The following is a 57,671-nucleotide window of genomic DNA, read 5'->3' on the forward strand; positions in this document are numbered from 1 at the left end:
GGCCAGTTTACTACCAATCTTTTGCGGGAATTAGATGCAGGACCCTCGGCAGGCATGACAAATAGAGGCTCTTCTTCTCAATGGGCAATACGTTCTTTCTATGGTACAGCCAACTATGATTTCCAGGACAAATACCTGTTTGGAACCAGTATGCGTTATGATGGCACTTCACGATTGCCTAAAGATACCCGGTGGGGCCTATTCTATTCCTTTTCCGGTGCATGGCGCATTTCAAACGAATCCTTTCTGCAAAGCGCATCGTGGCTGGATGATTTAAAGATCAGGGGATCATGGGGACAACTCGGTAACCAGAATATCGGTACTTATCCTTATCAGCCAACGTTAAGCAACAGGGACTATGCATTCGGTGGTTCTGTAACACCCGGTTATTCAGCAGGAAGCCTGGTAGATCCCGCGCTTACATGGGAAACTACCCGTGTATTTGATATAGGGATTGATTTGGCCGCATTAAAAAACAAGTTTTCCTTTACCGTTGACTGGTTTAATAAATACACATTTGATATTCTCAGAAGCTCACAGGTTCCGCTATGGTTAGGGTTAAACGCTCCTGTTATTAATAACGGCGCCGTAAGAAATAAAGGATTTGAGTTTTCCGCGCAATACCGCGATAAAATCGGAAACGCATTCTCCTACTATGCAGGAGCCAACTTTCAAACCTATAAAAACATACTGGAACAATATGGCAAAACTGAAATTGGCGGCAGAACCATACGGGAAGAAGGACACCCATTAGATGCATATTATATGTATGTATGGGATGGCATTTTTCAAAGCCAGGATGAGATTGATAAATCTCCCGCACAACCGGTTACACCCAGCCCCGGCGATTTGAAAATTAAAGATGTTAATGGAGATGGAAAAGTAGATGATAAAGACCGTACCTATGTGGGTGGAAAATATCCCGCTTACCAGTATACCATAAACCTGGGCGCGGAATGGAAGGGCTTTGATTTTAATGCCCAATTATACGGATCGCAGGGACAGAAAATATACGTAACCGGATGGGGCGCGGAACCATTTCGCCAGGGCTCTGTGCCAACTACTGACTGGAGAAACAGGTGGACGCCCACTAACCCTTCTACCACCATGCCAAAAATATATTCGGCAGACGGATACGCGCCTGTTCAAAACTACAGCTCTACCTATTTCCTGAAAGACGCTTCATTTATGCGTTTAAAGAATATTCAGTTGGGTTACACGCTTCCTGCCAATATAATAAGCAAAGCAGGTGCAAAATTACTGAGGGTTTATTTTGCGGCGGATAACGTGCTTACCGTAAGTAAATTCCCGGGAATTGACCCTGAACGGACAAGCGATGGCAACTACGTAACCTACCCGCAATTACGAACATTTACTTTTGGAGCAACTGTTCAATTCTAACTTTTAAATTTAAACTACATTGATATGAAAAAATATCAAAGAAACATATTCTTTACAGGCATTGCAACCCTTATGCTGTTTGCATCCTGCACCAAGGGTCTTCTCGATGTATCTCCCCCCGATCGTTTATCTACCACTATTTTCTGGAAATCAGAAGCCGATGCCGACCTTGCATTAACCGGCCTGTATAATTTTTTATACGCAGGTGGCGGTAACTGGGCTAACTCTCAATATGAAGTAATGGGCTGGGATACGTATACAGACGATGTTTTTGGCAAGCATAATTATGGCGGGGGCTATGATGCCACAAGCTCCGGCATTACGCCCAATACAGGCGCTTACGTGCGGAGCTATTATGAAAACAATTTTAAAGCCATTGCCGCTATTAATTCCTTTTTGGCTAATGTAGATAAAGTACTTACCGGCGATAAACTGGCAAAGTACAAGGGAGAAGCCTATTTTCTGAGAGCCTTTAATTATTTCTGGCTGGCGCAATTGTATGGAAACGTACCAATTGTTAAAGACGACCCCTTTAAAGCCGATTTTAAAACACCGATGGCTAAGTCTGCCAGGGCCGATGTATTAGCCTTTGTAAACCAGGACCTGGATGCAGCCATTGCAGCTTTGCCGGATGATGCATACGGTTCTGGACATGCTGTTAAAACTACGGCGCAGGGATACAAAGTAAGGGCCTTGCTTTTTGAAAAAAAATATCCGGAAGCTGCCGCATTGGCCAAGCAGATTATTGATGGCAACCAGTATTCACTGAACCCTGATTATGCAGCGAACTTTTACAAAGCAGGGCAAAACGTCAGCCAGGAGATCATGTTCTCTGTAAAGTTTCAACTCCCCAACATTGAACATGCAGATGCCGCATTAAATGTAACCATGCAAACCTGGGGTGGGTACCAGGGAACGCAGAACCTGATTGATGAATATGAAACCGGCGATCCAAGAAAGTCAATGACCTGGTTTTTTCCGGGTGACGGACCTGATAAAGGATGGCCTTTTAGCAATCCTGCCGTAGCTACTCCCGGAGGCGGACAGGACTGGATTGTGGGTTTTTATTTACCTAAAAAATGGCTTACTGCGGGGCTAAAAAATCCCGATTATGGTGTAAAAGGAGATAACGACTTTGTGTTGTTGCGCTATGCCGACATTAAGCTCATGTATGCAGAAGCACAAAACGAAGCCGTAGGCCCCGATGCTTCTGTTTATACACAGATAAACGAAGTTAGAGACAGACCGGGTGTTAACATGCCCGCATTGCCTGCCGGTCTTACAAAAGAGCAGATGAGAGCCGCTATCAGGCATGAAAGAAGAGTGGAGTTTCCTCTGGAAGGGCTGCGCTATTTTGATTTGAGAAGATGGGGCATCGCCACACAAACATTAAGCGGATTTGCGCCAAACCCATTGGCGCCAAACATTCAAATAAAATATGAGAACAAGTATGAGTTTTGGCCGATTCCCCAAACGGAAATTGACCGCAATCAGCCCGTTCTTGAACAAAACCCGGATTACTAAATAAATTATGTTGTAAACGCTTATAAACAGTAAGGGTTTACAATTCCCCTAACAATGCCCGGTGTAGCTCTTACACCAGGCATTGTTTTTCAATTGGCACTACAAAACCCTGCCTGAAGCCGGCTTGCCACCATCAGGCTTTTCCTGTTTTCCGCAACGCCGAACCCTTATGCGCCGCAATATGATCACTTTTGTCGCTTTTAATCTCATACTGCGGGTCTTCCTTTGTTGCATGATGCGTATACCCTTTGTATATAAAATCAGCGGTATGCACTTTAATGATCGTGCCAGACACATGACCTGCTTCTGAATTCCAGCTCACATGATCGCCTGTTTTAAATGATGCTGCCATAATATCAGTGTTTTTTATGAACGCCTAATATAAGGAAGATGGATAACATTATATATTGATTTTTTAAACAGCAATCAATTGTCGGGCTTATGCAAAGAGTTGCTATTAAATTGTTTTACCAAAGCCCTGTACCAATATAATTATCTTTAAGTTTGTTATGAATAATTAACCGAAGTATTGCATAATGAAAAAACTAATTATTGCCACATGTGTTTTATTATGTGCCGGGCTTAGCTTACTGGCGCAAACCAAAACCGTAGTTGATCCGGCGGCCGCTACTGATCAAAAAATATTAGATGGTTTTATGGATAAGCGTTTCGGTTTGTTTATTCATTGGGGACCTGTAAGCCTGCGCGGCACAGAAATTGGCTGGTCAAGAGGCCACGAGGTTCCGGCAAAGGATTACGATAACCTGTATAAAGAATTTAACCCTGTATTGTTTAATGCAGCCGCATGGGTAAAAGCAGCTAAGAACGCGGGTGTAAAATATCTTACCATAACAGCAAAGCATCACGATGGCTTTTGTTTGTGGCCAACCGCTTACTCGGAGTACAATATTATGCATTCACCATTCAAAAGAGATATTGTAGGGGAATTAGCGAAAGCCTGTAAGCAACAAGGCATAGCGTTTTGCATCTACTTCACCATATTAGACTGGCATGACGCCAATTATCCCAATCATAATATTGCCGGTGATACCATTCCTGATCCCAAAGCAGATATGAACAAGTTTGTAGCTACTATGAAAAATCAATTGAAAGAGCTGATCACTAATTACCATCCCTATATGCTTTGGTTTGATGGCAACTGGGAAAAGCCCTGGACAAAGGAATATGGCGTTGAGATTTATGAACACGTTAAAAAACTGGATCCCAATGTAATTATCAATAACCGGTTAGGCAAAGGGTCGCACAAAGTAATGGATTCAGCAACAGTGGGCGACTATGCCACTCCCGAACAGTATATAGGCGCTTTGAATATGAAAGACCCATGGGAAAGCTGCATTACCATTTGCAGTCAGTGGGCATGGAAACCCAACGACAAAATGAAATCAAAAAAAGAATGTATCCAAACACTGGTACAAACCGCGGCGGGTAATGGTAACCTGCTTTTTAACGTAGGGGCCATGCCGGATGGCCGTATTGAATACAGGCAGGTAATCCGTTTAAAAGAAATGGGGGATTGGCTGAAGCTTTATGGCGAATCTGTTTACAATACAAAAGGCGGCCCATACAAACCCAATAAAAATTTTGCAACAACACGAAAGGCTAATAAAATTTACCTGCATGTGTTCAGCGCGGAAAACAACGAACTATCGCTCCCGGCTTTACAAAATATGATGGTCAATAAAGCCTGGTTCCTGAAAGGGCAACCGGTACAGTTCACACAGGATGAGAAAAATATTAAGATTATACTACCGGCTACAATGCCCGATGAAGACTGCTCCGTAATTGTTTTGGAGCTGAATAAAAACGCAGAAACCATTCCGGTGGTTGACTAACCCTGTCTGCTGATCGCAGACACCTGACTACTGCAAAGCCCCAAACCTTCCCTTTGCGTTAAATTAACCTCCCGTAAATATAATGGTATTAACATTTCCATTCAAATTGTTAACATCTCCCCTACTGCCCTGTCTGAATGCTATTATGGCAAGAAGATTGCGTTATTATGTATTATTAACCGCACAGTGAGATGAAGGAAAAAACAGATATATCCGGTATTAAAACAGTGCTGAAGGTAGACCGCGAACTGGAAACGGTGAAAGACACTATAGGCGGGTTATTAGATAAAGGCAAGCATTATTCCGAATCGTACTACAAAAATATATCGGCAAATGCATTCCTTTTTGGGTGGATTAAATCATTTTGCGTAGTAATTATATCCGTAAAACTTATTCAAGACTCGAAAGACAGCACCATTATTAATATTGAAGCAACAAAGCCCGAACATGGCGCAGCCACCAACGATAATATCCGGGACGCCTTTTATGATTTTTTAGGCCTGATGAAAAAAACTTTTCCCCGTGAACCATCGCAGGTTCTTACCTGGGAAAAAAACAATGACGGCAATGGTGGTATATGGACGTTCCTGTTTGTTATGCTGTTTGTTGCTTTTTTAAGCTGGTTTTACTTTCTGGGGAAATAATCACCGTTTCATCAAAAGAACGTATTTTGCTTTAGCCGGTTAATGAACAGTTTCCCGGAAAAAAAGCAACATGACAACTATAGAAACCGCATATCAGCAACTGCTGCAGCCCTCAGCGGTACTGGCAGAAGATATTATCAAAATACAGGGCGATATTATGATACTGGGTGCAGGAGGTAAAATGGGGCCGGCACTGGCAAAACTTGCGCGGCAAGCCATTAACAAAGCAGGCATTTCAAAAAAGGTAACAGCCGTTTCCCGTTTTTCCGAACCCGGCGTACAGCAAGACCTGGAGAAAGCCGGTGTTATGACCCTGAATGCCGACCTGCTGGAAGATGATCAGTTGCAGGCGTTACCGCCTGCCGAAAATGTGCTGTACCTGGCGGGTACCAAGTTTGGCACCACGGGAAAAGAATATGCCACATGGGCTATGAACGCCTACTTACCCGGACGGGTAGCCGAAAAGTATACAGCTTCCCGTATCGTGGTTTTTTCAACCGGTAATGTGTATCCCCTTGTGCCCGTATCATCGGGCGGAGCAACGGAGCAAACAGCTCCCGAACCGGTTGGGGAATACGCCCAGTCGTGCCTCGGCAGGGAACGGTTGTTCCAGTACCAGTCATCAAAGCATAATACGCCCCTCTTCATTTACCGGCTTAACTATGCCAATGATGTAAGCTATGGTGTGCTACTGGAAATTGCCCGTTGCGTAATGGAAAATAAGGCCATTGATCTAAGCATGGGGCATATCAACGCTATATGGCAGGGTGATGCTAATGAAATGGCTATAAGAGCGCTGCTGTATTGCGAAACGCCGGCCAAAACGGTAAACATAACAGGACCTGAGACTATTTCAGTAAGATGGGCAGCCGGGGAGTTTGGAAAAATGTTTAACCAAACTCCTGTGTTTGTAAATGAAGCGCAGCCAACCGCTTTACTAAGCAATGCGGCTGAAGCCTGTTGCTTATTTGGATATCCAAAAGTATCCCTTATGCAAATGATGAAGCTGCAGGCGGAATGGTTAAAGCAGGGTGGAAAAACGATCAGCAAACCTACCCATTACCAGGAACGAAAAGGAAAATTTTAATAGCATGGCAACTTACCCCTCATTACCGGCAGATATCAACAGGCTGTTGCAGGAAGGAACCGTTATTCCCGCTCACCCGCTTGCATTGCGGCAGGATATTTCCATTGATGAAGAACGGCAACGCCTGCTTACGCGGTATTACCTGGCGGCAGGGGCCGGTGGGGTGGCCGTTGGCGTGCATACCACGCAGTTTGAAATACGTAACCCGGCAATCAACCTGCTGGAAACAGTATTTAAATTGGCCGCGGAAGAAATTGAAAAAGCAAAGCTTCACTACCCGGTTATAAAAGTAGCCGGCATTTGCGGACCAACCGAACAGGCAATAAAAGAGGCCCGGCTGGCGGTGCAATATGGCTATCATCTTGGACTCGTTAGCATGGGCGGATTGCAACAGTATTCAGAAGCGGAACTCATGAAACGATTATATGCCATAGCCGAAGTGATACCGCTATTTGGCTTTTATCTTCAGCCTGCAGTAGGCGGGCGAATGTTGAGCTATTCGTTCTGGCGCGCATTTGCGGAAATACCCAATGCCTATGCCGTAAAAGTGGCGGCTTTTAACCGGTATCAAACGCTGGATACGGTGCGGGCAATTGCCGAATCGGGCAGGGGCCGCGCAATTGCCCTGTATACCGGCAATGATGATAATATTGTAGCCGACCTGCTCACCCCTTTCCGCTTTATAGTAAACGAACAGCAGGTTGAAAAACAATTTGTGGGTGGCTTGCTGGGACATTGGTCTGTTTGGACCAGTAAGGCTGTAGCGTTGCTGGAGGAAGTTAAACAATGCATCCAAAATAATTATACCGGCATGGCAGACCTGTTAGCCAAAGGCGTTAGCATTACAGATATGAATGCCGTAATTTTTGATGCCGCTCATTCCTTTCACGGATGCATACCCGGCATTCACGAAGTATTGCGGCGCCAGGGACTATTGGAAGGGTTATGGTGCCTCAATGCCGGAGAGCAGCTATCGGCGGGTCAGTTGGAAGAAACGGACAGGATATACCGGTGCCATGAAGCGTTAACGGATGATCAATTTGTAAAAACATTTCTCAGCAGGGATCAAAAAAGGCGCCTTTACGGCGCCAAATAACGGGTGGTTTATCAATCAGGAATGTTTTCGAATTGTTGTAATTCTTCCCTATCCTTTTTTCACTTCTCTTACCGTAGTATTACCTCCTCCTTCCAGGGTAAGGTTTACGGGTTTATTGGTTTTCCAGTTACCCCTGCTGAAGTCGGGTACGTTTACCGTTTTTGAATTTTTGGCTACCGATTGTTCACTAAGCGGCCCTATAACGCTCCACAGAACGCCATCATATACATCCTGATCCAACGGCAGGCCATTGCGTAAACAATCAATGGTACGCCAGTCCATCATAAAGTCCATGCCTCCGTGTCCGCCTACTTTTTTGGCAATATCGCCCACATGCCGCACAATTTCAGGCGTATATTTATCGTATAATGCTTTCAGTTCTTCCGGTTTGATCCACTCATGCCCGAAAGCAATTCTTTCCGGTTCGGGATATTTTTGCGCAACACCCTTCGTACCGCTTATTAAGTGAAGGCGCGAATAGGGCCGGGGTGAAGTAACATCATGCTGCAGCATAATGGTTTTCCCTTTATATGTTCGGATGATACTGGTGTTCATATTACCACGATAAGACTTACCCACAAATTCGTTATAAAGCGCAGGATCTTCCGCCGCTTTTTCCTTCGCTGTTGCACCCATCATAAAGTCGTTCGATGACATGGAAACCATATGATCCATCTTATCACCCCGGTTAATATCCAGGCACTGTGCAATGGGTCCTAATCCGTGTGTAGGATACAGGTTGCCGTTCCGGAATTCATTTTCCCGTAAACGCCACATTTTGGAATAACTGGTTTTTCCGAAATTGGAGTCCAGCAAGTCATGTATATATGCGCCTTCGGCATGTATCAGTTCACCAAACAAGCCATTGCGCGCCATATTTAAAGTAAGCAGCTCAAAAAAATCATAGCAGGTGTTTTCCAGCATCATGCAATGCTTCTTTGTTTTTTCCGATGTTTCCACTAACTGCCAGCATTCATCAACCGTAACGGCAATGGGTACCTCAGATGCAGCATGTTTTCCGTTCTTCATGGCATATACCGCCATTGGCGTATGCAGTTGCCAGGGCGTGCAGATATACACAAAATCAATATCCCCGCTTTCGCACAATGCTTTCCAGCCTTCTTCCCCCGTATATTCTTTAGCTTTGGGCAAGCCTTTATCCGTAATCGTTTTTTGTGCCAGCGGAATTCTTTCGGGGCGATTGTCGCACAGGGCAACAATTTCAGCGCCTTCAATAAAAGATAAGCGGCCAACGGCTCCGGAACCCCGGTTTCCCAACCCGATAATACCAATGCGTACTTTATCTATTTTAGGTGCTGCGTAACCGCACATATTAAACCCGGCTTTGCCTGCGTAAGCCGATAATACATCTTTACCGGCTGAAAGGTCTTTCCCCAGTACCGGTAACCCGGCCGCAATCGCCCCTGTGCTTAAAGTAACGTTACGTAAAAAGCTTCTTCGGTTGGATGTCATAAAGTGAAAATTAAATGAATGAATTGTTAAACGCTAATATCCCCAATTTGTGTGAATAAAAAGCATTATCTTGAAATTAGCACAATCGTTTGCTTTGCGAAACTATGGGTCAGCGGAGGATTTACTATCTTTCGGGCTCAAAAGCACGGTACAAGCAGCAAGGTTGCCCTGCCTGTTTCCATGCACAATTCCCATGATGATGTATACACTCGAAGTAATCGCTTTTACTATAAATGCTGTTTTGCTGGCGGAACGGTCGGGCGCACACCGCATTGAGCTATGCGATAACCCGGCAGAAGGCGGTACCACTCCCGGCTATGGCATGATTAAAACCGCCAGGGAAAAATCATCGCTCCTGCTTTATCCTATCATTCGCCCGCGTGGCGGAGATTTTTTATACAGCAACGAGGAATTTGAGATCATGAAAAGAGATGTATTGCTTTGTAAAGCGCTGGGCTGCGATGGTGTGGTAATTGGTTTATTACAGGCCGATGGAAGCATTGATAAAAAGCACACCGCCATATTAGCGGAGGCCGCTTACCCGCTTGGTGTTACTTTTCACCGGGCATTTGACCGGGTAGCCAATCCTTTTGAAGCGCTGGAAGATATAATAATCTGCGGATGTGAAAGAATCCTTACCAGCGGACTGAAACCCACAGCGCCGGAAGGCGCGGAAACCATCGCGCATCTTGTACGGCAGGCCAATGAACGCATCATCATTATGCCGGGTTCGGGGGTAAGATCAGAAAATATTGTTGCTTTAGCCCGGCAAACAGGGGCTATAGAATTTCATTCCTCGGCAAGAAAAGCAGCTAACTCAAAAATGGAATATTTCAACGCTTCCATGAACGAAAGCCTGCAAACTACTGAACTGGATACAGAGGAGGTGAAGGGAATGATAATGGCATTACAGACTTTGGACTGATTTGAGATTAAATTTTCAGGTATGAGCTATCGGCTGTCAGCGTTCAGCTATCAGCAAAAAATAAATACAAATGATAGGATGAATACTCCTTCCTGGTGACAAATCATAGCCGATTGCTGAGAGCCTCTTTCGAAATTCCGGTTCGGATTGAAATTTGCTATTTGATTTTTTTTGCTTCTTGTGTTTTGTGATTTGACGCTTTGCATCTCCTGCTGTGGTCTGAACCTTCTTGCATCGGGTACCGGCCGCTGCTTCAGATTCTGTATTCATTTCGAGTTTCGATCTTTAGCATTCGGATTTACTTGTTTTTTGTTATTTGGTTCTTGGCTATTTTATTTTTATTCAGCACTCACTCTCCATATCATATCACTTGTATCATCGGTAACCAGCAGCGAACCATCCTGCAGCATAGCCAGACCTACCGGGCGGCCATGCACTTTTTTCCCATTGGGCTCTATAATAAAGCCGGTAAGAAAATCTTCTTCCTTACCGGCTGGTTTTCCGTTCTCAAAAGGTATAAAAATTACTTTGTAGCCAGCCAATACCGACCGGTTCCATGAACCATGCTGCACAATAAAACCACCGTTCCTGTATTTTGACGGAAATTGTTTGCCGGTATAAAAAAGCAGTCCCAACGATGCACTATGAGACCCCAGGGCCACATCCGGCACTATGGTTTTTTTCACCAATTCGGGCTGCTGATCTTTGGCTTCAATGCGGGGATCAATATGTTGTCCGAAATAAGCATACGGCCAGCCGTAAAATCCATTTCTTTTTACACTTGTTATATAATCGGGTACCAGGTCATCACCCAATTCATCTCTTTCATTAACTGCAGTCCATAATGTTTGTGTGCCTGGCGCCCAGTCCATACCCACCGGGTTGCGCAGCCCGCTTGCATATACTTTAAGCTCAGACCCATCGGGATTGATTTCCCATATCCTTGCCCTGTCTTTTTCATTTTCCAGCCCATTTTCTGCCACATTGCTGCCGGAACCGATAGCGATATAAATTTTATCTTTTTTGCTGTTGGTAATAATATTTCTTGTCCAGTGCCGGTTGTTTTTCCCTGCCGGCAAATCAATTATTTTTTTCCCTTCTCCCGTTATTTTCAATGCATCTTTTTCATAAGGAAACATCCACAGGGCATCTGTATTAGCTACATACAATTTATTTTTTAGCAACAGCATGCCAAAGGGCTGGTTCAATCCGCTTAGAAAAACTTCCTGTACATCAGGCTTGCCATCTTTATTTGTATCCCTTAAAATGGTAATGCGGTTAGCGCTTTTTCGCATATCGTTCGATTTACTGGCGCCAATAATTACAGCGCCCGCTTTCTCCACCAGTCCGTGCTCCGTATTGGACTCTGCAACCAGTACATCGCCGTTGGGTAACACATACATCCATCGCGGGTTCCGCAGTCCACTTGCATACCGGCTTACTATAAATCCTTCCGGCGCCGCAGGCATTTCTGAGTTCCCCCATCCTACCACATTACTGAAATGCATTGCCGATTTAGTGGCAAATGGTTCAGGAAGCGAGTCTGCCTGGCTTACCGGCAATGTTCCGTTCACAAGTTTTTGTTGCTTCGCCACAGCACACCCGGTAACCAGGAAAAAATACAGGAAGTAATATATAGTTTGCATACGCGATCCGCTTAATACATAATGCATAACTATTAAAATTCATGCCTTATCTGAATAAAAAGACAAAAAGCGGCTATTGCAACCTGCATACCTAAGCACATATATCTGCTGAACAGGAATCGCTATATTTAATGGGCAATACATTGTACATATTGTACACTTAACACCACAGATGCAATAACCGCATATCCCACATCCAGGGGTCTGCACAACAACCAGTCATCGCTGTCCGGAACAGCAGGTTTTTTTATTTAAAACAATAAGGTAATACTTACTACAACAGATAAAAAAAGTTTTATGCCAAATACCTGGTAATTGCGTGCGGCTATGAATCCCAGCAATATATTTCCAAAACAGTTCAGCAATTGCATTTCACTGATGCCATCATTAGTGAACCGCTTAACAGGTCCGGGCTATTGCATAAGAACTGCCTTATCTGGGAAACCAAAATACCTTATTTATATTGCCGCACTACAAAAAACAACCGCATTGTTGTGGGCGGTAAAGATGATGATAAATCAGCTCTGACCCGCGATGCTGCATTACCTCAAAAAGCAAAAGCACTGGAAAAGACATTCCGGGGGCTGTTTCCCGGTATAATTTTAAAAACGGATTTTGAGTGGACAGGCTCCTTGGGATGAAAAACAGCTCAGCTCACTTTTTTGAATTTAACCGCTGAATACTACAGCCTGAAAAAAACGGCAGGTAATTTATATACGTACACAGATCAACTTCCAAACGCAAAAGTTATTTATTATGCTAAAATGAAAATGCCGCAGATGCGAAGATTTTACCTGTTACCTGCTATGGAAAATAAAACACTGCCTTACTTCTTTGTTGTTTTACTTCCGGTGGCTTTCTTTTTCTTTGCCGCGTTTTTAGTGGCAGGTTCCTTCTTCGGCACTTTGGCTCCTTCTTCACGGGCTTCCGAAAGTCCTATTGCAACAGCCTGTTTAGGATTGGTAACCTTTTTCCCACTTTTACCGCTTACTAATTTCCCCTCCTTCATTTCATGCATAGCGCTTGCTACTTTTTTCTGTGCTTTTTTGGAATACTTTGCCATAATTATATTATTTATTGACAATAAATAATATAATTACCGTGCCAGATTACATTTTCATTAAGCCAGGGTATAAACGCAAATAAATTTCAAAAGCCATAGGATATCTGCCGTACAGATCATACAGCTTCTTATCCGTTTTATATACCGTAAACTGTGTGCTGCCGGCTAGGTAATTTTATTAATGTACAGCAAATCGTAATTAACGCCGGCGATAAAAGCATGCACCGGGAAGATAGCGTCATGCCCGTATATTGTTTCATCTAATGTTGCGTTAACCCATCCATTTTTTAGCCGATGGCAAAATGGATATGGCGGAAGGCGTAGTTCTGTTAACATTCTTATTTGCATGCAGGGGTTCCGGTTCGTTAACAAAGGCATGTGATGTTCATGCTGCACGTTGGTACCGGCTGAAGCGAGTAATCCCGCTAAAAAAAGAAGATTCTTCATACGAGTTTTTTTACAGCATATACATAGTACTGCGGACGCTGACTATATTTCACGCAAAATTCAATCCATAATATGGCGTTGCTGTTACATAATTCTGGAAAGGATGCACATCATTCCGGCGATTGACACATCCGGCAGGCGGGGAAAGATCAATGCACGATCAGTTCGCTTTTCAGCACAATATTTTCATACGGCAAAGCGCCTTCGGGAGATTTGGTATGGAGTAGCTTAAATAATAATTCCGTTGCCCTGCTGCCCTGCTCATAAGGAAATTGTTCTACAGAAGCTATAGGAGGAAAATCAAGATAACTGATGATGGGCCAGTTAGCATAGCTTACCACGCTGATATCTTTATTGATCTTCAGCTTTTTCTTTTTAGCGTATTGAATAGTATCCAGCGCAACATTATCGTTAAAAGCCAGTATGGCCGTTGGCCGGTTCTTAAGTGACAATAATTTTTCTATTGCCCGCTCCGTACTTTCTTTGGAAAGATCGGTAGTTACGATCAGTGATTCATTGACGGGTATCTTTTTCTTTTTATGCGCTTCGTAATATCCCTCCAGTCTTTCGTTCTTAATATTTAAAGATAAAGGCCCCTGTATATAACCTACCCGCTGATGCCCCCTGCCGAACAAAAACTCTACGGCTTCAACTGTACTGTAATACAAACTGCACCATACCGAATGAATATTGGGTACATTGGGTACCCGGTCAAAAAAAACAACAGGTATATTGTACTTGTCTAACTGTTCAAAATGTTCGATGCTGGTCGTTTGTTTTGAAATAGAAACCAGCACCCCGTCAACCCGGTGCTTACGCATGGTTTCTACAATTTGCTGTTCCCTGTCCAGCAGGTCGTGCGATTGCCCGATCAGTACATTGTAATTGCTTTTAAAAGCGGTATCCTCTACACCGCTTATAGCAGAAGAAAAATATTCTTCGCGCAGGTTGGGAAGAATAAGTCCGAGCGTGAACGTTTTGCCCTGCTTAAACTGGATAGCCGTTTGGTTAGGCTCATAATGCATTTCCGCTGCCAGCTTCTGCACCTGCATCTTGGTACGCAGCCCTATGCTGGGATGATTATGCAAAGCTCTTGAAACGGTTGAAACGGAAATATTGAGCTTTTTCGCGATCTCTTTTATAGTAGGTACCTTCTTCTCCATACAAGCCTCTAAGATAACAGCATATTTTTGGGTATCAAAAACAAATGGGTGTAAGGTTTCAGGTGTGAGCTATCAGCAATCAGTTGAATATTACAGGTGATGGGCTGAATACTTCTTTTCCCCGCTTACACCTTACCACTTACCACTCACCAATACCTCATACCTTCCCCTCCCAAATCATGCAATCGTTTGCCCCGCTTCTTTTCGTTTTATTCCTGTAGTTTTAGCCTGTCTCAAATGTACAAGTATGAAAAAATGGTTAATGATATTACCGGCAGCGTTCTGCGTCCTCCTGCTTTTTGGGCAGGATAAAAGCTACAGCAGCAACGGCAACAGTTATTTTACAGAAGCGGTAATTCCGCTTTCACCGCCGGATGAAGGCTGGAAAACCCTGCGGCAGGCGGTAACGGTAAGCTTTGCCAATAGCAATATGCGGTATGCCAAAGAAAAAATTCCGTTTACAACCGTTCAGCAAAACTGGAGCGCTACGGCATGGAAAGGAGAAAAAGTGCATACCCAATTGCTGGTATGGTCCACTAAGCCTGTAGAACAGGTTAGCTTTTCGCTCAGTACACTGGAAAGTTCAAAAGGTCTGGTTATTCCGGCAGAAAACATCAAAGCCGGCTTTATCCGCTATGTAATTACAGATGAATTTGCCGGCGGGTGCGGTTACCGCAAACCGGGCGATTTCGATTCCTCGCTGGTGGCAGATGCCATAGATATTATATCTTCCATTCCGGTTAAAGCAAATACGGTTCAGCCCATATGGCTGAGCATTCAGGTTCCGCAGGAAGCGGCTGCAGGAAACTACAAAGGAAGCATCAGCATTAAAGCAGATAAGAGTTACACGTTATATTATACCGTTAAAGTAATTGACCGCATATTACCACCGCCGGAAAAATGGACATTTGACCTGGACCTCTGGCAACATCCCGCCGCAATAGCAAGCGTGCACGATGTGCCATTATGGAGTGATAAGCACTTTGAACTGATGAAGCCCTATTACACCTTATTAGCCGGCGCAGGTCAAAAAAATATTACGGCAAGCATTATGGACGAACCCTGGGGACATCAAACCTATGACGATTTTCCCGGCCTGATTAAATGGACAAAACGCAAAGACGGATCATGGGTATACGATTACAGCCTGTTTGATAAATATGTTGCTTTTGTAATGGGCTGCGGCATTAACAAACGTATCAACTGCTATACAATGGTGCCCTGGGCTTTATCATTCCGTTATTTTGATGAAGCGGCCGGCAAAGACACCATGCTTAAGGCGCCTATTGGCTCGGTTGAATATACCACGCACTGGACAGGCATGCTGAAGGATTTCACTCAGCACTTAAAACAAAAAGGCTGGTTTGATATTACCACTATCGCTATGGATGAACGCCCCATGAAAGATATGCAGGTAGTGATAGCCCTGCTTAAAAGTATTGACCCCGGGTGGAAGATAGCGCTTGCGGGCAACTATCATCCCGAAATAGAAAAAGACATTTATGACTATTGCCTGGCGTCTAATCTGCAATTTAGCGAAGCGGTATTAAAAGAACGCTTAGCCCAGGGTAAGCCCAGCACGTATTACACCTGCTGCACCGAAAATTATCCCAACGGCTTCACCTTCTCCCCTCCTGCCGAACACGTATGGCTTGGCTGGTATGCGGCGGCAAAAGGCTTTACCGGTTATCTCCGCTGGGCATATAACAGTTGGGTGGCACACCCGCTCAGGGATTCGCGTTTCCGTAGCTGGCCGGCAGGCGATACCTACCAGGTGTATCCCGGACCACGCACCTCTATCCGTTTTGAAAAACTCATTGAAGGCGTTCAGGATTTTGAAAAGATAAAACTGCTGCAAAAAGCATTTACGGCAAAAGGCGATACACAATCGTTAAAAAAATTAGACGAAGTTTTACAGCAATTCTCAATTGAAAAACTAAAAACAATCCCGGCAGAAGCTATGGTGCAGCAGGCGAAGAAAATATTGAATGAATAACAACTGAACTACAAAATAACCGGAATAAAACCAGCACGCCTGTTAACAGAAAAAAGAAATAGCCTTATCTTTCATCTGTATTCGATACTCATTTTCTTAACATACCAGAGGAAATTTATGCGTCACTCATTCCTGTTTCTTTTTGCCGTTGCTGCAACATTGTCGGGTATTCCTGGCTTTGCCCAAAAAAATGTGTCTTATTATAATGAACCTTACCGGCCGCAATTTCATTTCACGGCAGAAAAAAACTGGCTGAACGATCCGAACGGACTGGTATATTACAAAGGCGAATACCATCTTTTTTACCAGCACAACCCTTATGGCAAAGGCTGGGGCAATATGCACTGGGGGCATGCCGTAAGCAATAACCTGCTGCACTGGAAACACCGGCCATTGGCCATTTACCCGTTAGAAGGCACACCCGACCATTATAAATGCCCCGCGTTTTCGGGAAGCGCAGTGGTAGACCGGAATAATACTTCGGGATTACAAAAAGGCAATGAAAAAACGATTGTAGCCATATATACCGCGATGCATTGCGGCCAGCGGGTCGTGTACAGTAACGATGCAGGCAAAACCTGGCAACCCTACCCCACCCCCGTGATACCGGTTATGAAAAACGGAACGATGGATGAACGCGATCCCAAAGTTTTCTGGCATGAGCCGGCAAAAAAATGGGTTATGGTTTTGTATATCGGCCCCGATAAAGATCAGCAGGAAAGAGGAATCGCCATATACAATTCTGCCAACCTGCTGCAATGGGAACAGAAAAGTTTTATCAAAGGAATGTATGAATGCCCCGACCTTTTTGAACTGGCCGTTGATGATAATCCTGCAGAAAAAAAATGGGTACTGCATGGGGCAGACGGCGGTTATTTTATTGGCAGCTTTGATGGCAGCACTTTTATACCCGAAACGGAAAAGATAAAGATGGATCTGGGCAATAATTTTTACGCCGCTCAATCCTATAGTGATATTCCCGCTGCAGATGGCAGGAGGATACAAATCGGATGGATGAACGGCGGCATTTATCCTGACGCTCCGTTTAACCAGCAGATGGCTTTTCCCTGTGTGCTTACTTTAAAAAGATTTCCGGAAGGTTTACGGGTATGCAGGAACCCTGTGACGGAAATAAAAAACATTTACGGGGAAAAATTCGTCATCACAAACAAGATGGTGCAACCCGGCTCCAATATATTATCTGCAGTAAAAGGAGATGCATTGGATATACATGCAGTAATAGAACCTGGCACGGCCGGATCATTTGGTTTTGTAATCCGTAAAGGCAGTTATGAAACAAGCGGTACCCCTGTGCGTTATGATGCCAGGAATAAAAAATTAAGCGTCCTGGGAAAGACCGTTGACCTTGAACCCGTGAATGGAAAAATTGAATTACGCATACTGGCAGACAGGGCTTCCTTAGAAGTGTTTGCCAATGGCGGCAAAATATCGTTATCCGGTTGCTTTATTCCTGTATACACTTTTAATGACCTGGAATTTTTCTGTGAAGGCGGAAATGTGAAAGTGGAAAGTATGGAAATATATAAACTAAAATCTGCCTGGCAGAAATAATGGTCATCATCAATATTTACCTGAATACACAAACATGAAAAAGATCTTTTTTATTGCCAGCATGTGTGCCTTCTTTGGTACGTTCTGTAATACAGTGCCAAAGCCGGAAAAAGCGCCTGAAGCGATTGGCCCCGTTCCTACCGCAAAACAACTTGCCTGGCACGACCTGGAATTTTACTGGTTCATTCATTTTGGTCCCAACACCTTCACCAATAAGGAATGGGGGCTTGGGGATGAGCCTGCAGATGCGTTCAATCCTACAGCGCTTGACTGTAACCAATGGGCCCGTGTGGCAAAACAATCGGGCGCCAAAGGAATTATTTTAACTGCCAAGCACCACGATGGCTTTTGTTTGTGGCCAAGCCAATATTCAAAACATACCGTGCGGGAAAGCAAATGGGAGCATGGCAAAGGCGATGTGTTGAAAGCATTATCCGAAGCCTGCAAGGCCAACGGCTTATTGTTTGGCATATACCTTTCTCCGTGGGATCGTAACCATCCGCAATATGGCACACCTGAGTATAATGACGTGTATGTAAATACCATGGCTGAGGTAACAACACAGTACGGTCCATTATTTGAGTTTTGGTGGGATGGCGCCAATGGTGAAGGCCCCAACGGGAAAAAACAGGTATATGATTTTGCCCGGTTTGAAAAAGAAATTAAAAAGCTGGCGCCGGACGCGGTAGTGTTTAGTGATATCGGCCCCGATATTCGCTGGGTAGGTAATGAAAGCGGCATAGCGGGTAAAACCAACTGGAACCTTTTAGATACCGCCGGGTTTACAAGAGGGTCAGGCGCTCCATCGCAGGATACCTTAAACCAGGGCAACGTGAATGGCAAAAACTGGATTCCTGCGGAATGTGATGTGAGTATCCGCCCGGGATGGTTTTATCATGCCGAAGAAGATGATAAAGTAAAAACACCGGAGCAACTATTTGATCTGTACCTTAAATCGGTTGGCCGCGGCTCCTCTTTTTTATTAAATGTTCCCCCGGACAGAAGAGGGCTGATACACCCTAATGATTCAGCAGCGCTGGCAGGATTTAAAAAATACCGCGATGAAAGCTTCGCTGATAATCTTTTCAAAAACATACGCGTCCGCTATACAAATGCCGCCGGCGAGCCGGTTACAACAAATTTCAACAATGGCTTTAATGCAACTTATATTAATACCGGGGGCGATAAAAACATTATTACAATTGATCCCGGTAAAGAGGAAACCATTAATTGTATTTTGCTGAAAGAATACATCGCTTTGGGACAAAGTATAAAACAATTCAAATGCCTGCTGAAGAACGGAGAAGAAACCGTTAAAACCATTGAGGGTACAACCATCGGGCATAAGCGGTTACTTACTTTTGATGCTACTGCCGTAACCTCGGTTGACATTGTAATTGAAGATACCAAAGGGAATGCTTTAATAAGTGATATTGCCGCTTACCGGATACCCGGCCAGTTGGTAGAGAAGTGAGACGTAAAAGATACAGTTGCAGGTTACAGGGCCCAGTTACAAGGAATACCCTGCAACCTGAGTCCCCTGCAGCTAACCAGGCAGTAGTATTAAGCATCCTTATTTAAAAACAGTACCATGAGCAATACCGCGGGCAAAGAAAATCTTTCGTGGTTTAACCGGTTGCATGTTATTTATAAAATAATGATCTGCGCCGGTATAGCAACGGGCATATCGTGGCTGATCCCTTTTCCGCATACACATTTGGCCGGACTATCGCATATAATGCTGGGATGGGATGGTTTTTGCCTTTTGCTGCTGTTGTTTTACTGGCATTCCTTTTTCACTACACCACAATTGCATATACGTAAACAGGCCGCTAAGGAGGATACAAGCCGTGCTATTATTTTTTCCATCATTCTTATTTCAACTTTCGCAAGCATGCTGGCGGTAATATTATTGCTTACCGCCAAAAAGCAGGATCAGGGTGTAAAAGAACTGCATTTACCCATTGCTATAGCAGCAATGATTTTATCATGGGCGCTGGTACATACGGTTTTTGCCGTACGGTACGCCCATCTGTATTACAGCAATCATGCATCGCATCCGCAAACACATGCCGGCGGAATGGATTTCCCGGAAGACGACAAACCGGATTTTCTTGACTTTGCCTATTTTTCCTTTGTACTGGGTATGACCTTCCAGGTATCGGACGTTTCGGTAACATCCAAAAAAATAAGGCGATGGGCCCTGTGGCACGGCCTGATCGCGTTTGCCTATAATACGGTTATAGTGGCGCTTACCATTAATATTATAGCAGGACTGGGAGGATGAGCAACACAGGTTTGGAGTTTACCCGGCATATCCGCTTTAACACGCTTCCGGCGGTTAAGATTATGACAAGATTGGCAATATTATCGCTTGTTCCTGCATATATTTAACATATCTTCATGCCATTGCGCAAAATAAAAACACAAACAAATTAATGTCCAAAGTATTATTCAATAACAAAAATGCCGCATTCTTTTCATCGCTTAAAGCATCTGTAGACGATTATTTTAAACAGAGAAACCTGAGGAAAACAGGCAACTGGCTGCTATATACTAAAACGCTAACCCTCATACCTGCAGCCGTTGCTATATATATTGTTCTGCTTTTTGTTTCCATGCCGGTAATACTAACCATCGTTCTGGGTGGAGCATTAGGCTTTTTAATGGCCTGCATAGGATTTAATGTAATGCACGATGCCAACCACGGAAGCTATTCCAGCAAAAAATGGGTAAACAATACGCTGGGGCTTTCCATCAATGCCCTTGGCGGCAATAATTTTATATGGAAACAAAAACATAATATCATCCACCATACGTATACCAATGTGGATGGCGTGGATGACGATATTGCCAAAAGTCCGTTTATACGCATGTGCAGAACGCAGGTATGGAAGCCCATGCACAGAATTCAGCACCTGTACACCCCATTCTTATATGCCGTAAGTTCATTGTTATGGATACTCTTCCAGGATTTTGAAAAATATTTCAAACGCAGGGTAAACACCACGGTATTAAGTAAAATGTCAGGAAACGATCATTTCGTTTTTTGGTTCAGCAAAGTGATGTATGTATTATTTTATATTGTTTTACCTGTTTTGTTGATGGGCTGGCAGGGCTGGCTGGTATTTTTCTTAAGCATGCATATAGGTCTTGGATTTGTACTCGCCATTGTATTCCAGTTAGCGCATGTGGTAGAAGAAACCGAATTTGAAGTTGCAGGTATGGATGAAACCAAAATAATAGAAAATGAATGGGCCGTACACCAGGTAAAAACCACGGCAAACTTTTCGCCCGGTAATAAAATCGTTTCATGGTTTGCCGGTGGATTGAATTACCAGATAGAACATCACCTGTTTCCCCGCATCAGCCATGTGCACTACCCGGCTTTAAGCAGGATTGTACAGGAAAAATGCGCCGCTTTTAACTTGCCTTATAACAGTATACCTACCATGGGAAAAGCGGTTATTTCCCACTTCCGTTTTATTAAAGCATTAGGTAAAAAGTAGTACCAGCCTGGTATGGTATATTAATTTTGCATACTAAGCAAAAAAGCAGGCTAAAGCTACCTAAGGCTATTGTCAATACGCGGAATCTCTCTTCGCTTTAATCACTGCCCAAAGGCCTGGCAGGCGGTGCTAACAACCCGGGTTGATACACTTCAACACATTTTCAAAGATCAGCATTCCTGGTTATCACATCACTATAAGCATGCACACCTGTAATAACAGCCCTGCCATGCGGGTTAACAACATATGCAAACGATTGTCCTATTTTGCCGCAATCGTTTGCGCTATTTACGTAGCAGCTATCTTTTTTTAAAAAAACACTCATATTTGCATAAGATCATTTTGTAATAAGCTATTACAGTATCGCCAAAACATTTTATTCATTTCAACTGCTATATGGAAACCAAGGAGAATACCCGGTATCTTTTTCAGCGCTTATATGAATCGGACGATCAGCCTGCATTCATGCGCTTGCATGCTCACTTTTTTCCCGGTTTGTTCCGGCTTATTTCTTCTATTACCGGGCACCATGAAGCGGCGGAAGAGCTAACCAATGATGTTTTTGTACAAACCTGGCAAAACAGGAAAAAATTAAACATTGTTGACAATCCCGAAGTATATCTTTTTGTTTGCGCTAAGAATGCGGCCATTACTTATCTTAAATCCATAAAGGCGCCGGCTACCAGTATAGAAGATCTGCCGCAATTTGACCTGCAAATGGAAAGAACACAGGAAGATATGCTGATCTCCTCGGAAATGGTAGCCCGTATCAATATAGCCATCCGGCAACTGCCGCCTAAATGCAAGCTTATTTTTTTACTGGTAAAAGAAGACAACCTGAAGTATCGTGAAGTAGCAGAAGTACTGGGAATATCAACCAAAACCGTTGAGGCGCAAATGAGTATCGCCCTAAAAAAACTCAGCCAGTCCATTCCTTTTTCACTTCCTGCATTTGCCCGTTAAAAACCGGGATAACTGCTCAACTCTATCCATTAAGTTTTTTAAAGTTCCGGCGCCGGGAAACTATTCCCGGAAGATTTTTGGATAATCTTCAATATTTAAATAAATATGCCTGCCGCTTAAGGGTAAATCATTTTTTTGCACTCCTTTATAAAAGGAATCAATACTACAATGCCTGTTGACCGGATTTGGGAACTCTTAACAAAAAAGTTTAATAACGAAATTTCATTGCAGGAACTGGATGAGCTGGAAACGCTATTATATGAGAACCAGGACGCCTTCCAGTTAAATGAGTTGTTAGGCGGTTTGAGGGAACTTCTCTTCAAACCTGTTACAGATGAAGCCATGAAGAGAAGAAGTGCTGATGTTATAAACCAGGTTATCGAAATCAATAATAAAGATAATAACCCGGTGGATATGCCTGGCGGGTATGCCGTACGTTCCAACCGGAGAAAAAGAATGGGAATTGGCGCGGCAGTACTTGCATCCGTTCTCCTTTTCGTCAGCATCATATGGTTTCCTTTCTGGGAAAAGGAGGAGGCTGATCAATACCCGGACAATAATGTAAATGAAATAAAAACAGACGCTGGTTCTAAAACAACCATCAATTTGCCCGATGGCTCTATCGTGGTTTTAAATGCAGGCAGTAAACTAACTTATAATAAAGCATTTGGTATCAGCTCAAGAAAAGCAACCTTAACAGGCGAGGCTTATTTTGATGTTCGTAAAAACCCGGCTATGCCCTTCGTAGTTCATGCGGGAAGCGTTGATATATGGGTAAAGGGTACCACTTTTAATCTGAAAGCCTACCCTAAAGATTCTACTATAGAAGCAGCGCTGCTAACAGGCATTATTGAACTGGTTTCTCAAAAAAATCCTAAAAGGAAAATTTTGCTGCAGCCTAATGAAAAAATCATTGTTAACCATTCAACGTTCAACAAACAGGCATCTCCTTCAAATACCAGCCGGGCTACCCTGAATAACGAAACAATTTCCTTAAGCAAGATGACATTTGATCCGGTTGACAGCAGTTTTGCCGAAATAGCCTGGCTGCAAAACAAATTAATTTTTCGTTCCGAACCTTTTAGCGGCCTGGCCCGGAATATGGAACGCAGGTATGGTACAACTATTAAGTTTTTAGACGACCAGGTGAGTGAACTGGTGTTTACCGGCTCTTTTATGGAAGAAACCTTACCCGAAGCACTGGAAGCGTTGAAAAGTACGGTACCATTCCATTACAGTATTCAAAACAAAGTAGTATTTATCAGTAAATAAAATTTAAAACCAAAACCAATCCTGCATGATGTAAGGCTATCAAACAAAAAGGGAGATGCGCTAACATCCCCCCTTTCTCTAAAGTAACCGGGAACAGGCTGTGACCAATGTTCCCCATTTATTAACTCTAATTCTGCAAAGCTATGCATTTAACTCAAAACGACTGCAAACCAACAAGGGTTTGGCAATCGCCCCAATTGTTGTTTTTTATGAGAGTATCTTTTGTTCTTACCACCCTAATTTGTATGCACCTGGCTGTGCTGGCGCATGCACAAAACACACTTTCTATAGTGGTAAAGAAAGAACGGTTGAAAAATGTACTTGAACTGATTGAACGGCAATCAGAATACCGTTTTCTTTACAACGACAACCCCATCATTGAAAATAAAATAGTAACCCTGAAAATGCGGGAAGTTACTTTGGAAAAAGTATTGAAACAGCTACTGCAGGGCACGGGCATTGTGTATAAACTGAATGCCAATAACCTGGTGGTTCTTTCGGTTGCTGCTAACGAAGAAATGAGCGAACTGCTGCAACTTAAAGCCATAACGGGTAAGGTAACCGATGAAAGTGGCAAACCGCTTGCAGGTGTAACCGTGCAGGCAAAAGGCTCTGCAAAAGCTACTACTACATCCGATGATGGCTCTTTCTCCATTACTATAGAGGAAGATGCGAACATCCTGGTATTTTCTTTTATAGGTATGCAAACGCAGGAAGTAAACCTTGCCGGGAAAACGTTTGTTGAAGTGAATATGATTGCCTCTGATAAAAACCTGAATGAGATAGTAGTAACGGCGCTTGGCATTAAAAAAAGCAGGAAAGCACTGGGTTATTCCGTTTCTGAATTAAAAGGCGATGAGTTTACGAAAGTCCGGGAAACAAATCTTGCCAACGCATTGTCCGGTAAAATTGCCGGGGTAAATGCCAGCAGCATTGCTTCCGGCCCACAGGGGTCAAGCAGGGTTGTAATAAGGGGTAATAGCTCCATTTCCGGATCCAACCAGCCTTTGTATGTGGTAGATGGCATCCCCATAGATAACAGCAATTTTGGTAATGCCGGCGAATGGGGCGGCTCCGATGGCGGAGACGGAATTTCCAGCATCAATGCCGATGATATAGAAAGCATTTCTGTGCTAAAAGGCTCTTCTGCTGCGGCCCTTTACGGCTCCCGGTCTTCAGCAGGCGTAATCCTCATTACTACTAAAAAAGGAAGCGCAGGCAAGGGCGTTGCTGTAGAAATTAACAGCAGTTATACTATGGACAAGCCATTGGTGGCAACCCTGAGCGATTATCAATATGAGTATGGGCAGGGCAACCTGGGCAACAAGCCTGCAACCGCCACCGAAGCAATTGATTTCGGCAGAATGAGCTGGGGCGCTAAAATGGATGGCGCCAGTGTTATACAGTGGGACGGACAAATGCGGCCCTATTCTCCACAAAAGGATAACCTTAAAAAATTTTACAATGATGGCATGACCCTCAATAATTCTGTAGCGATATCCGGTGGTACCCAGCTGGCAAATTTTCGTTTTTCGGTTGCCGACCTGCTGGGTAAATCGCCGCTGCCCAACTCCGATTTACGCCGTAACTCTTTTACATTTAGTGGTGGGCTGAATGGCAAAAATATTATGTTCAGCGCTAATCTCCGCTATGTTCGGGAACGTGTTAAAAACAGGGCCCGATTGTCGGACTCTCCCATGAACCCCAATTATCCGGCTTATATCATTCCTACTTCAGTAGATATTGAAACACTGAAGCCAGGATTTACCGCTGAAAGGTTTGAAACAAAATGGCAGGACAATCCCTATATTCAGAACCCTTATTTTGTATCAGGACAGGATTTTTCAAAAGATGATAAAGACCGTTTTATCGGAACAGTAGAAGCGAAATACAATTTTACCAAAGCATTGTTTGCAAGGGTGAAAACCGGTACCGATATGTATTCCCGCAGAACCTGGGGCATTGATCCGATTGGCTTATTGTTCAACCCCGGCGGAAATCTTGGCGTTTCAACTTCCTGGTTCAGTGAATTCAACGTAGAAGGGATACTTGGATATGATAAGCAATTTGGCAATGATTTTCACGTAAGCGCATTTGCAGGGGGTAATATGATGACCCGCAAAAATAATAGCCAGTCACTGGGCGGCAGCCAGTTCAACATTCCTTTCATGTATGTGTACAGTAATGTGAAGAATAAAGGAACGGGAGGAAATGATATGTACGAAAAAAGGATCAATTCTGCGTTTGGTTCGGCTGAGTTTAATTACAGGGATTTTTTATACCTGACCGTTACGGGAAGAAATGACTGGTTTTCCACATTGCCTGTCAGCAGCAACAATATCTTTTATCCATCCGCTTCATTAAGTTATGTACTGTCCGAGTCTTTAAGGATACCGGATTGGGTAAGCTTTGCCAAAGTGAGGGCGGCATTTGCCCAGGTTGGCGGAGATACCGACCCCTACCAGTTGAATCTTACCTATGGACTTAACAATCCATACCAGGGAATGCCATCCGCCAGTATTGCACAAGGGTTTGTTCCCAATTCCAAGCTAAAACCATTCACCAAAACTGAAAATGAATTTGGTCTGGAAGCCAGGCTCTTTAACAGCAGGCTGTCGGTAGATTTGGCTTTTTATAGCAATAAAACCACCAACGATATCCTGTCTACAACCATTTCACCCGCTTCGGGATATGGCTCTGCCGTTGTTAACGTAGGCGAAATCCAAAACAAGGGTATTGAATTGATGCTTTCCGGAAGTGTAATCAAAAAGGGTAATTTAAGCTGGGATATCACAGGCGTATTCTCTTACAACAATAACGAAGTAGTTAGTCTGGCAGAAGGCTTAACATCACTGCAGGTAGGTGTAAGCAGAACATTTAATGGATTTGTATTTCATGAAGTAGGTAAGCCGTTTTCGCAGGTAAAAGGCTATACGTATAAAAAAGATGTAAAAGGCCAAACGATTTTTGGAGCTGATGGCAAACCTAAGAGAAGCGATGAGATGGTATCATTTGGTACCGGTGTTGCACCGTATGCTTTGGGTATTACCAACAGCTTCTCCTGGAAAAACTTTTCAGCTTCGCTATTGGTAGATGCGAAGTGGGGAAATAAAATTTATTCAGCAACCAATGCCTATGCCTATACGTATGGTTTGCATAAAAACACACTTACCGGCAGGGAAACAGGCATTGTAGGACAGGGAGTAAATGAAAGCGGACAGCCCAACACCGTTAAACTGGAGGCCCAGGATTATTACAGGTATCTAACAGATAACATTACCGAAGAATTTGTTTATGACGCCAGTTTTATAAAACTGCGACAGATTGCTATCGGGTATAATGTATCGCCCAGGGTGCTGAACGGCACTCCATTCAAAGCAGTAAATGTTTCTTTAATTGCAAGAAATCTTTTATTACTCTATAGCAAAACAGATAATGTAGATCCCGAATCCAATTACAATATCACCAATGCGCAGGGACTGGAAATGTTTGGAGTACCTCAAACAAGAGGTATCGGTGTTAGCCTGAATGTGAAATTTTAATCACCTAATTAATTTTGTATAATATGAAATTGTATAATAATAAACTATTTTTTCTAATAATTGGTACGGGATTTTTTTTGTTGTCCTGTACTAAAGATTTTGAAGAAGTGAATACCAACCCAACATCGCCCGAAGTAGTACCCATTGGTTATTTATTCACCAACGCCATAGCTGTGGGGCCAGGTTCTGAATATGAAATCAGAAGGGCCAATCTCAGGTTTTGCGCTACCGTTGTGCAGCATTTGGCTTCGCCCCTGGCAACACTATGGGATGGCGACAAATACCAGTATTATGAAGAGCAATCTTCAGCATTATTCGGCTCTACCTATACTTCTCCTTTAAAAGCAATTGAGGATGTGCTGGACAAGGCCGCCAAAGAAGAAAACAATGCTAACTATATAGCCTGTGCCAAAATATGGAAAGTACTTGTTATGCACAAGGTTACGGATTTATATGGCGATGTACCTTATTCGGAAGCCGGAAAAGGATATCTCGAACAGGTATTTCTTCCAAAATATGATGCCCAAAAGGATATTTACGATAAAATGCTGGCAGAACTGGATGAGGCGGCCGCCGCGCTCGATGCCACTAAACCTACCTTTGGCAATGCCGATGTAATTTACCAGGGTGATGTAACCAAATGGAAAAAGCTGGCTAATTCCCTCATGCTGCGCCTGGGTTTCCGTTTGATAAAAGTGGATGCCGCAAAAGCGGAACAATGGGTGAAGAAAGCAATAGCCGGTGGAGTGATGCAAAGTAATGCAGACATTTGTTATACAAAGCACGATCCTATCAATTACCTCAATCCAAATGGATACGCGTTTATAAGACGTGGTGAAATTGCAAACCAAGAAGTAAAACTGAGCCTGACTTTTGTTAATTTCATGAAATCAAAAGGAGATCCCCGGCTCAGTATTTATGGTAACCTGCATAAGGACGGTGCCGGAAATGTAGATAATACGCCAGCTAATCAAAAAGGTCTTCCCAATGGTTGGGACAATTCTTCCGGAACAGCTTATCCCAGCCTGGAAAGTTATTCAGGAGGCGCTAACCTGCTCACCTATACAGAGCCCGGTATTAATATCATCCGGGAAGATGCGCCATTCTTTTTTATTACCTATGCAGAATCAGAACTACTGATGGCCGAAGCGGCAGTAAGAGGATGGATAACCGATGACGCGGCATTGCATTATAACAAGGGAGTGGAAGCCGCTATGAAAGCCCTGGCGCTGTATCCAAATAACCCAACTATTCCGGACGCACAGGTTACAACGTACTTAACCGCCAATCCATTTCCGGCAGGCTCCAATGAGCAAAAGCTGGAAGCCATCAACACCCAGTACTGGGCAGCGGTTTTCTTAAATGAATATGAAGCGTTTGCCAACTGGAGGCGGACCGGTTACCCGGTTCTTACACCAGTGAATTATCCCGGCAACGTTACAGGTGGTAAAATTCCACGCAGGCTTAAATATCCCCAGTCTGAATATGGTATCAACAAAGTTAACGTGGATGCGGCAGTGAGCCGCCAGGGGGCCGATGAAATGATAACACCGGTTTGGTGGGATAAACAATAAAAAAAATGAATTGAAAAAAGATTGAAAAGAGGTGAAAGCCTCTTTTCAATTTCATTTTGTTCCTGAATCCCAAAATACTATCGTTGCGTTTTATGGTACTTCGAACATTCTATACCGCCTTTCTACTGCTCCCCGCAATAGTATCATCCGGGCAACCCCCCTTAGCAAAAAAGCCCCGGCAGTTTAGCCTGCTTTCATCAAAAGAAACGGGTATTTCATTCAACAACCGAATCAGGGAAACAGAAGAAGACAATGTTTTAAATTATGAATACTTTTATAACGGCGGAGGAGTGGCGGTTGGGGATATTAATAACGATGGCCTGCCGGATATCTATTTTACAGGAAATACAACAGAAGACCACCTTTATTTGAACAGGGGCAACCTTCATTTCAAAAACATTACCGCAAAAGCAATCCCTTTTTTTGGAACGGGCTGGAAAACCGGCGTTACCATGGCAGATATTAATGGCGATGGCTGGCTGGATATTTATGTATGTTATTCAGGAAAAGGCGGACCGGAAGAACGCAGGAACAAATTGTATATTAATAATAAAGACCTTACTTTTTCAGAAAGGGCAAAGGAATTCGGCCTCGATTTACCATCCTATTCCACACAGGCCTGCTTTTTTGATTACGATAAAGACGGCGACCTGGATTGCTATTTGCTTAACCACAATATCAGGGATTTTAAGCGGTTTGACGCAGCCTTTGTAAAAGCAATGCGGGATGAATATGCCGGCGACAAATTACTTCGTAATGACGGCGGAAAGTATGTGGATGTTAGTGCTGCTGCCGGCATTAAAGGCAACCCGATAGGATTCGGCTTAGGCCTTGGAGTGGCTGATATTAACCTTGACGGCTGGCCGGATATTTATGTTTCTAATGATTATATAGAGCAGGACTATTATTATATCAACAATGGTGACGGAACCTTTACCGAGCAATTGGAAGCGGCTATGAATCACCTCAGTTACTTTTCTATGGGTAATGCAATTGCTGATATAAATAATGATATATGGCCGGATATTTTTACCCTTGATATGCTGCCTGAAGACAATAAAAGGCAAAAACTATTATATGGCCCCGAGAACTATGAGAACTATGAAAATATGCTGCGCAATGGGTTTAACCACCAGCTTATGCGCAATATGCTTCAACTGAATAATGGAAACGGAACATTCAGTGAAACCGGACAGTTGGCAGGCATATCCAATACAGATTGGAGCTGGTGCCCGTTGTTTGCCGATTTTGATAATGATGGCTGGAAAGACCTGTATGTGACCAACGGCTATTTGCGGGACTACACGAATATGGATTTTATGAAATTTTATGCAGACCAGAAATTGAAATCCGCAAAGGGAGAGGCAAAAACCGCGATGATGGATATTCTCAAACAAATGCCTTCATCTGTACCACAACACTATATTTTTGCAAACCGGCAGGCGTCCGGGTTTCAGAACATGGTTAAAGAATGGGGAATGGATCAATCCCTGATTTCTAACGGAGCCGTGTATGCAGATCTTGACAACGATGGCGATCTTGAAATTATTACGAACAATATCAATAATAAAGCATCCATTTATAAAAATAATTCAGCTATACCCGGCGGTAACAACTATTTGCAAATAAAACTCGATTTCAATGCGCCTGCCAATAGTATTGGCACAAAAGTGCTGGTATACACCAATGGCAAAAAACAATACCAGGAATTTATGCCGGTACGGGGCTTCCAATCCAGCTCTTATACGCCCCTTCATTTTGGGCTGGGGAATTATAATATCATTGATAGTATTTACATTATCTGGCCGGATGGCAGCAGCCAGGTTCAAAAAAATATTGCGGCAAATACTATCGTAACAGCAAAGTACCAGAAAGGCGGACAGCTATTTAACTATAATAATTTAAAACCCGGAGCCACACTGTTTACTGCAAAAAATGCATTTGAAGGATACCGGCACCAGGAGAATACAGCCAATGATTTTAAACGGCAGTTGTTATTGCCCAATATGATGTCCTACCAGGGGCCAAAGCTTGCAAAGGGAGATGTTAATGGCGATAGCATGGAGGACTTATTTGTTTGCGGGGCAGCGGGGCAGCCCTCGCAGCTATTTATGCAGCAACCAGGCGGTCATTTCAGGGCCGCTTCCAGCAGCGTTTTTGAACAGGATAAATTATGTGAAGACCTTGACGCCGTTTTTTTTGATACTGACAAGGATGGCGATCTTGATTTATATGTAGTAAGCGGCGGGTATGATTTATTTGAAAAAAACGATCCTTTGCTGCAGGACCGCCTGTATATAAATGACGACAAAGGTATATTCACAAAAGCAACTGACCGGCTTCCCAAAGAGCAAAGCAGCGATGCCGTTGTGAAACCATTTGATCTTGACAATGATGGCGATCTTGATTTATTTGTTGGCGGCAGGCTGATACCCGGTAACTACCCGCTTCCTGCTTCAAGCCGGGTTTTAATAAACGATGGCAAAGGGTATTTTACAGATGCCACATTGGAGGTAGCGCCATTTCTGAAGGATTTTGGCATGGTTACCAGTGCAGATATATTGGATTATAACGGCAACGGGTACATGGATATAGTTATAGCCGGCGAGTGGATGCCCCTGGCTATACTTGAAAATAACAAAGGCATATTCGGGTTAAAGAATATAACAACTCCGGCAGGCGAAACTTATGGCTGGTGGAATAGCGTTGTTGCTGATGACCTTGATAATGATGGCGATATTGATATTATTGCAGGAAACTATGGCACCAACAACCAGATCAGACCCACAGAAAAAGAACCGGCCACAATGGTATATGGCGACTTCGATAACAATGAAGCTATTGATCCATTGCTTTGCTATTTTAACAAAGGCGTTTCCTATCCTTTTGTTAGCCGTGATGAAGCGCTTAATCAATTATTTTCATTACGCCGTAAGTTTACTACTTATGCCGCTTATTCGGATGCCACTATCGCCGGCATCTTAACTCCGCCGCAGTTACAAAAGGCGGTAACGCTAAAAGCCGGGAGTTTTAATTCTATCGTTTTGGAAAATACCGGCTCCGGCAATTTTATAGAACACAAACTTCCCATAGAAGCGCAGTATGCACCGGTATATGCAGTTATTATTGATGACTTTAATAAAGACGGAAAGAAAGACCTGGTACTTGGTGGAAATATGACCCATAACCGGATAAAAATAGGGAGGATTGACGCTAATTATGGAACCGTTTTTTTAGGTAGCGGCAATTGCCAGTTTGAATATTTGCCCCAGGCTGTTTCGGGTATTACTATAAAAGGTGAGGTGAGAGATATCAAAAAGATTGTTGCGGGAGGAGAAACCTTGTATTTGTTTGCCAGGAACAATGATTCTATCATTAGTTATACCATTAAAAACTAACCATGAGGATAGCCGCCCTGTTCATCATTTGTTTTTTGCCTTCAACGCTTACTAAAGCAGAACGCTTTACTAATGAAAGCCCTCTGGCAACTGCTTCAGACTATGTTCAAACCGTAAAAGCAATAAGCGATATTATGGTTGTGGATGTTATTGGCCCGGCCGCTGCCGCAAGGTATTATGCTTATGCCAATATTGCCGCCTACCAGGTTTTATATCAATCAGCCTACCCTAAGGAGAAAAATTTAAAACAGGTATTGAACCAGTACCCTGGTATGGAGGGCCTTAAACCCGCAGGAAATATAGCCTGTCAATACGCGGCATTGTATGCTTTAATAAGGGTAGGAGAAGAAATGCTACCCTCCGGATTTATGCTGACCAAAGAAAAAATAAAGCTTACCGCCCGGTTGAAAAAAAAATTAAGATTGAAAAAAGCGGTGCTGGCAGCATCACAGGTCTTTGCTGACAGCATTGTGGCAAGCGTATTGAAATACGCCATTGGCGATAATTATCATAAAACAAGTGGTTACGTGCGTTTCACACCTGGTTTGTACGAAGGCGCCTGGAAACCAACTCCGCCTGCCTATATGGAAGCATATGAACCACATTGGAAAACGTTGCGGCCTTTTGTGCTGGATTCATCCGGCCAATTCAAGCCTGCTTCACCCGTTCCTTATAATGCAGAAAAAGGCTCGCCTTTTTATTCACTTGCAGATGAAGTATATCAAAAAGGCAATACTTTAACTACTAAGGAAACAGAGATTGCCAAATTCTGGGATTGCAATCCTTTTACCCTTATGCAAAAAGGACATATCAGTTTTGGGACTAAAAAAATTTCTCCCGCCGGCCACTGGATGGGTATTACCGGACTGGCCTGTATGCAAAAAAACATTGCCTTCATGGAAACAGCAAGGCTTCATGTATGGGTTGCCCTCACCATGGCAGATGCTTTTATTTCCTGCTGGGACGAAAAGTTCAGGAGTAACCGGATCAGGCCTGAGACTTTTATCAATGAAAAAATTGACAGGAACTGGCGGCCGGTTTTACAAACGCCTCCTTTTCCTGAATATACAAGCGGACACAGTGTTGTATCTGCCGCGGTGGCCATTGTGCTATCAGCTTACTTAGGCGAACAATTCCAATTTGTTGATACCATCGAAGTCGAATTTGGGCTTCCTGCAAGATCTTTTCAATCATTCAAACAAGCAGCGGCGGAAGCGGCAATCTCCCGGTTATACGGAGGTATCCATTTCAGGGATGCTATTGACAATGGCTTTAAACAGGGAGAGAACATCGGTAATTATTGCTTAACAAAGTTCAACTGACATCCTTCCCCTGCACAGCTTTGAGTATTACTGCCATTATGTTTTTCCAAAATACAGACTATTTTTTCATGAAAATACTCTACCACAAAATCATTACCTCCCTTGCCTGCCTTGTACTTTATGGTATGGCGCAGGCACAATTAACCTGACATACACCTCAACTATTCCTTACTGCTTTTTTGCAAACCGCATCATTGGCACTTCATCCATCATAAACGTGAGGGTATTGTTCTGTACGGTATACGTATTAATTTTTTTCAGCGTTTCTATGAACACCGGCTCTCCGCTGCCGGGGCAAAACATTTTTGTTAAAGCCATATGATCAGAGAAACTTATGTTCCGGTCATCTGCTGCTAATTTTCCGCGGAACGCATTGCAGCTTGTATTTCCGCCAAAACTACTATCGGAGCTGTTAAAAGTTATCTCCGGCTTCCTTTCCGGATATAACCCCTGGAAAGCAATACGGGGGCCCGATATATATTCCAGTTGCCAGGTGCCATTAAGTCTTTCAATACCGGAAGCACCTGTTTGCCCGTTCTTTGCATTATTTACATTAGCGCTTTTACAGGCACATAAAGAAATAAAAGCGGCAACAGACAGTATCATTATTTGTTTCATACCGTAAATTTTTATTCCACCTGCCTTTAACAACCAGTAGGCGGCGCCATAAATATACACGCTTCGTTAATGCATACCATATCCTCTTTACATGTAACTTTGCCGAAACAGTAAGCAGCCTGGTGAAAAATTTAAAACAAATACCAATCAAACGAAAAAACCCCATCCTATTAAAAAGATCAGTAAGTATTTTTTGTTTTCTGCAGGTATCCTTTACCGGTAGCATCACCAGTCATAAAAGAAATTACCATTAAGCTTAAGTAATTAAACATTCATTTGCCCGGTTATATAAAATCAGTAATTTTCAGGATGAATAAAACGTTTTTCTGCATCAGCTTACTGCTGCTGCCCATATTGCTTTTGGCACAGCCGGCGCCACAACACGATCTCCATTTCAAACAGCTTGCTACCGTTTGGGATGAAGCCATTCCGTTAGGCAATGCAACCGTTGGCGCCCTGGTATGGCAAAAAGGAGATCATTTGCGTTTTTCATTAGACAGGTCGGATATATGGGACATGCGCCCGCTGAAAGGATTGCACCGGAAGGAATTCAGTTTCCAATGGATAGAAGAGCAGGTAAATAAAAAAGACTATAAACCCGTACAGGAATATTTTGATGCGCCTTATGACAGGGAGCCGGCGCCCTCCAAAATTCCGGCCGGTGCGCTGGAGTTCAATATACCGGCAGATACAAAAGTAAAATCCGTGCGGCTGATACTGGCAACCGCGGTATGTGAAGTACAATGGGAAAATGGTATGCAATTACAAACCTTTGTACACGCCACCCAACCTGTGGGGTGGTTTCGCTTTAAAAATGTTTCGGAAAATATACTGCCCCAGCTTATTGCTCCTCCCTACCAGTCTGATATAAAAGAAGGCGGCGAAGTAAATTCACTGGTAGGTGACGACCTTGCCCGGTTAGGATACAAGCAGGGCGCCATACAACAACAAAACAACAGCATTACGTACAAACAGGAAGGATGGGGCGGCTTTGTATATGAGATCAGCGTGCAATGGAAAAAAATAAATGCCACTACTATTGAAGGCGTATGGAGTGTTTCCTCACAATACCCTAACACAAAAATAAATCCCCCTGCTTCGGCAGTGGTAAGCAATACCATACAAAAAGGAATGGCACAGGATTATGCCACCCATATTACCTGGTGGAAAAGTTTTTGGAGTAAATCTGCCATTCGTGTGCCCGATACCCTGCTGGAAAAACAATGGTATCTTGAACAATACAAATTCGGATCTGCTGCAAGGCGTGGAGCGCCGCCCATTTCTTTACAGGCGGTATGGACGGCAGACAACGGAAGGATACCACCATGGAAAGGTGATTTTCATCACGACCTGAATACACAACTGAGTTACTGGCCGGCTTACAGCGCCAACCACATGGAGGAAGCACTGGGATACCTGGATCACTTAGATGAAAATAAAACGAACTACAAACGCTACACGAAATTGTTTTTTGGTAAAGAAGGATTAGCCGTACCGGGTGTAACTACGCTTGACGGAACCGAGATGGGAGGCTGGACGCAATATTCCCTCTCCCCTACCGTATCGTCATGGCTAGGGCAACATTATTACCTTCAGTGGAAATATAGCATGGATAAGGTATTCCTTAAAAACCGCGCTTATCCCTGGCTGAAAGAAACCTGCACTTTCCTGCAAAGCATAACAGTTAAAGATGAAAAGGGGTTAAGAAAACTTCCACTCAGTTCCAGCCCGGAAATAAACGACAACCGCATAGATGCCTGGTTTCATCAAAACACCAATTACGACCTGGCATTGATGAAATTCAGTTTTACAGCGGCTGCAGAAATGGCACATGCATTAGGACTAACAAAGGAAGCGGCTCAATGGAAGAAAATACTTTCTGAATTCGGCAACTATTCCATTACGTCCAACGATGAGCTGATGTTTGCTCCCGGTTTGCCTTACAATCAATCTCACCGTCATTTTTCGCATCTTATGGCCATTCATCCTTTAGGACTGATTAAATGGGAGGATGGCGAAAAAGCACAATCTGTCATTAAAAATACGATAGCGCTTCTTGAAAAGACCGGACCGGATTACTGGTGCGGGTACTCGTACTCGTGGCTGGGTAATATTAAGGCAAGAGCCAAGGACGGGGAAGGTGCGGCAAATTCGTTACAGATCTTTGCTAAAGCGTTTTGCCTGCCCAATAGCTTTCATGTGAATGGCGACCAAACCAAATCGGGCTACTCCAAATTTACCTACCGGCCATTTACGCTGGAAGGCAACTTCGCTTTCGCTGCGGGTATGCAGGAAATGTTATTACAGAGCTATGCCGGATTTATTGAAATTATGCCCGCTGTTCCGCAAGCCTGGAAAAATATTTCTTTTCAGCAACTAAGGGCCGAAGGCGCGTTTTTAGTGGATGCCCGGAAGGAAGACGGGAAGATAAAGGAAATAAAAATCGTTGCAGAAAAAGGGGGAAAAACCAAGCTGAAGCTTCCTTTCGAACAATGGAAGATCATATCCGCCAAAGGTATAAGCACAGGCAAAGCAGTTGATGGATTGATAGAACTAACCTGCACAGCGGGAGGAACTATTATTTTTAAAAACGATTCGGAATAGCGGCGAAGTGAGGGGAAAATACAAGGAATCAGGAAAGGCAGTCAGTATTCAGATTCAGCTATGAGCATTACAAAGAAGAAGTATTATCTCATTGTTAATAGTTACTCACCTGATGCTGATTGCCCCAAATCCGAAGCGAAATTCATAAACCCCGAACGGATTCCATCTTAAATCTCAAATTCAGAATTTTAAATCTCCAGTCCCCAATATGCCTATATCCATTTTTTGCAGCACCAAGCTTCTCCGGTAACTTTGCGCTCTGAAATTAATATGCGACATACATTATTATGGATACATTATCATTTGACATTGTTGTCATTGGCGGCGGCTGTGTAGGACTGGCAACGGCTTATAAGATCAACAGCAGGTATCCTCACCTGAAAATAGCGGTATTAGAAAAAGAGAGCCGGGTGTCGGCGCATCAAACGGGCAGAAATTCGGGCGTAATCCATTCCGGCATTTATTATAAGCCCGGCTCCTATAAGGCAAAGAATTGTGTGGACGGACGAAGGGAACTGGTGGCTTTTGCAAAAGCATACGGCGTACAGCATGACATATGCGGTAAAGTAATTGTGGCTACACAGGAAAATGAGCTGGCACACATGAATAAAGTATACCGGAACGGGATAGCCAACGGCGTGGAGGATATACGGCTGATAACAGCGCAGGAAATAAAAGATATTGAACCATACTGCGAAGGCATTGCAGGCATTTGGGTGGGCTGCACCGGCATTATAGATTATGCAGGTTTTACAGAAAAACTGGCTGAACTGCTATCGCAAAAATTTGAAGGCAGTAAAGTGTTCCTGAATACAGAAGCCAAAGACTTTATCAGGGAAGGCGATAAAATCATTATAAAAACCAACCGGCAAAATTTTGAAGCAAAATATATAGTGGCCTGTGCCGGGCTGCAAAGCGACCGCATAGCCCAGAAAGAAGGAACTGCTACAGATACCGCTATTGTTGGCTTTCGCGGCGACTACTATGACCTGAGTGAAATGGGAAGAAGCAAAGTAAAAAACCTTATTTACCCGGTACCCAACCCGCAATTTCCATTTCTTGGTGTGCATTTTACAAGAATGGTGAATGGAAGTGTGGAATGCGGACCCAATGCCGTATTTGTATTTAAACGCGAGGGCTATAGCAAAACCGCTTTTAGCTTCACGGATACCGCCGCTGCACTATTGTATAGCGGCACCTGGAAATTTTTTGCTAAACACTGGCGCTTCGGATTAGATGAATACCGGGGTGCTTTTTCAAAATCTTACTTCCTGAAACGCCTGCAAAAACTCATACCCTCCTTAACTTCAGCAGATATTATACCCGGCCGCGCAGGTGTACGTGCTATGGCGCTTTCGCGTGAAGGCAATATGATAGATGATTTTAAGATTGAAGTAAGCCATAACGCCATTCATGTGCTGAATGCCCCCTCACCGGCTGCCACTGCCGCGCTGGCTATTGGTAACGCGGTGCAGGAAATGGCAACAACGCAATTCCATCTTTCATAAAACGGCTTTCAGCTATCATTAGCGATCAGTAACTTCCAAACTTCCAATCATAACTTAATAAATATCTTCTTCCGGTAAAGTATATACGCGGGAACAAAGTTAATGGCAACGAAAAACAGCGCATATAACCAGCTTGCCAGTTCGGGCTGCATCCCCGATTGCACCAGTTCATTAACCACCAGTTCATTAAGGGGCAGTCCGCCCAATTCGGCCCTGTAAAAAAACAAGGCCAGCACATCCGCCAGTACATATACCGCAATGGCGTTAGCACCAAATATAACGCCGGCGCGTACCCCTTTTTTATACCCCAGTATATCTACTATAAAATACAATACGCCCAGTAATAAAGCACCCAGTCCTGAGGTTACGAGCACAAAAGAACTGGTCCACAGGTTTTCATTTACTGGAAAAGTCAATCCCCAGAAATAACCGGCGATAACCGAGAAAAGCCCTGCCGCCATAAGATAATTCACTTTTTCACCGGGCGCAAGCCTGCTCATCATTAACCGCCCGGCAAGCATACCCGTCATGCCACTCACCATAGCGGGTATGGTACTCAGGATACTTTCCGGATCCCAGGTACCCTGCCACATTTTGCCCGGCAGGTATTTACTGTCTACCCAGGCCACAATGTTCACTCCCGGTTCCAGCATTACTTTACCCACTCCGGGGGTAGGGATAAGCGTTAGCGCCAGCCAGTAGCCCACCAGTAAAAAAGCGGCTATCCATGCCTGTTGTTTCCAGTTGGTATGGAGGAAAAGCATAGCGCAAGCCATAAATACAAGGGCAATACGGTGCAGCGTTCCCGTCCAGCGCACATTGCTGAAATCAAAATCGGGCATGAGATTAAGGAACATGCCTATGGCAAATATTTTAAGCGACCGGAAGATGATCTTTTTGTATAAGCTGCTTTTAGACGTGCCATCGTTTAACCTTTTTGTGTAAGCGTACACAATAGAAACACCAATCACAAAAAGAAAGACCGGTGCAATGGTATCGGTAAAGGATAGTCCGTTCCATTTACTATGACGCAACGTAAAATACACATACTGTTCATTTCCGGGGAAATTAACCATGATCATGGCGGCTATGGTAAAGCCACGCAGGGCATCGAGCGAAATAAGCCGGTTGGATTGCAGCAGCATACAGTAAAAATTGGCAACTAACGGTTTTAGTATTCCGGTGTTCACTTGCGGCTATACCTGTTGTATAGCAATATCTTCTATCTTCAGCAATGAAAGAGCAGGCTTATGTGTAACGATACTGCCCGGCTAATATGAAAATGAGGAAAATAAGGCAGGGTACAGGTTATAGGTTTCAGGGTACAAGTTGCAGGTTTCAGGGAAGAAAAGAAGTACCAAGCCTATCGTTAGTAGTTTTTAGCTCATGGCTGATGGCTCATACCTCATTCTTCATCAATATACATTCTTCGGGCAGGGTATTCCCTTTCCTGTATTACCACGGTTAAAATCGCGGTCATTAAACAGTTTGTAGCTGATCGTAATTCCCGAAAAATAATACCAATCTTTAGTTTTAGGATTTCCTCTCACTGTTCCTGCCGCCGGGTAAACAGGGTTGCCATTTTTCAGTTCACCGCCACGGTATGCCATTTCAACGGCTTTCGGCCCTTTGGCAGCCAGTAATATATTACGGTCAACATATTTGGTACTTACATTATCCAGGTAATCGGTAAATGTTTTATTGAACCGGAATTCCCAGCCTAAGGAAACATTGCGGGTAACGGCAAAGCGTATGCCCCCACCAAAGGGTATAGAAATATTCTGGCTATTACTTTTTTTCCTGCCGGGATATTCAGGTAGCCCCTGACCTTCGGTACTCAAATTCCCCAAACCTATTTTCTTGCCCAGTGAATCATAGGCATAAGGCCCCATATTAAAAACCGAAACACCTGCAAACAAATATGGGGTATATCTTTTCTCCATAATATCAAAAAATTCGTACACCCCGGTAAGACTGGCATCATATATTTTAGAATAAAAGCTCAGGTTACGCTGGCGGCGCTGCAAATTGCTGCTATAGCTGTCTGAACCCTGGATATTCCCATACGTAATAAGCCCTCTTAAGGATATCTTATCGGTTAAAGCGTAACTTGCTCCTAATGCACCCGCAGGTTTCGACTGTGAAAAAGTGTAAGTGCTCTCCTGCAACTCGCCCTGGTAATTGGCAAAGCCACCAAAAGCTTCTATACTTACATTTTTTAATATTCCCTGTGAATACGCAGCAGAGGCGCTAAGCAATAATGCTAAAATAAATATTTGTTTCACCGGCATTCTTTTAGAGATACGGTATAATAACGCACAAGTTGGGTAAAAATTAAGTTGCATGGAAATAAAACAGTAACAACGCCAAAACAATGCCATTTTACTGTTTTTTCATTTTTTATGCCATTGGATACGGCTCAATTTTACTTAAATTTTAAATAGCTCCCCATAAGCTTTGCGGATATTCACCTTTAGCAACCAATGCGTTAATATTGCTTTCCACACCAGGGGCGTCTTCCTTGTACGTTACGCCAAACCATTTGGAGTGAGTAGGAATAACCTTTAAAGCATTGTCGGGCATTTTAATGAATTCGGCGCCCACATCCACCACGTATATCTCTGCTTTGGGCTGGTGAAGGTTCTTTTGTAAAAATGTGTTAAACATTTCTTTGCATATGCTGAAAACATAGGGTGTAAAGCACCAGAAATTCATAGAGACCTTGGAATCTGCTGCAACCTCGTTTTTACTACCATCTTCTTCATACACAATTTTATTGCCATCGCGGTATATTTTTGTACGTTCCGCAATTTCTACCAGGTTACCGGAAGCGTCTGCCTTACACACTCCCCTGCTAACAGAACCATTATCGGAAAGCGTTTTCGCAAGCTCATACCCAATTAAACCAAAAGTATGATCGTTAGCCTCCTGTGTTAAAAAGCGATAGGCTTTTTCAAACGCATCCCGGCCATAAAAATCATCGGCGTTAATTACAATAAAAGGTTCGTGTACAGCAGTGGAAGCACATAAAACCGCATGTGCAGTTCCCCAGGGCTTGGTCCGGTCTGCCGGTATATCGTAACCTTCTACAAATGATTGCATATCCTGGAATACATAATCAATAGCAATTTTACCCTTGAGTTTAGGTTCAAAAATGGCTTTAAAATCTTCCGCAAATTCCTTCCTGATAATAAATACCACTTTACCAAACCCCGCGCGGCAGGCATCGAAAATAGAATAATCCATGATCGTTTCTCCCGATGGACCAAACTGTTGAATTTGCTTTAAACTGCCATACCGGGAGGCCATTCCCGCTGCCATAATTACTAATGTAGGTTTCATCCGTATGTTTTTTATTTTTTCAATGGTTGGATGCCTGCCTGATCGGCAGACAGGGAACGCCTTTAAACATCTTCCCTGTATATGAAATTTTGCATAGGCGTTTTATCATATTTACGCTGTTAAACTTGATTGATATACTATTCCGTTTCTCCTTTCATTCTTCAAACATGTGCGAAAATAAAGAATTAACGCTAAACCGGGGTTAACCGATGTTAGTTAATATATTTAGCTAATGTGAAACCATATGTGTTTCTTCCTTATTTTTATTGCGATAGCAGTATCAGTAAACCCTTTATCACGTTGTATTTTTTTATCTATTTACTATGCATTATCCTCATTCAGAAAAAGCAATACTTGAAATAGACGCCAGAGCGCAACTTGGTGAAGGCGCGTTATGGCATCCCACAGAAAATAAATTGTATTGGGTAAATATTGAAGGCAGAACGCTTCATATATACGATCCCGTTACCAGAGAAAATCAATCTTTTTGGCTAGCAGAAAGAGTGGGTACGGTAGTTCCGGTAGAAAGTGGCGGCGTTTTGGTAGCCCTGCAAAACGGCATTCATTTCATGAATATCCATACAGGCGCATTACAGTTTATTGCCAACCCTATTACCGGCAGCGATATTCGTTTTAATGATGGCAAATGCGATCCTTCGGGCAGGTTTTGGGTGGGCAGCATGCACCTCCAGTTTACAGAAGGAGTAGCTTCACTATACCGGGTGAACAGGGATAAAACAGTGCATACGATGCTGGATGGCGTTACGGTTTCTAACGGTATTGCCTGGACGAAAGATAGAAAAACAATGTATTATGTAGACAGCCACCTCCGCAGGATAGACGCTTTTGATTATAATGATGCGGATGGAGCCATTACCAACAGAAGAACAGTGGTAACTGTACCCGAAGGTGGCGGCTCGCCCGATGGCATAGCGCTGGATGCGGAAGGGAAAATATGGGCGGCGCTCTGGGGCGCTAAAGCGGTGGGCAAATTTGATCCGGAAACAGGCGAACTATTGCAGAAAATTGAAGTACCTGCGCCGAACGTTTCATCCTGTGCTTTTGGAGGAAAAAACTTAGACACATTATACATCACTACCGCCCGCGGAGAATTATCGGAAGCGCAACTGGCAGCCTACCCGTTAAGTGGTGGATTGTTTTCGGCAAAACCGGGGGTAAAAGGAGTGCCTGCGGAATTTTTTACAGGAACGATCAATGAATAAGGTTTATGACGCACTATCACTGGTTATGATGTAAATACTCCTGCAGGATGATGGTGGCCGCAATTTCATCAATTATGGCCTTGTTGCGGCGTTGTTTCTTTTTCATACCCATAGCGATCATAGCCTGCATTGCCATTTTAGAAGTGTATCTTTCATCCGCTTTTTCAACAGGCATGCCTGGAAAAGCTTTTTTTATTTTTTCAACTACTTTTTGTACCAATACAGTAGCGTGCGTGTCTGAATCATCAAGATTTTTGGGCTCTCCGATAATTATTTTTTCTACCTGTTCCCGTTCAAAATAATTTTTTAAGAAATCAATGAGCCTGGGAGATTCTATAGTAGTTAAACCGGTGGCAATGATCTGCAAAGGATCGGTAACGGCAATACCGGTTCGTTTTAACCCGTAGTCAATAGCAATGATGCGTGGCATAAAGCAAAGATAGGTTGTATTATATTTTTTTGCCACATAGAATCACAGGCACATAGGTTTTCTCTTCTTCTATTGTGTTATGTGTTCGTTTCCTTCATTGGGATTTGTCGAAAATGCCGGTCATTTTATTTAGCCAGTTCCAGTCCGAACAGTAAAGGAGTAGTATTAACTAAGGCATGCAGCAGCGCCGCGTAAAAAACATTCCCGGTTTTAAGGTACACATATCCATAAGCCCAGCCGCCAATGCTTGCCAATCCAACAAAAATAATGGAACCCGCATGCGCATGCACCAACCCAAAAATAACACTGGTAACAGCAAGCGCTGTATACACACCCATTGTGGTTTTGCCCTTTCTTTCCATACCGTAAGCCGCGGCGCATAACAATACCGTAACCAGCGCCGGGAACCATTGCATAGTGCCGTTTAACGCGTACCCTGTAAGCAGGGAAACTGCCGTCAGGATTACCAGGCCCCAGATCCAGAACGTTTTCCATGAGCCCGATTGCCCAATACGTTTAGCGAGCATATTTTGCAGCAATCCGCGAAAAACAAATTCTTCAAAAAGAGCGGTATGTAAAAAAACAGACAGCAGCGACCTGGCAACCTTTGAGGTAATGAAAACAGGAACCGCGTCTTCGTTCCTGAGCTTTATAAAATCAACCGACCACCCGATAATAAATACAAAAACATAAAAAGCCATCCACACCCATACCACGGTAAAAAGGTATTTCCATTTAAAAACAGGGTAAAAGCCCACATCACGTATATGCCGCACCGTTACAAAGGCAAAAACCGCTGCCAGCATAACCGTTATGCGGTAAACCGAATCGAAGCCCCCGCCATTGAAAGGAAGATTGCCCGAAGGTTTGGCATCTATAAGCGTTACCGGGAAAAAGAACAGCACAAAAACGGAAAAATCAAGCCAGTCTAACTTTGCGTTTGTATTTGCTCTTGCGGCAAATGCCATTACAGGAAAGAAGAGCAGATAAGGCACGAGAAAAAGCGTACCCTGCAAAGGATTTTGTTTATTAAACCCTACATAACTGAAATACAGGAGCACCAGCAGTAATGGAAAAAGAAATACCCGGCGAATATCCGCTTTCATACTTTTCCTCAGCCAGTCCGACACCGCGGGCTTACCCAGCGAGAAGAGCATAAAATATAATACAACAAAATAAGGTAATGCGATAAAGATATCCGCCGCCGTATTGTGTTTCCACGAAAACAGTATAAAAACCAACGACAATAAAGCGGTATATATTCCGGTGGTGACCAGTGGTCTTTTGAGAGATGCCAGGGTTGTCATGAAAAAGGGTATTTAGGGTATGAGCCAAACCTTTGCTGATGTATAAATATCGGATATTTCAGATTGTGTCCAAAATTTAAGCATACGGGTTGAAACGGTATATACCTGCACTTTATCTCAAAAAAATATCCCCGATCACAAAAAAAGAAAATACCACGCTGGCTATGCCATTGGCAGTCATAAAAGCGATATTCACCCTCCTCAGATCATTGGGGTTTACAATAGAATGCTGGTAGATGAGCATCCCAATAAATACCGCAACGCCTACCCAGTACCATGGGCCAAACCGGCCGTATATGCCCGCTGTTATAACCAGCAATGCAGATAGCAGATGTAAGATTTCGGATACCCGCAGCGCGCTTCTTTTACCCAATGCGGCGGGAATGGAGTAGAGTTGCTGCGCTTTATCAAATGCTTCATCCTGCAGCGAATAAATGATATCAAAACCACTTACCCAAAAAAGCACCGTGAAGGAAAACAGTAAAGGCAACCAGTCGAACCGGCCGGTAACCGCCAGGTAAGCGCCAATAGGTGCAAGGCTTAATCCCAATCCCAGTACCAGGTGGCATAAGGATGTAAAACGTTTGGTATAACTATAGCCTAATACTACAAACAAGGCTACCGGCGCCAAAAAAAAGCAAAGTGTATTGATAAAAAAGCAGGCGATCATAAACAATACGCATGATAATACGGTAAACCACAGCGCGTGATTGGCTTTAATGATACCGGCGGGAATTTCCCTGATGGCCGTACGCGGGTTCCGGGCATCGAAGCTCCTGTCGAGATAACGGTTAAAAGCCATGGCAGCGCTGCGTGCGAAGATCATACAACCAATAACCAACAAAAATTTTACAACAATATCCCTTGTGGACAAAGGAATGATCTTTCCGTGAAAATCGGCAGGAACAATTATAGTATGCCATCCCGGAACAACGGAGAATGAATAATCCATTGTTCTTACAGCCAGAAAGAAACCAATCATTGCAAACGGCATTGCAAAAATGGTATGGGAGAATTTAATGAGGGAAAGATAGTTTTTAACCTGCGCCATGCTGCGAAGGTATGAACAGAACAGGTAATTTACCCGTATACTATTGTACGGTCATTGCATCATTTTTCACCAGCTTTGCCAGCTCCCATAATACAATGCCAGCGGCTACGGATATGTTTAAAGAATGCTTCATGCCGGACTGCGGAATTTCGATGCAGCCATCACAAAGTTCCAATACATCCGCATCTACCCCGCTCACTTCGTTACCAAATATTACAGCCACTTTTTGCATGTTATTATTCCCTGCAAGTGTTGCCCAATTGAGTTTGTTTAATGCTATACTGCCTTCCGCCTGTTCTATTGCCCAAATGGCATATCCATCTTTCTTTAATGCATGCACTGCCTCCACCGTGGAAGGATAGTATACCCAATGCACGGTTTCCGTTGCGCCCAAAGCTGTTTTATGAATATCCCTGTGGGGCGGCCGGGGCGTATAACCACAAAGGCAAACAGATTCAACCAGGAACGCATCGGCCGTGCGAAATACACTGCCCACGTTATGCATACTGCGTATATTATCGAGCACAGCAGTAACAGGGGTTTTATCAGACTGCCTGAACTCCTCTACGGTTTTGCGGTTCAATTCATCCATGCTTAGTTTTCGCATAGCGCAAAGATATATGGGATTTGAAATTTGAGATGGGAGATTTGAGTCGGGAGCCGTTGGCTATAAAGATAAGGTATCAGCTATAAGGAGAGGAACTGCTAACGACAGGCTGAATACTCCTTCTTTTGTGCTGCTTATAGCTGACCACTCCTATGTTTGAGATTTATTTGTCTTTTGTGATTTGGTTCTTGTGATTTAACCTCCTGGTACTTTGTATTTCCCGGAAATTCAACATTCGGCTTTTATTTGCCTCACAGTTCCTTATTTTTGCCCTCCTGTATGGCAAAAGCAAGTTCAGATACACCATTAATGCAGCAACACCGGGCTATCAAACAAAAATACCCCGATGCCATACTATTGTTCCGCGTAGGCGATTTTTATGAAACCTTTGGCGAAGACGCTATTATTACTTCCCGCGTACTGGGCATTACTTTAACCAAAAGAAACAGCGGGTCCGCCACCTCATCCGAACTGGCCGGGTTTCCGCACCATGCCTTAGACACTTACCTCCACAAGCTGGTAAAAGCCGGGTACCGGGTTGCTATCTGCGACCAGCTCGAAGACCCCAAACAGGCAAAGGGTATTGTAAAACGGGGAGTAACGGAAATGGTTACCCCGGGAGTAGCTACCAACGATAAACTGCTGGAGCATAACAGCAATAATTTTTTAGCAGGCGTTTATTTCGATGAAAGTATTGTAGGTACCGCTTTTCTTGACATTTCTACAGGTGAATTTTTTGTGGCGGAAGGCAATACGGAATATGCAGACAAACTATTGCAAAGTCTTAAACCGGCGGAAGTGGTTTTTCAACGGAGCTTTCAGAAACAGTTTAAGGAAACTTTTGGGCCAAAGTTTTATACCTATGCCCTCGAAAGCTGGCTGTTTGACAAAGCGTATGCCGCTGAAAGCTTACTGAAGCATTTTGGAACCCATTCCCTGAAAGGTTTTGGTATTGAAGATATGCCAGCCGGCATAGTGGCAGCCGGCGCAGTGCTGCATTATCTTAAAGATACGGAACTTCCCAACCTGCAGCATATTACCGCTATACAACGCATTGATAAAGACGATCATTTATGGATGGACCGTTTTACTATCCGCAATCTTGAACTGCTGGGCAATAGTTCAGACAGCGGCCAGACATTGCAAAAAGTAATGGACAATACGGTTTCGCCTATGGGCGCCCGTTTAATGAAACGATGGATCGTGCTGCCCCTGAAAGATATCAGCCGTATTAATGAAAGGCTGAACCTGGTGGAACATTTTATTAAAGAAACCGATTGCAGGAACACGGTGGCCCAGCATATCAAACAATGCGGCGATGTAGAACGGCTGGTGAGTAAAGTTTCTTTACGAAAGATCAACCCCAGGGAAATTAAACAAATAGCCCGTGGGCTGCAGCATATTGAGCAAATCAAAAACACCTGTATCAGCAGCAGTAACGATTACCTGAAACGGCTGGCCGATGCGCTCAATCCCTGTCATTATATTGCTGAAAAGATCAGCAGGGAGATTGTTGATAATCCTCCCGTGCAGGCCAATAAAGGTAATATTATTAATAAAGGCGTGCATGATGAGCTGGATGAGTTGCGGGGTATTGCCACCGGCGGAAAAGAATACTTACTGGAATTACAACAAAAAGAAACCCAGGCTACCGGCATTTCTTCTCTTAAAGTGGGCTTTAATAACGTGTTTGGCTATTACTTAGAAGTAACCAATGCCCATAAAAACAAAGTGCCGGAAAACTGGATACGCAAACAAACGCTTACTAACGCCGAGCGCTACATTACGCCGGAACTAAAACATTACGAAGAAAAGATTACAGGCGCTGAGGATAAAATATTCGATATAGAGCTGGAATTGTACGATAAATTATTATTAGAACTCCAGGACTATATTGCCCCAATGCAGGTAAACGGCAGCATACTGGCCATATTAGATTGCCTGATTTGCTTTGCCCATAATGCCTTACAATACAAATATAAAAAGCCGCAGTTACATGAAGGCCGCCAGCTTGAACTGAAAGAAAGCCGTCACCCGGTAATAGAACGCAACCTCCCGGCCGGTGAACAATATATCACCAACGACATTGCGCTTAATTCCGAAGATCAGCAAATTATTATACTTACCGGGCCTAATATGAGTGGTAAAAGCGCCCTGCTGCGGCAAACCGCGCTTATTACCTTAATGGCCCATACCGGAAGCTTTGTGCCTGCCGCTACGGCCTATATACCCATAACAGATAAAATATTTACAAGGGTTGGCGCATCAGACAATCTAAGCGCGGGCGAATCTACCTTTATGGTGGAAATGAATGAAACAGCCAGCATTATCAATAATATTTCTGCCGCCAGTCTTATATTGCTTGATGAAATTGGAAGAGGCACATCTACCTATGACGGTATTTCCATTGCCTGGAGCATCGCGGAGTTTTTACATCATTCGCCCTTTGCACCTAAAACATTATTTGCCACGCATTATCATGAACTGAATGAACTGGAAAATAAATTACCCCGGGTAAAAAATTATCACATCACCAATAAAGAAGCGGGAAATAAGGTCATCTTCCTCCGCAAGCTGGCGCCCGGTGGCAGTAAGCACAGCTTTGGTATTCACGTAGCTAAAATGGCGGGCATGCCCCCTTCCTTAATTGACCGGGCCAATACCATTTTAAAACAATTAGAAGAAAAACATGCGGATAATGATGCAGGCGCCCTCCGCAGCACAGTAAAGCAACTCTCCGCACCTCAATTGCAGCTTTCTATTTTTGATATGCATACCGAAATATTCCAGCAAATGCGGCAGATATTAGAAACCCTTGACATTAACCGGCTTACCCCCGTTGAAGCTTTGCTGAAACTGAATGAGATAAAGAACCTGCTGAAGTAAGCATCAGCAAATTGCAGGAATAACAAAAAAATTCACCGGCAAAAGTTAAAAGCCCCTGTCACTTCAAAGCATTTACAATCTCTTTTTCCAGCTCTTCCGAAAAACCGGTTTTGATAAAACTTACCTTCCCATCCCGGTTTATAATCATATACCTGGGAATAGCATCCACCCCGTAGTTTCTTCTGACTTCTTCATTGCCAATAAGAACCGGAAAGCTGATTTTGAATTTCTCAACCATTTTCCGCATTGCATCAAGTTGTTTCGTTTCAAAGCTTATGCCATATACCTCCAAGCCCTGTGTTTTATATTTCTCGTATAATGCCTGTACTTTGGGAGCAGATTCAAAACAGGGACCACACCACACTTCCAAAAAATCAAATAATATTACTTTTCCATATAGCTGCTGCGTACTAACCTTCTCTCCGGTTATTGAAATAAGCCGAAATGGTGGTAATGCCTTGTTCATAAGTTGATCTGTTTTTTGCTGCTGAACAGCCTGGGCAGGCGCTAACTGGTAATTTGCCGGAAAACGCAACCCGGCAAAATCATAATCATGCTTCTCATCATTAATCCAAATGTCTGTTGCCCGGTAATGCAGATCCTGCACTTTGCCCAGCGTTTCCTGGTGGCTTTGCATTTCCACAGGAAGCATTAGTTTTTTATCAATAGTATAAAGCGTGTATCTTTTATATACATCATATGCTTTTAAATCGGGTTTATTTTTGGTGAGGTAATAATAGCGCTCATCCTGGCTTATGGAAAACCCGGTGTTCTGGGAGGTATCCATTTTTATAAGATCAGTAAACACGATCTGCCCTCCGTAATTAGAATATAAGAAATTGATTAATGACGCTTTTTCTGAAGTCATTTTATAATGCTTCATATCGTGATTAATTACAAACCCATTGCTTCCATCATAAATGCTTTCTTCGCTAAATCCATTCTGCTTTGCCCAAAACCAAAATCCAAAAATACTGTCGCTATCTGCCCGCCTCATGCTAACCTGCCCTGCCATGGTTCTGATATCACCGGTTACCAGGGTATCCCGGCGCTGCACTGTACAGGAAACCGTTGTTAAAGTTTTTTGTGCATGCAAAACCTGCGCTATCAGCTCCTTTGCAGTTTGGCAGTACCCGGCTTGTCCAATAAAAATAATACTAACGATTATGGGTATTTTTTTCATACGCAACGAATTTTAAATTAAATGTACGATAAAATTCGTATTATTAAAGTTAATAAAAACCGGAACTGCATATCATTCATTCATCGAAAAAAATTGGAACACATACTTCTTACCGATACTTTCGCTACAAGTTTACGCCTACCCCTACATGAGATTTGTATTATACAGATATAAGAAAACACCTAAAGGAAATACATTACAGTATGTAAAGGAAATAAAAAAAGGGAAAATTATCTTTTCTGTACTCGTTTATAATGCTAAAAGATTTTCACTCCTGAAAGCAATTGTTCTTTCCATACGGTTCGGGCTATTGTGGATTCATGAAAAATACATGCACAGTAACCTGTAGGCTAATGACAGAAATATCCGGAATTTGACACCAGGGGGATCCGATATAACTCAGTTCATTTTTATTTCAAGCACTTTGGGCCATAATTTCCCGGTAACAAACATCCGGCTGGTAGTGGAATCCCACGCCACACCATTTAATACAGCGCCTTGCTGCACGGCTTCCTTATCGTAGTTAATATTCGCGAATCTTTTAAGCGCATCTGTAAAATCAAGCACACCTGCTACCCATCCCGAAGAAGGGTCTATTTTCAGAATATAGTTCGTTTCCCACTGATTCGCGTATACGTAACCGTTTATATATTCCAGCTCGTTAAGATTGTTTACCGGCCCAAGGTGATTATATACGGATACGATCTTCATCAGCTTAAAATCGCCGGGACGCACGAAATATAATTTATCCGTGCCGTCACTTATGATCAGGTGCGTATTATCGTGCGTTATTCCCCAGCCTTCCCTGTTCCAGTATGCCGTTCTTACCTTTTTTAAATCTTTAAGACTATACACCAGCACAATATGATCTTCCCAGGTTAACTGGTAAAGGGTATCGTTTAAAATAGTGATGCCCTCACCAAATAAAGCAGGATCTATATCAATCTTTTTTTGAATGGTTCCGGTTCTGTAATCTACTATACGCAGGGTGGAAGCTTTTTTTTGTCCTGTGCCTTCGTACAATTGATTGTTGTGAAATACGAGCCCCTGTGTAAACGCCGTTGTATCGTGCGGATAGACATTCAATAAAGTATAACTCACCGGTGAAGGCGGAGCTACATTGTTTACAGGAACATGCGCTTCGGAACCGGAGGAACTGCTGTTGTTACATGACCACAATAAAGCCATACAAAAACTGAAGGGGAATATTTTTTTTATCATATCATAACCAATTGCTGCAAAAATAAAGTTTTGAGTAAGATGTAAGGTTACTAAATCCTTTTTTAACCGTCAATTACCAGCCGGCCATCGAAAACCATTGTAGTAAGTTGTATATGCTGCAAATTTTAGATTACTTTGCTCCACAGCGCACGCTCCAAATGCAGGCTAAGCCTGATCCAATTTCTCGTAATTTCCACTTATCTCATCCTCTGTAAAAACCGAAAGATCCGGATAGGGTAGCCCTTCGTCATTACCGCTGCGGCTATTGCCTTTAAATTTAATATCGCATTGAAAAGCTGATCATAAAAAATCAGCCAATGAAACTATTTCTGTTTACCCTCATCATTTGTTGTAGCTGCCTGCCGGTTACCGCCCAGCGCAACTGTGCAACAAACGAATACTGGCAAACCCAGTTGAATAGCGACCCGGCATTGCGGTTGCGGTACAATCAAATGGAAAATGCCGCGAAACTGCACCCGTTAATTTCAAAAAAAGAGCAGGGCGCCGGCGTGGCGGAAATGCCCGTTATTACCATACCTGTTGTAATACACATCCTGTATAATACCCCGGAGCAAAACATCAGCGATGCGCAGGTACAGTCGCAACTACATATATTAAACAAAGATTTCCGGAAAAGGAATGATGATACAGCATTTATCCCGCTTGCCTTTACTTCTTTTGCCACCGATTGCGCCATACAGTTTGAACTGGCAAAAACTGATCCTGAAGGCCGGGCTACAACAGGAATTGTGCGAAAAAGAACAGACCGCTTATCCTGGCAGCAGGATGATAAAATGAAATTCTCAGCATCGGGCGGTAATGATGCATGGGACAGCCGTTACTACCTGAACATATGGGTATGTAATTTAACTAAAAGTTTATTAGGCTATGCTACTTTTCCCGGCGCTTCGCCGGAAAAGGACGGCGTGGTTATACGTACAGATGTATTTGGCATTTCAGGCAGTAATAATACCGCCTACAATAAAGGCAGAACTACCACACACGAAGTGGGGCACTGGCTTAACCTGAAGCATCTTTGGGGAGATACGGATTGCGGCGATGATAGTGTGGATGATACGCCGCCTCAAAAAACATACAACAGCGGCTGCCCTTCCTTTCCTCAAATTACCGCGAACAGTTGTAATCCGCTTTCTTCGGGAGATATGTTCATGAACTTCATGGACTTTTCGGATGACGCCTGCTTACACATGTTTACACCGGGGCAAAAACAAAGAATGCATGACCTGTTTACCGTATCCGCCCCCCGGGAAAGCCTGCTGCACAGTGCCGCTTTAAACAAACCCCGGAACGCCGGTGCTTCACCTGAACCGCAAACAGATACCAGTCCGCGTTTGAGCATATTTCCCAATCCTGCAACAGATATCATTGCCATTGAATTTAACAGCCAAAAGCCGCTTACCCGCAATGTTTATGTTATTTATAATATTACGGGAAGATCATTAGCGGAGGGACAGTATACAGGGGGCATCATTTCTGTAAAAGGATTAACCGCGGGTACGTATTTTATAAAGGTTCGCCACGGAGAACAAACGCTCACAGCAAAATTCATTAAACATTAAAGTACTTAACTGGTTACGGGCAAACCCGCTTCCTTCCATGCTTTTAATCCACCGTCAAGATGAGCCACATTGGTATAGCCCATTTTCTTAAGCGTTTGGGTTGCCAAAGCCGAACGTCCGCCTGAAGCGCATTGCAAAATAATTCTTTTGCTTGTATCAAACTCCGGCTTGTGATAGGGCAGCGAAGGGTCTGCATAAAATTCAATCATACCCCGTGGCGCATGAACAGCACCTTCTATTTTCCCATTCTGCGTCAGCTCTTCACTTTCACGAATGTCAATTAATACCGTGTTGTCGTTTAACAATTCCTGCTGAACCCGGAGCGGGTTTAGGTTTTCAATTTCCTGCTTTGCTTCTTTAACTAAATCAGTTGCAGATTGATGTGTCATGATTTTATATTGATAGTGAATAAAATTACTGTCTTTAATGCAGCCGCCGGCAGAATACCTGTTACAGTTGAGCAACAGGCTGGATAAATGGCGAATATTATTTAAGTACGGGTATAAAGATACGAATAGTGTCTTTCGCCCCGTTTACATTTTCATCAATGTAAATCAGGTCAACACCGTCCCTGCTTTTGCGCTCCAGTGTTTTTTTAACAACAGATAGTATAGTTTTTTGTGCGGCCGGAGGCGGCTTTTCTTTCTGGGTAGTAATAACTGGTATTGCTGCTCCGGATTTTACCGTTTTGCCCTTTTCAGCAGGCACGGGCTTATCTGCATTTTTCAGAACCTGTGGTTCGGTCTTTTTTTCAGCAACATCCGCAACTACTGTTTCTGTTTGCTTTTCTGTTACAGCATTTGAAGATTTAGCAGCTTCCTTATTATCTGTTTTATCAGCAGGCTTTATAACAAAAGGGAGGTATTTTACCGCTTCGTTATTATCCGTATCCTTTTTTGCGGCCGTTTGGGGTGCCTGCATGATTTCGGCATCATCGCGTTTAGTAACTATTTCTTTCACCACAAAAGGTTCATATTGCTTCTGCACGTTTGCCGCAACGGTTTTATCCCCTTTCTGAACGGCTCCCGCTTTAGCTGACTTTTCTGTTTGAGTGGCATTCGTTTTTTCTATTTCTCTTACTGCAAAAGTTTCGTTCTTTTTAACTTCAGGTTCCGCAACAGCCACTTTAGCCTCCTCCCGCACTACCGTTACAGGGGTAGCGGTTTCAATTGCGGGCTTATTATTGTCTTTATTAACCGTTACCAGCACTGCAGGCGTACTGGCAACGGAAGATTCAGCCGCAGCATTGTTCCCGGATACAGGCGCTGCCACTTTTTTATCGGCAATTACAAGCTGCTGCCGTATGGAGGGATCATTTACCACGCCGGCAAGCATAGCCGAAAAAGGATCATTACTGATAACACCCGAAAATGGAACAGTGTCTGGCTTTACTTCCGTATACTGCTCAACAGCCGTTCCTGTTAACCCTTCCTTTTGATCAAGATAAAGCAACTGCAGTTCCGCAACACCCTTATTTTTTAAGGTAAAGCCCAGGTCTGTTTCATTAATAGTACAGTTAAAGCGCCATTCATGCACTTTTGCTCCCGGAAAACCTATTATCAATTCGTAAGTGTTTTTTAGAAGTCCGGGAATCAGCAGGTACCCGTTCCCGGAAGAAGTGAATGTTGCTGAACCCATACGTACATAAAAAGGTTGCCGGGGTTGGGATTGTATGTATATATAATACTGCTCCTGGCCAAAACCATTTTTAACCAGCAAAGAAAGCATAAAAATAAAAAACAGTTTCCGCAGTACGTTCATTTAAACTATAGGTTTTCTTACGCCGGCGCACTTAGCGTTATCTTTAAACAGCTAACAAAACTACTGTAAAAGATGAAATAGCTACCACTCATGTAAAAAAAACATTATTCCCCGTATATACAGGAATTTTACAGCTTTTATAAATCGTAATAAATGTTAGTATTATTGTGTTATAATCAAATCAGTTATAACGTGAAAAAAATATCAGGTTTATTATTAATTGCCCTGCTTCCGGCGCTCCTGTATGCGCAAACTGTTACAGACACCCTTACTTCAGCGGACATTTACCGGGCGGTACCCGAAAAATTAAGCGACCTGGTGCACACCAAACTGGAGGCCCGGTTTGATTATGAAAAATCCTATATGTATGGCAAAGTGTGGATTACCCTGGAGCCACATTTTTACAGTACGGATTCGGTGGTATTAGACGCCAAAGGAATGGACATAAAAGCGGTTGCTATAGTGAACCGCACTGTTACCACGCCATTAAAATATACATACGATGGTATGCAGATCAATATCAGGCTGGATAAAACATACCGGAAAGGAGAACAATATAAAATTTACATTGATTACACATCCAAGCCCAATGAACTGGCGAAGGGCGGCAGTGAAGCTATAAAAGACGACAAAGGGCTATACTTTATTAACCCGCTGGGCAAAGAAAAAAATAAACCCACTCAAATATGGACGCAGGGTGAAACGGAAAGCACTTCCGTTTGGTGCCCCACCATAGATAAGCCTAACCAGAAATGTACACAGGAATTTTTCCTGGTTGTTCCATCAAAATATGTTACCCTCAGCAATGGTAAATTATTGCAGCAGCAAAAAAACGCGGATGGCACAAGAACCGATTACTGGAAGATGGATCTTCCCCACGCTCCCTACCTGTTTTTTATAGGCATTGGCGATTATGCTATTATAAAAGACCTCTATAAAGGAAAAGAAGTAAGTTACTATGTGGAAAAAGCGTATGCCGGCGTTGCAAAAAAAATATTTGGTAATACCCCGGAAATGATCGCATTCTTTGAAAAAATTACCGGCGTATCTTATCCCTGGCCAAAATACGCGCAAATGACTGCGCGGGATTATGTAAGCGGCGCCATGGAAAATACAACCGCCACATTACACCAGGAAAGCGCTCAGCAGGATTCGCGGCAATTGCTTGATGGCAATACATGGGAAAGCACAATAGCCCACGAACTTTTCCATCACTGGTTTGGCGATTATGTTACCGCCAAAAGCTGGAGCAACCTCACCGTTAATGAATCCTTCGCTAATTTTAGCCAGGTATTATGGAATGAATACAAATATGGAAAAGATGCCGGGGATGCGGAAAATTATAAAGATATGCAGCAGTATCTCGGCAGCCCGGAAGATGCGAAAAAGCCGTTGGTTCGCTTTCACTACAAAGACAAGGAAGACATGTTTGACCTGGTGAGCTACCAAAAGGGCGGAAGAATATTGAACATGCTGAGAAACTACTTAGGCAATGACGCTTTTTATGCAGGACTGAATTTATATCTCACCAACCATAAGTTTGGCAATGCAGAGGCGCACCAGTTGCGGCTGGCATTGGAAGAAATAAGCGGACGCGATTTGAACTGGTTCTTTAACCAGTGGTATTTTGGCACCGGCCATCCCAGGCTTACCATTGATTATTCGTATAACGACAGCAGCAAAACAGCTTCGGTACATGTAAAGCAAACCCAGGCTGAACCTGCTTTTATTTTACCGGTTGCTATTGATCTATATAATGGGAAGCAAAAAAAACGTCATACTGTTTGGGTAGATAAGAAAGACCAGGTGTTTGTATTTACCGCAGCTACCCAACCCGACCTGGTAAATTTTGACGGTGATAAGATATTGCTTTGCGAGAAAAAAGAAACAGGTAAATCACTTGCCAACTATATACACCAGTATACGTTTGCCGGCTCTTATGTTGACAGAAGAGAAGCCATAAGCGGATGCGCTTCACTCCAGGATAGTACTGCCGCTGTGGATTTGCTTAAAACCGCCTTAAAAGACAGGTACCTGGAACTGAGGATACTTGCCCTTCATTCGGCGGACCTGACAAAGGAAAACGTAAAACAAGTACTTGAGTCAACCATCTTTTCTGTTGCCAAAGGCGATCCCGAGCCAACGGTAAAGGCCGAGGCGTTAATGGCTTTAAGCCTTTATGATAAGCCGATCTATAAAGAATTAATACAAAGGAGCGTTAACGACTCTTCCTACAGCGTAGCGGGCGCCGCGCTATTATCACTGAACCAATTAGACAAGCCCGGAGCTTATACAGAAGCAAAAAGATTAACCGCCACGAAAACGAAAGGTAAGCTGGCTGAAGCGATCAGTAATGTATTTGCGGAAAACAGTAAAGTGGAAGACCTGGATTATGTATTAGACTGGTATAATGCTTTACCTTTTGGACAGTCTAAAGTAGAGAATGCCAATATTGTAGCCTATTACGCCATACAGCTCCAGAATACGGAAGCCGTAAAAAAAGCAACGGATGCGCTCGTGTTATTCCGCGACCAGATACCGTCTGCCTATCAACAGAACATTTTTCCTTTTGTAAACAATGTGCTGCTTAAAACCATAGCCAATCAAAAAACAGCTATGAAAAATGTGGCTGCCGATGCGGCGGCCATACAGGAGCAGGTTGATTACATTAACAGTAAAATAAAATAGTTAAGAGCAAATATCCGCTTATTGCCCCAAAGGGGTTTTAACAGCCCGCTAACTGTGCGGAGAGCGAGACCCGGTGCGACCTGACTAACATAAACTTAAAATACCTGGGGAAACATACCGGAATTTTAAGGAAATTTGTGACGGGTATACATTTAGTAATCTAAAAAGTGATGACATGGATAAGAAAATAAA

General features: G+C 43.3%; 45 protein-coding genes (2 of these 45 cut by a window edge). 26 read left to right on the top strand and 19 right to left on the bottom strand.

From position 1 onward, the window contains the following. Both VL121_RS07565 and VL121_RS07570 read left to right on the top strand, forming a co-directional pair. On the top strand, window positions 1-1,401 hold the final stretch of the coding sequence (locus VL121_RS07565) for a SusC/RagA family TonB-linked outer membrane protein (RefSeq protein ID WP_325403805.1). 1,923 nt of this gene lie to the left of the window's left edge; the window shows 1,401 of its 3,324 coding nt (coding positions 1,924-3,324); the start codon falls outside the window, past its left edge; the stop codon is at window positions 1,399-1,401. Window positions 1,402-1,425: 24 nt separating this feature from the next. Continuing rightward, complete coding sequence (locus VL121_RS07570; RefSeq protein WP_325403807.1) at window positions 1,426-2,925, top strand: RagB/SusD family nutrient uptake outer membrane protein; 1,500 nt, start codon at window positions 1,426-1,428, stop codon at window positions 2,923-2,925. Window positions 2,926-3,058: 133 nt separating this feature from the next. On the opposite strand, the gene VL121_RS07575 is transcribed toward VL121_RS07570, so the two are convergent. Further along, window positions 3,059-3,277, bottom strand: coding sequence for a hypervirulence associated TUDOR domain-containing protein (locus VL121_RS07575; RefSeq protein ID WP_325403809.1), 219 nt, complete (start codon window positions 3,275-3,277; stop codon window positions 3,059-3,061). A gap of 184 nt (window positions 3,278-3,461) precedes the next feature. On the opposite strand from VL121_RS07575, the gene VL121_RS07580 reads away from it, so the two are divergent. From VL121_RS07580 to VL121_RS07595, 4 genes are all read left to right on the top strand, one after another. After that, entirely contained in the window at window positions 3,462-4,778 is a 1,317-nt protein-coding gene (locus VL121_RS07580) for an alpha-L-fucosidase (protein ID WP_325403811.1), read from the top strand. A gap of 191 nt (window positions 4,779-4,969) precedes the next feature. After that, window positions 4,970-5,422, top strand: coding sequence for a hypothetical protein (locus VL121_RS07585; RefSeq protein WP_325403813.1), 453 nt, complete (start codon window positions 4,970-4,972; stop codon window positions 5,420-5,422). A gap of 70 nt (window positions 5,423-5,492) precedes the next feature. Next, window positions 5,493-6,509, top strand: a complete 1,017-nt coding sequence (locus VL121_RS07590) for an NAD-dependent epimerase/dehydratase family protein (protein ID WP_325403815.1) — start codon at window positions 5,493-5,495, stop codon at window positions 6,507-6,509. 4 nt (window positions 6,510-6,513) lie between these two features. After that, on the top strand, window positions 6,514-7,605 hold the full coding sequence (locus tag VL121_RS07595; protein WP_325403817.1) for a dihydrodipicolinate synthase family protein: 1,092 nt from the start codon (window positions 6,514-6,516) through the stop codon (window positions 7,603-7,605). 48 nt (window positions 7,606-7,653) lie between these two features. On the opposite strand, the gene VL121_RS07600 is transcribed toward VL121_RS07595, so the two are convergent. Then, window positions 7,654-9,078, bottom strand: a complete 1,425-nt coding sequence (locus VL121_RS07600; RefSeq protein ID WP_325403819.1) for a Gfo/Idh/MocA family protein — start codon at window positions 9,076-9,078, stop codon at window positions 7,654-7,656. A gap of 70 nt (window positions 9,079-9,148) precedes the next feature. Here VL121_RS07600 and VL121_RS07605 point away from each other — a divergent pair, with 70 nt between their 5' ends. Further along, window positions 9,149-10,003, top strand: coding sequence for a copper homeostasis protein CutC (locus VL121_RS07605; protein WP_325403821.1), 855 nt, complete (start codon window positions 9,149-9,151; stop codon window positions 10,001-10,003). Window positions 10,004-10,341: 338 nt separating this feature from the next. Here VL121_RS07605 and VL121_RS07610 read toward each other — a convergent pair whose 3' ends face one another. Next, window positions 10,342-11,649, bottom strand: a complete 1,308-nt coding sequence (locus VL121_RS07610; RefSeq protein WP_325403823.1) for a PQQ-dependent sugar dehydrogenase — start codon at window positions 11,647-11,649, stop codon at window positions 10,342-10,344. A gap of 308 nt (window positions 11,650-11,957) precedes the next feature. Here VL121_RS07610 and VL121_RS21825 point away from each other — a divergent pair, with 308 nt between their 5' ends. After that, the gene (locus VL121_RS21825; RefSeq protein WP_475364916.1) at window positions 11,958-12,290 is read left to right on the top strand and encodes a hypothetical protein; all 333 of its coding nucleotides are present in this window, start codon (window positions 11,958-11,960) and stop codon (window positions 12,288-12,290) included. A 185-nt stretch (window positions 12,291-12,475) separates the two neighbouring features. Here the strand turns inward: VL121_RS21825 and VL121_RS07615 are convergent, their stop codons facing one another. The 3 genes from VL121_RS07615 to VL121_RS07625 form a co-directional block, all read right to left on the bottom strand. After that, entirely contained in the window at window positions 12,476-12,712 is a 237-nt protein-coding gene (locus tag VL121_RS07615; protein WP_325403825.1) for a DUF6496 domain-containing protein, read from the bottom strand. Between the two features lie 165 nt (window positions 12,713-12,877). Beyond that, entirely contained in the window at window positions 12,878-13,159 is a 282-nt protein-coding gene (locus tag VL121_RS07620) for a hypothetical protein (RefSeq protein ID WP_325403827.1), read from the bottom strand. A gap of 149 nt (window positions 13,160-13,308) precedes the next feature. Further along, window positions 13,309-14,322, bottom strand: a complete 1,014-nt coding sequence (locus VL121_RS07625; RefSeq protein ID WP_325403829.1) for a LacI family DNA-binding transcriptional regulator — start codon at window positions 14,320-14,322, stop codon at window positions 13,309-13,311. A gap of 247 nt (window positions 14,323-14,569) precedes the next feature. On the opposite strand from VL121_RS07625, the gene VL121_RS07630 reads away from it, so the two are divergent. The 5 genes from VL121_RS07630 to VL121_RS07650 all read left to right on the top strand — a co-directional run bounded on the left by VL121_RS07630 (window position 14,570) and on the right by VL121_RS07650 (window position 21,399). Then, on the top strand, window positions 14,570-16,318 hold the full coding sequence (locus VL121_RS07630; RefSeq protein ID WP_325403831.1) for a DUF4091 domain-containing protein: 1,749 nt from the start codon (window positions 14,570-14,572) through the stop codon (window positions 16,316-16,318). Window positions 16,319-16,435: 117 nt separating this feature from the next. Beyond that, window positions 16,436-17,890, top strand: coding sequence for a glycoside hydrolase family 32 protein (locus VL121_RS07635; RefSeq protein ID WP_325403833.1), 1,455 nt, complete (start codon window positions 16,436-16,438; stop codon window positions 17,888-17,890). Between the two features lie 34 nt (window positions 17,891-17,924). After that, window positions 17,925-19,364, top strand: coding sequence for an alpha-L-fucosidase (locus VL121_RS07640; RefSeq protein ID WP_325403835.1), 1,440 nt, complete (start codon window positions 17,925-17,927; stop codon window positions 19,362-19,364). A gap of 117 nt (window positions 19,365-19,481) precedes the next feature. Beyond that, window positions 19,482-20,177: a DUF1345 domain-containing protein gene (locus VL121_RS07645; RefSeq protein WP_325403837.1), complete on the top strand. Its 696-nt coding sequence runs from the start codon at window positions 19,482-19,484 to the stop codon at window positions 20,175-20,177. Window positions 20,178-20,328: 151 nt separating this feature from the next. Beyond that, window positions 20,329-21,399, top strand: coding sequence for a fatty acid desaturase family protein (locus tag VL121_RS07650; RefSeq protein ID WP_325403839.1), 1,071 nt, complete (start codon window positions 20,329-20,331; stop codon window positions 21,397-21,399). A 163-nt stretch (window positions 21,400-21,562) separates the two neighbouring features. Here VL121_RS07650 and VL121_RS07655 read toward each other — a convergent pair whose 3' ends face one another. Further along, the gene (locus VL121_RS07655; RefSeq protein ID WP_325403841.1) at window positions 21,563-21,724 is read right to left on the bottom strand and encodes a hypothetical protein; all 162 of its coding nucleotides are present in this window, start codon (window positions 21,722-21,724) and stop codon (window positions 21,563-21,565) included. Between the two features lie 71 nt (window positions 21,725-21,795). Here VL121_RS07655 and VL121_RS07660 point away from each other — a divergent pair, with 71 nt between their 5' ends. The 6 genes from VL121_RS07660 to VL121_RS07685 all read left to right on the top strand — a co-directional run bounded on the left by VL121_RS07660 (window position 21,796) and on the right by VL121_RS07685 (window position 33,470). Then, window positions 21,796-22,362 carry an RNA polymerase sigma-70 factor gene (locus tag VL121_RS07660; RefSeq protein ID WP_325403843.1) on the top strand — a complete coding sequence of 189 codons (567 nt, stop codon included), beginning with the start codon at window positions 21,796-21,798 and terminating at the stop codon, window positions 22,360-22,362. Window positions 22,363-22,497: 135 nt separating this feature from the next. Then, on the top strand, window positions 22,498-23,634 hold the full coding sequence (locus VL121_RS07665) for a FecR family protein (RefSeq protein WP_325403845.1): 1,137 nt from the start codon (window positions 22,498-22,500) through the stop codon (window positions 23,632-23,634). Window positions 23,635-23,843: 209 nt separating this feature from the next. Beyond that, the gene (locus VL121_RS07670) at window positions 23,844-27,176 is read left to right on the top strand and encodes a SusC/RagA family TonB-linked outer membrane protein (RefSeq protein WP_325403847.1); all 3,333 of its coding nucleotides are present in this window, start codon (window positions 23,844-23,846) and stop codon (window positions 27,174-27,176) included. Window positions 27,177-27,199: 23 nt separating this feature from the next. Next, complete coding sequence (locus VL121_RS07675; RefSeq protein WP_325403849.1) at window positions 27,200-28,750, top strand: SusD/RagB family nutrient-binding outer membrane lipoprotein; 1,551 nt, start codon at window positions 27,200-27,202, stop codon at window positions 28,748-28,750. Between the two features lie 92 nt (window positions 28,751-28,842). Further along, entirely contained in the window at window positions 28,843-32,148 is a 3,306-nt protein-coding gene (locus tag VL121_RS07680) for a VCBS repeat-containing protein (RefSeq protein WP_325403851.1), read from the top strand. Between the two features lie 2 nt (window positions 32,149-32,150). Next, window positions 32,151-33,470, top strand: a complete 1,320-nt coding sequence (locus VL121_RS07685; RefSeq protein WP_325403853.1) for a vanadium-dependent haloperoxidase — start codon at window positions 32,151-32,153, stop codon at window positions 33,468-33,470. A 168-nt stretch (window positions 33,471-33,638) separates the two neighbouring features. On the opposite strand, the gene VL121_RS07690 is transcribed toward VL121_RS07685, so the two are convergent. Further along, complete coding sequence (locus VL121_RS07690; RefSeq protein WP_325403855.1) at window positions 33,639-34,088, bottom strand: META domain-containing protein; 450 nt, start codon at window positions 34,086-34,088, stop codon at window positions 33,639-33,641. A 309-nt stretch (window positions 34,089-34,397) separates the two neighbouring features. Here VL121_RS07690 and VL121_RS07695 point away from each other — a divergent pair, with 309 nt between their 5' ends. Both VL121_RS07695 and lhgO read left to right on the top strand, forming a co-directional pair. Then, the gene (locus VL121_RS07695) at window positions 34,398-36,692 is read left to right on the top strand and encodes a glycosyl hydrolase family 95 catalytic domain-containing protein (protein ID WP_325403857.1); all 2,295 of its coding nucleotides are present in this window, start codon (window positions 34,398-34,400) and stop codon (window positions 36,690-36,692) included. Window positions 36,693-36,979: 287 nt separating this feature from the next. Beyond that, window positions 36,980-38,200, top strand: coding sequence for an L-2-hydroxyglutarate oxidase (gene lhgO / locus VL121_RS07700; protein ID WP_325403859.1), 1,221 nt, complete (start codon window positions 36,980-36,982; stop codon window positions 38,198-38,200). A 47-nt stretch (window positions 38,201-38,247) separates the two neighbouring features. On the opposite strand, the gene VL121_RS07705 is transcribed toward lhgO, so the two are convergent. The 3 genes from VL121_RS07705 to VL121_RS07715 all read right to left on the bottom strand — a co-directional run bounded on the left by VL121_RS07705 (window position 38,248) and on the right by VL121_RS07715 (window position 41,542). Further along, the gene (locus VL121_RS07705) at window positions 38,248-39,345 is read right to left on the bottom strand and encodes an acyltransferase family protein (protein WP_325403861.1); all 1,098 of its coding nucleotides are present in this window, start codon (window positions 39,343-39,345) and stop codon (window positions 38,248-38,250) included. A gap of 270 nt (window positions 39,346-39,615) precedes the next feature. After that, window positions 39,616-40,485, bottom strand: a complete 870-nt coding sequence (locus tag VL121_RS07710; RefSeq protein ID WP_325403863.1) for a DUF6089 family protein — start codon at window positions 40,483-40,485, stop codon at window positions 39,616-39,618. Window positions 40,486-40,636: 151 nt separating this feature from the next. Beyond that, window positions 40,637-41,542 carry a nucleotidyltransferase family protein gene (locus VL121_RS07715; protein WP_325403865.1) on the bottom strand — a complete coding sequence of 302 codons (906 nt, stop codon included), beginning with the start codon at window positions 41,540-41,542 and terminating at the stop codon, window positions 40,637-40,639. Window positions 41,543-41,865: 323 nt separating this feature from the next. Here VL121_RS07715 and VL121_RS07720 point away from each other — a divergent pair, with 323 nt between their 5' ends. Beyond that, entirely contained in the window at window positions 41,866-42,765 is a 900-nt protein-coding gene (locus VL121_RS07720) for an SMP-30/gluconolactonase/LRE family protein (RefSeq protein ID WP_325403867.1), read from the top strand. A 16-nt stretch (window positions 42,766-42,781) separates the two neighbouring features. Here the strand turns inward: VL121_RS07720 and ruvX are convergent, their stop codons facing one another. The 4 genes from ruvX to VL121_RS07740 form a co-directional block, all read right to left on the bottom strand. Then, the gene (gene ruvX, locus VL121_RS07725) at window positions 42,782-43,195 is read right to left on the bottom strand and encodes a Holliday junction resolvase RuvX (protein ID WP_325403869.1); all 414 of its coding nucleotides are present in this window, start codon (window positions 43,193-43,195) and stop codon (window positions 42,782-42,784) included. A 125-nt stretch (window positions 43,196-43,320) separates the two neighbouring features. Continuing rightward, complete coding sequence (locus VL121_RS07730) at window positions 43,321-44,502, bottom strand: CPBP family intramembrane glutamic endopeptidase (protein WP_325403871.1); 1,182 nt, start codon at window positions 44,500-44,502, stop codon at window positions 43,321-43,323. Between the two features lie 112 nt (window positions 44,503-44,614). Continuing rightward, window positions 44,615-45,553, bottom strand: coding sequence for a UbiA-like polyprenyltransferase (locus VL121_RS07735; protein ID WP_325403873.1), 939 nt, complete (start codon window positions 45,551-45,553; stop codon window positions 44,615-44,617). Between the two features lie 40 nt (window positions 45,554-45,593). Then, entirely contained in the window at window positions 45,594-46,160 is a 567-nt protein-coding gene (locus tag VL121_RS07740) for an RNA methyltransferase (protein ID WP_325403875.1), read from the bottom strand. A 279-nt stretch (window positions 46,161-46,439) separates the two neighbouring features. Here VL121_RS07740 and mutS point away from each other — a divergent pair, with 279 nt between their 5' ends. Continuing rightward, entirely contained in the window at window positions 46,440-49,046 is a 2,607-nt protein-coding gene (gene mutS / locus VL121_RS07745) for a DNA mismatch repair protein MutS (RefSeq protein WP_325403877.1), read from the top strand. A 58-nt stretch (window positions 49,047-49,104) separates the two neighbouring features. On the opposite strand, the gene VL121_RS07750 is transcribed toward mutS, so the two are convergent. Both VL121_RS07750 and VL121_RS07755 read right to left on the bottom strand, forming a co-directional pair. Next, complete coding sequence (locus VL121_RS07750; RefSeq protein ID WP_325403879.1) at window positions 49,105-50,229, bottom strand: TlpA family protein disulfide reductase; 1,125 nt, start codon at window positions 50,227-50,229, stop codon at window positions 49,105-49,107. 399 nt (window positions 50,230-50,628) lie between these two features. Next, window positions 50,629-51,450 carry a glutaminyl-peptide cyclotransferase gene (locus tag VL121_RS07755; RefSeq protein WP_325403881.1) on the bottom strand — a complete coding sequence of 274 codons (822 nt, stop codon included), beginning with the start codon at window positions 51,448-51,450 and terminating at the stop codon, window positions 50,629-50,631. A 317-nt stretch (window positions 51,451-51,767) separates the two neighbouring features. On the opposite strand from VL121_RS07755, the gene VL121_RS07760 reads away from it, so the two are divergent. Then, the gene (locus tag VL121_RS07760; protein WP_325403883.1) at window positions 51,768-53,030 is read left to right on the top strand and encodes a M43 family zinc metalloprotease; all 1,263 of its coding nucleotides are present in this window, start codon (window positions 51,768-51,770) and stop codon (window positions 53,028-53,030) included. 5 nt (window positions 53,031-53,035) lie between these two features. Here the strand turns inward: VL121_RS07760 and VL121_RS07765 are convergent, their stop codons facing one another. After that, complete coding sequence (locus VL121_RS07765; protein ID WP_325403885.1) at window positions 53,036-53,419, bottom strand: rhodanese-like domain-containing protein; 384 nt, start codon at window positions 53,417-53,419, stop codon at window positions 53,036-53,038. 97 nt (window positions 53,420-53,516) lie between these two features. Continuing rightward, window positions 53,517-54,791, bottom strand: coding sequence for a protein kinase family protein (locus VL121_RS07770; RefSeq protein WP_325403887.1), 1,275 nt, complete (start codon window positions 54,789-54,791; stop codon window positions 53,517-53,519). Between the two features lie 192 nt (window positions 54,792-54,983). Here VL121_RS07770 and VL121_RS07775 point away from each other — a divergent pair, with 192 nt between their 5' ends. Then, complete coding sequence (locus VL121_RS07775; RefSeq protein ID WP_325403889.1) at window positions 54,984-57,479, top strand: M1 family aminopeptidase; 2,496 nt, start codon at window positions 54,984-54,986, stop codon at window positions 57,477-57,479. Window positions 57,480-57,654: 175 nt separating this feature from the next. Continuing rightward, window positions 57,655-57,671 carry the start of a hypothetical protein gene (locus VL121_RS07780; protein WP_325403891.1) on the top strand. It continues 262 nt past the right edge of the window, so the window shows 17 of its 279 coding nt (coding positions 1-17); the start codon lies at window positions 57,655-57,657; its stop codon lies off the right edge, out of view.

The sequence above is a fragment of the Agriterribacter sp. genome, from assembly GCF_035497235.1.
In the GTDB taxonomy this organism is placed as follows: domain Bacteria; phylum Bacteroidota; class Bacteroidia; order Chitinophagales; family Chitinophagaceae; genus Agriterribacter.

What these genes read in the sequence shown, in the direction of transcription:
- VL121_RS07685 (WP_325403853.1), top strand. Translation starts at nt 32,151, where the DNA reads ATGAGGATAGCCGCCCTGTTCATCATTTGTTTTTTGCCTTCAACGCTT.
- VL121_RS07610 (WP_325403823.1), bottom strand. Translation starts at nt 11,649, where the DNA reads ATGCAAACTATATATTACTTCCTGTATTTTTTCCTGGTTACCGGGTGT.
- VL121_RS07735 (WP_325403873.1), bottom strand. Translation starts at nt 45,553, where the DNA reads ATGGCGCAGGTTAAAAACTATCTTTCCCTCATTAAATTCTCCCATACC.
- VL121_RS07770 (WP_325403887.1), bottom strand. Translation starts at nt 54,791, where the DNA reads ATGAACGTACTGCGGAAACTGTTTTTTATTTTTATGCTTTCTTTGCTG.
- VL121_RS07575 (WP_325403809.1), bottom strand. Translation starts at nt 3,277, where the DNA reads ATGGCAGCATCATTTAAAACAGGCGATCATGTGAGCTGGAATTCAGAA.
- VL121_RS07580 (WP_325403811.1), top strand. Translation starts at nt 3,462, where the DNA reads ATGAAAAAACTAATTATTGCCACATGTGTTTTATTATGTGCCGGGCTT.
- VL121_RS07630 (WP_325403831.1), top strand. Translation starts at nt 14,570, where the DNA reads ATGAAAAAATGGTTAATGATATTACCGGCAGCGTTCTGCGTCCTCCTG.
- VL121_RS07585 (WP_325403813.1), top strand. Translation starts at nt 4,970, where the DNA reads ATGAAGGAAAAAACAGATATATCCGGTATTAAAACAGTGCTGAAGGTA.
- VL121_RS07680 (WP_325403851.1), top strand. Translation starts at nt 28,843, where the DNA reads ATGGTACTTCGAACATTCTATACCGCCTTTCTACTGCTCCCCGCAATA.
- ruvX (WP_325403869.1), bottom strand. Translation starts at nt 43,195, where the DNA reads ATGCCACGCATCATTGCTATTGACTACGGGTTAAAACGAACCGGTATT.
- VL121_RS07660 (WP_325403843.1), top strand. Translation starts at nt 21,796, where the DNA reads ATGGAAACCAAGGAGAATACCCGGTATCTTTTTCAGCGCTTATATGAA.
- VL121_RS07615 (WP_325403825.1), bottom strand. Translation starts at nt 12,712, where the DNA reads ATGGCAAAGTATTCCAAAAAAGCACAGAAAAAAGTAGCAAGCGCTATG.
- VL121_RS07655 (WP_325403841.1), bottom strand. Translation starts at nt 21,724, where the DNA reads ATGAGTGTTTTTTTAAAAAAAGATAGCTGCTACGTAAATAGCGCAAAC.
- lhgO (WP_325403859.1), top strand. Translation starts at nt 36,980, where the DNA reads ATGGATACATTATCATTTGACATTGTTGTCATTGGCGGCGGCTGTGTA.
- VL121_RS07705 (WP_325403861.1), bottom strand. Translation starts at nt 39,345, where the DNA reads ATGCTGCTGCAATCCAACCGGCTTATTTCGCTCGATGCCCTGCGTGGC.
- VL121_RS07730 (WP_325403871.1), bottom strand. Translation starts at nt 44,502, where the DNA reads ATGACAACCCTGGCATCTCTCAAAAGACCACTGGTCACCACCGGAATA.
- VL121_RS07755 (WP_325403881.1), bottom strand. Translation starts at nt 51,450, where the DNA reads ATGATAAAAAAAATATTCCCCTTCAGTTTTTGTATGGCTTTATTGTGG.
- VL121_RS07620 (WP_325403827.1), bottom strand. Translation starts at nt 13,159, where the DNA reads ATGAAGAATCTTCTTTTTTTAGCGGGATTACTCGCTTCAGCCGGTACC.
- VL121_RS07595 (WP_325403817.1), top strand. Translation starts at nt 6,514, where the DNA reads ATGGCAACTTACCCCTCATTACCGGCAGATATCAACAGGCTGTTGCAG.
- VL121_RS07765 (WP_325403885.1), bottom strand. Translation starts at nt 53,419, where the DNA reads ATGACACATCAATCTGCAACTGATTTAGTTAAAGAAGCAAAGCAGGAA.
- VL121_RS07715 (WP_325403865.1), bottom strand. Translation starts at nt 41,542, where the DNA reads ATGAAACCTACATTAGTAATTATGGCAGCGGGAATGGCCTCCCGGTAT.
- VL121_RS07600 (WP_325403819.1), bottom strand. Translation starts at nt 9,078, where the DNA reads ATGACATCCAACCGAAGAAGCTTTTTACGTAACGTTACTTTAAGCACA.
- VL121_RS07650 (WP_325403839.1), top strand. Translation starts at nt 20,329, where the DNA reads ATGTCCAAAGTATTATTCAATAACAAAAATGCCGCATTCTTTTCATCG.
- VL121_RS07640 (WP_325403835.1), top strand. Translation starts at nt 17,925, where the DNA reads ATGAAAAAGATCTTTTTTATTGCCAGCATGTGTGCCTTCTTTGGTACG.
- VL121_RS07750 (WP_325403879.1), bottom strand. Translation starts at nt 50,229, where the DNA reads ATGAAAAAAATACCCATAATCGTTAGTATTATTTTTATTGGACAAGCC.
- VL121_RS07740 (WP_325403875.1), bottom strand. Translation starts at nt 46,160, where the DNA reads ATGCGAAAACTAAGCATGGATGAATTGAACCGCAAAACCGTAGAGGAG.
- mutS (WP_325403877.1), top strand. Translation starts at nt 46,440, where the DNA reads ATGGCAAAAGCAAGTTCAGATACACCATTAATGCAGCAACACCGGGCT.
- VL121_RS07645 (WP_325403837.1), top strand. Translation starts at nt 19,482, where the DNA reads ATGAGCAATACCGCGGGCAAAGAAAATCTTTCGTGGTTTAACCGGTTG.
- VL121_RS07675 (WP_325403849.1), top strand. Translation starts at nt 27,200, where the DNA reads ATGAAATTGTATAATAATAAACTATTTTTTCTAATAATTGGTACGGGA.
- VL121_RS07720 (WP_325403867.1), top strand. Translation starts at nt 41,866, where the DNA reads ATGCATTATCCTCATTCAGAAAAAGCAATACTTGAAATAGACGCCAGA.
- VL121_RS07625 (WP_325403829.1), bottom strand. Translation starts at nt 14,322, where the DNA reads ATGGAGAAGAAGGTACCTACTATAAAAGAGATCGCGAAAAAGCTCAAT.
- VL121_RS07635 (WP_325403833.1), top strand. Translation starts at nt 16,436, where the DNA reads ATGCGTCACTCATTCCTGTTTCTTTTTGCCGTTGCTGCAACATTGTCG.
- VL121_RS07760 (WP_325403883.1), top strand. Translation starts at nt 51,768, where the DNA reads ATGAAACTATTTCTGTTTACCCTCATCATTTGTTGTAGCTGCCTGCCG.
- VL121_RS07690 (WP_325403855.1), bottom strand. Translation starts at nt 34,088, where the DNA reads ATGAAACAAATAATGATACTGTCTGTTGCCGCTTTTATTTCTTTATGT.
- VL121_RS07590 (WP_325403815.1), top strand. Translation starts at nt 5,493, where the DNA reads ATGACAACTATAGAAACCGCATATCAGCAACTGCTGCAGCCCTCAGCG.
- VL121_RS07670 (WP_325403847.1), top strand. Translation starts at nt 23,844, where the DNA reads ATGAGAGTATCTTTTGTTCTTACCACCCTAATTTGTATGCACCTGGCT.
- VL121_RS07570 (WP_325403807.1), top strand. Translation starts at nt 1,426, where the DNA reads ATGAAAAAATATCAAAGAAACATATTCTTTACAGGCATTGCAACCCTT.
- VL121_RS07695 (WP_325403857.1), top strand. Translation starts at nt 34,398, where the DNA reads ATGAATAAAACGTTTTTCTGCATCAGCTTACTGCTGCTGCCCATATTG.